58 protein-coding genes, 1 tRNA gene and 1 other RNA gene (1 of these 60 only partly in view) are annotated in these 56,127 nt (G+C 58.0%); 30 read left to right on the top strand and 30 right to left on the bottom strand.

The features are described from left to right. The 3 genes from MUU53_RS07175 to mepA all read right to left on the bottom strand — a co-directional run. Window positions 1–669 carry the 5' portion of a glucokinase gene (locus tag MUU53_RS07175; protein WP_247260289.1) on the bottom strand. Its footprint begins 354 nt before the window's first position, so 669 of the gene's 1,023 nt are visible here — the first part of the coding sequence; the start codon lies at window positions 667–669; its stop codon lies off the left edge, out of view. 13 nt (window positions 670–682) lie between these two features. Then, on the bottom strand, window positions 683–1,063 hold the full coding sequence (locus tag MUU53_RS07170; protein WP_062555457.1) for a methylglyoxal synthase: 381 nt from the start codon (window positions 1,061–1,063) through the stop codon (window positions 683–685). A gap of 103 nt (window positions 1,064–1,166) precedes the next feature. After that, window positions 1,167–2,195: a penicillin-insensitive murein endopeptidase gene (gene mepA, locus MUU53_RS07165; RefSeq protein ID WP_377307190.1), complete on the bottom strand. Its 1,029-nt coding sequence runs from the start codon at window positions 2,193–2,195 to the stop codon at window positions 1,167–1,169. A 269-nt stretch (window positions 2,196–2,464) separates the two neighbouring features. On the opposite strand from mepA, the gene MUU53_RS07160 reads away from it, so the two are divergent. From MUU53_RS07160 to MUU53_RS07140, 5 genes are all read left to right on the top strand, one after another. Continuing rightward, on the top strand, window positions 2,465–4,246 hold the full coding sequence (locus MUU53_RS07160; RefSeq protein ID WP_377307195.1) for an extracellular solute-binding protein: 1,782 nt from the start codon (window positions 2,465–2,467) through the stop codon (window positions 4,244–4,246). A gap of 222 nt (window positions 4,247–4,468) precedes the next feature. Continuing rightward, complete coding sequence (locus MUU53_RS07155; RefSeq protein WP_247260287.1) at window positions 4,469–5,551, top strand: microcin C ABC transporter permease YejB; 1,083 nt, start codon at window positions 4,469–4,471, stop codon at window positions 5,549–5,551. Between the two features lie 2 nt (window positions 5,552–5,553). Next, the gene (locus MUU53_RS07150) at window positions 5,554–6,696 is read left to right on the top strand and encodes an ABC transporter permease (protein WP_247260286.1); all 1,143 of its coding nucleotides are present in this window, start codon (window positions 5,554–5,556) and stop codon (window positions 6,694–6,696) included. Next, window positions 6,693–8,330, top strand: coding sequence for an ABC transporter ATP-binding protein (locus tag MUU53_RS07145; protein WP_247260285.1), 1,638 nt, complete (start codon window positions 6,693–6,695; stop codon window positions 8,328–8,330). Before MUU53_RS07150 ends, MUU53_RS07145 begins: the two co-directional genes overlap by 4 nt. A 97-nt stretch (window positions 8,331–8,427) precedes the next feature. Next, window positions 8,428–8,724, top strand: coding sequence for a hypothetical protein (locus tag MUU53_RS07140; RefSeq protein ID WP_247260284.1), 297 nt, complete (start codon window positions 8,428–8,430; stop codon window positions 8,722–8,724). Between the two features lie 7 nt (window positions 8,725–8,731). Here MUU53_RS07140 and MUU53_RS07135 read toward each other — a convergent pair whose 3' ends face one another. The 3 genes from MUU53_RS07135 to MUU53_RS07125 are packed head-to-tail and all read right to left on the bottom strand — an operon-like array spanning window position 8,732 to window position 9,831. Continuing rightward, the gene (locus tag MUU53_RS07135; RefSeq protein ID WP_247260283.1) at window positions 8,732–9,274 is read right to left on the bottom strand and encodes a DUF924 family protein; all 543 of its coding nucleotides are present in this window, start codon (window positions 9,272–9,274) and stop codon (window positions 8,732–8,734) included. An 11-nt stretch (window positions 9,275–9,285) separates the two neighbouring features. Next, window positions 9,286–9,498, bottom strand: coding sequence for a SlyX family protein (locus tag MUU53_RS07130; protein WP_377307194.1), 213 nt, complete (start codon window positions 9,496–9,498; stop codon window positions 9,286–9,288). A 42-nt stretch (window positions 9,499–9,540) separates the two neighbouring features. Continuing rightward, window positions 9,541–9,831, bottom strand: a complete 291-nt coding sequence (locus MUU53_RS07125; protein ID WP_062555453.1) for a hypothetical protein — start codon at window positions 9,829–9,831, stop codon at window positions 9,541–9,543. A gap of 159 nt (window positions 9,832–9,990) precedes the next feature. Between MUU53_RS07125 and MUU53_RS07120 the strand changes: the two genes are divergently transcribed. From MUU53_RS07120 to MUU53_RS07105, 4 genes are read left to right on the top strand one after another with little or no spacing between them, the layout of a single operon-like run. Continuing rightward, entirely contained in the window at window positions 9,991–10,572 is a 582-nt protein-coding gene (locus tag MUU53_RS07120) for a LysE family translocator (RefSeq protein ID WP_247260281.1), read from the top strand. A gap of 50 nt (window positions 10,573–10,622) precedes the next feature. Further along, a complete protein-coding gene (gene recF / locus MUU53_RS07115) occupies window positions 10,623–11,744 on the top strand; it encodes a DNA replication/repair protein RecF (protein WP_247260280.1) in 1,122 nt (373 codons plus the stop codon). A gap of 28 nt (window positions 11,745–11,772) precedes the next feature. After that, complete coding sequence (locus MUU53_RS07110; RefSeq protein ID WP_062555004.1) at window positions 11,773–12,534, top strand: molybdopterin-synthase adenylyltransferase MoeB; 762 nt, start codon at window positions 11,773–11,775, stop codon at window positions 12,532–12,534. A gap of 2 nt (window positions 12,535–12,536) precedes the next feature. Next, complete coding sequence (locus MUU53_RS07105; RefSeq protein WP_247260279.1) at window positions 12,537–13,028, top strand: GNAT family N-acetyltransferase; 492 nt, start codon at window positions 12,537–12,539, stop codon at window positions 13,026–13,028. Between the two features lie 15 nt (window positions 13,029–13,043). Here the strand turns inward: MUU53_RS07105 and MUU53_RS07100 are convergent, their stop codons facing one another. From MUU53_RS07100 to MUU53_RS07085, 4 genes are all read right to left on the bottom strand, one after another. Continuing rightward, a complete protein-coding gene (locus MUU53_RS07100; protein ID WP_247260278.1) occupies window positions 13,044–13,331 on the bottom strand; it encodes an addiction module antidote protein in 288 nt (95 codons plus the stop codon). Then, entirely contained in the window at window positions 13,324–13,629 is a 306-nt protein-coding gene (locus tag MUU53_RS07095; RefSeq protein ID WP_247260277.1) for a type II toxin-antitoxin system RelE/ParE family toxin, read from the bottom strand. The genes MUU53_RS07100 and MUU53_RS07095 overlap by 8 nt, the downstream gene beginning before the upstream one ends. A 41-nt stretch (window positions 13,630–13,670) precedes the next feature. After that, the gene (locus MUU53_RS07090; protein ID WP_062555002.1) at window positions 13,671–14,171 is read right to left on the bottom strand and encodes a DUF3833 family protein; all 501 of its coding nucleotides are present in this window, start codon (window positions 14,169–14,171) and stop codon (window positions 13,671–13,673) included. A gap of 682 nt (window positions 14,172–14,853) precedes the next feature. Then, window positions 14,854–15,858 (bottom strand): 2-hydroxyacid dehydrogenase, encoded by a 1,005-nt coding sequence (locus MUU53_RS07085; protein WP_247260276.1) that lies wholly within the window; start codon window positions 15,856–15,858, stop codon window positions 14,854–14,856. 228 nt (window positions 15,859–16,086) lie between these two features. Between MUU53_RS07085 and MUU53_RS07080 the strand changes: the two genes are divergently transcribed. Further along, complete coding sequence (locus MUU53_RS07080; RefSeq protein ID WP_247260382.1) at window positions 16,087–16,593, top strand: SH3 domain-containing protein; 507 nt, start codon at window positions 16,087–16,089, stop codon at window positions 16,591–16,593. 9 nt (window positions 16,594–16,602) lie between these two features. Here MUU53_RS07080 and MUU53_RS07075 read toward each other — a convergent pair whose 3' ends face one another. Next, window positions 16,603–17,595 carry an adenosine kinase gene (locus MUU53_RS07075; RefSeq protein WP_247260275.1) on the bottom strand — a complete coding sequence of 331 codons (993 nt, stop codon included), beginning with the start codon at window positions 17,593–17,595 and terminating at the stop codon, window positions 16,603–16,605. A gap of 329 nt (window positions 17,596–17,924) precedes the next feature. Between MUU53_RS07075 and MUU53_RS07070 the strand changes: the two genes are divergently transcribed. Continuing rightward, the gene (locus MUU53_RS07070; RefSeq protein WP_247260274.1) at window positions 17,925–18,872 is read left to right on the top strand and encodes an AEC family transporter; all 948 of its coding nucleotides are present in this window, start codon (window positions 17,925–17,927) and stop codon (window positions 18,870–18,872) included. Window positions 18,873–18,949: 77 nt separating this feature from the next. Here MUU53_RS07070 and MUU53_RS07065 read toward each other — a convergent pair whose 3' ends face one another. After that, window positions 18,950–19,498, bottom strand: a complete 549-nt coding sequence (locus MUU53_RS07065) for a c-type cytochrome (RefSeq protein ID WP_062554998.1) — start codon at window positions 19,496–19,498, stop codon at window positions 18,950–18,952. Between the two features lie 156 nt (window positions 19,499–19,654). On the opposite strand from MUU53_RS07065, the gene MUU53_RS07060 reads away from it, so the two are divergent. Genes MUU53_RS07060 through MUU53_RS07050 form a run of 3 tightly spaced genes read left to right on the top strand, consistent with a single transcriptional unit; the run spans window position 19,655 to window position 22,238 of the window. Then, window positions 19,655–20,410 carry a 3-deoxy-manno-octulosonate cytidylyltransferase gene (locus MUU53_RS07060; RefSeq protein ID WP_247260273.1) on the top strand — a complete coding sequence of 252 codons (756 nt, stop codon included), beginning with the start codon at window positions 19,655–19,657 and terminating at the stop codon, window positions 20,408–20,410. A 12-nt stretch (window positions 20,411–20,422) separates the two neighbouring features. Then, on the top strand, window positions 20,423–21,286 hold the full coding sequence (locus MUU53_RS07055; RefSeq protein ID WP_247260272.1) for a prephenate dehydratase: 864 nt from the start codon (window positions 20,423–20,425) through the stop codon (window positions 21,284–21,286). 10 nt (window positions 21,287–21,296) lie between these two features. Continuing rightward, window positions 21,297–22,238, top strand: coding sequence for a DMT family transporter (locus MUU53_RS07050; RefSeq protein WP_247260271.1), 942 nt, complete (start codon window positions 21,297–21,299; stop codon window positions 22,236–22,238). A 16-nt stretch (window positions 22,239–22,254) separates the two neighbouring features. Here MUU53_RS07050 and nudC read toward each other — a convergent pair whose 3' ends face one another. Continuing rightward, window positions 22,255–23,217 carry an NAD(+) diphosphatase gene (gene nudC, locus MUU53_RS07045; RefSeq protein WP_247260270.1) on the bottom strand — a complete coding sequence of 321 codons (963 nt, stop codon included), beginning with the start codon at window positions 23,215–23,217 and terminating at the stop codon, window positions 22,255–22,257. Next, on the bottom strand, window positions 23,214–23,624 hold the full coding sequence (locus MUU53_RS07040; protein WP_247260269.1) for an HIT domain-containing protein: 411 nt from the start codon (window positions 23,622–23,624) through the stop codon (window positions 23,214–23,216). Before MUU53_RS07040 ends, nudC begins: the two co-directional genes overlap by 4 nt. 106 nt (window positions 23,625–23,730) lie before the next feature. On the opposite strand from MUU53_RS07040, the gene ffs reads away from it, so the two are divergent. The 3 genes from ffs to MUU53_RS07025 all read left to right on the top strand — a co-directional run bounded on the left by ffs (window position 23,731) and on the right by MUU53_RS07025 (window position 26,181). Continuing rightward, window positions 23,731–23,827: signal recognition particle sRNA small type (ffs, locus tag MUU53_RS07035), an RNA gene on the top strand. A 125-nt stretch (window positions 23,828–23,952) separates the two neighbouring features. Continuing rightward, window positions 23,953–25,833 (top strand): DNA polymerase III subunit gamma/tau, encoded by a 1,881-nt coding sequence (locus MUU53_RS07030; protein ID WP_247260268.1) that lies wholly within the window; start codon window positions 23,953–23,955, stop codon window positions 25,831–25,833. A gap of 24 nt (window positions 25,834–25,857) precedes the next feature. Next, the gene (locus MUU53_RS07025) at window positions 25,858–26,181 is read left to right on the top strand and encodes a YbaB/EbfC family nucleoid-associated protein (RefSeq protein WP_062554991.1); all 324 of its coding nucleotides are present in this window, start codon (window positions 25,858–25,860) and stop codon (window positions 26,179–26,181) included. Window positions 26,182–26,216: 35 nt separating this feature from the next. Here MUU53_RS07025 and MUU53_RS07020 read toward each other — a convergent pair whose 3' ends face one another. After that, on the bottom strand, window positions 26,217–26,837 hold the full coding sequence (locus MUU53_RS07020) for an MOSC domain-containing protein (protein WP_247260267.1): 621 nt from the start codon (window positions 26,835–26,837) through the stop codon (window positions 26,217–26,219). A 430-nt stretch (window positions 26,838–27,267) separates the two neighbouring features. Here MUU53_RS07020 and recR point away from each other — a divergent pair, with 430 nt between their 5' ends. Next, window positions 27,268–27,873, top strand: a complete 606-nt coding sequence (recR, locus tag MUU53_RS07015) for a recombination mediator RecR (RefSeq protein ID WP_165133554.1) — start codon at window positions 27,268–27,270, stop codon at window positions 27,871–27,873. Window positions 27,874–27,883: 10 nt separating this feature from the next. Beyond that, window positions 27,884–29,131 (top strand): lytic murein transglycosylase, encoded by a 1,248-nt coding sequence (locus tag MUU53_RS07010; RefSeq protein WP_377307189.1) that lies wholly within the window; start codon window positions 27,884–27,886, stop codon window positions 29,129–29,131. 1 nt (window position 29,132) lies between these two features. On the opposite strand, the gene MUU53_RS07005 is transcribed toward MUU53_RS07010, so the two are convergent. Both MUU53_RS07005 and MUU53_RS07000 read right to left on the bottom strand, forming a co-directional pair. Next, on the bottom strand, window positions 29,133–29,588 hold the full coding sequence (locus MUU53_RS07005; protein ID WP_247260266.1) for a GNAT family N-acetyltransferase: 456 nt from the start codon (window positions 29,586–29,588) through the stop codon (window positions 29,133–29,135). A 27-nt stretch (window positions 29,589–29,615) separates the two neighbouring features. Then, window positions 29,616–31,265, bottom strand: a complete 1,650-nt coding sequence (locus tag MUU53_RS07000; RefSeq protein WP_281435028.1) for an MFS transporter — start codon at window positions 31,263–31,265, stop codon at window positions 29,616–29,618. Window positions 31,266–31,500: 235 nt separating this feature from the next. On the opposite strand from MUU53_RS07000, the gene rimP reads away from it, so the two are divergent. The 9 genes from rimP (at window position 31,501) to MUU53_RS06955 (ending at window position 43,260) form a co-directional block, all read left to right on the top strand. Beyond that, window positions 31,501–32,088, top strand: a complete 588-nt coding sequence (gene rimP / locus MUU53_RS06995; protein WP_062554986.1) for a ribosome maturation factor RimP — start codon at window positions 31,501–31,503, stop codon at window positions 32,086–32,088. Window positions 32,089–32,162: 74 nt separating this feature from the next. Further along, window positions 32,163–33,785, top strand: a complete 1,623-nt coding sequence (nusA, locus tag MUU53_RS06990; protein WP_062554985.1) for a transcription termination factor NusA — start codon at window positions 32,163–32,165, stop codon at window positions 33,783–33,785. Next, window positions 33,782–34,468, top strand: coding sequence for an RNA-binding protein (locus MUU53_RS06985; RefSeq protein WP_247260264.1), 687 nt, complete (start codon window positions 33,782–33,784; stop codon window positions 34,466–34,468). The genes nusA and MUU53_RS06985 overlap by 4 nt, the downstream gene beginning before the upstream one ends. A 100-nt stretch (window positions 34,469–34,568) precedes the next feature. After that, complete coding sequence (gene infB, locus MUU53_RS06980; RefSeq protein WP_247260263.1) at window positions 34,569–37,364, top strand: translation initiation factor IF-2; 2,796 nt, start codon at window positions 34,569–34,571, stop codon at window positions 37,362–37,364. A 413-nt stretch (window positions 37,365–37,777) separates the two neighbouring features. Then, a complete protein-coding gene (gene exbB, locus MUU53_RS06975; RefSeq protein ID WP_425524254.1) occupies window positions 37,778–38,734 on the top strand; it encodes a tonB-system energizer ExbB in 957 nt (318 codons plus the stop codon). A 1-nt stretch (window position 38,735) separates the two neighbouring features. Continuing rightward, window positions 38,736–39,191, top strand: a complete 456-nt coding sequence (gene exbD / locus MUU53_RS06970) for a TonB system transport protein ExbD (RefSeq protein ID WP_247260261.1) — start codon at window positions 38,736–38,738, stop codon at window positions 39,189–39,191. 10 nt (window positions 39,192–39,201) lie between these two features. Then, window positions 39,202–40,125: a TonB family protein gene (locus MUU53_RS06965; RefSeq protein ID WP_247260260.1), complete on the top strand. Its 924-nt coding sequence runs from the start codon at window positions 39,202–39,204 to the stop codon at window positions 40,123–40,125. A gap of 559 nt (window positions 40,126–40,684) precedes the next feature. Beyond that, on the top strand, window positions 40,685–41,311 hold the full coding sequence (locus tag MUU53_RS06960) for a ribonuclease D (protein ID WP_247260259.1): 627 nt from the start codon (window positions 40,685–40,687) through the stop codon (window positions 41,309–41,311). A gap of 227 nt (window positions 41,312–41,538) precedes the next feature. After that, a complete protein-coding gene (locus MUU53_RS06955) occupies window positions 41,539–43,260 on the top strand; it encodes a hypothetical protein (RefSeq protein ID WP_247260258.1) in 1,722 nt (573 codons plus the stop codon). A gap of 68 nt (window positions 43,261–43,328) precedes the next feature. Here the strand turns inward: MUU53_RS06955 and rpsA are convergent, their stop codons facing one another. Further along, window positions 43,329–45,032, bottom strand: a complete 1,704-nt coding sequence (gene rpsA / locus MUU53_RS06950; RefSeq protein ID WP_062554976.1) for a 30S ribosomal protein S1 — start codon at window positions 45,030–45,032, stop codon at window positions 43,329–43,331. 171 nt (window positions 45,033–45,203) lie between these two features. Beyond that, window positions 45,204–45,839: a (d)CMP kinase gene (gene cmk, locus MUU53_RS06945; protein WP_247260257.1), complete on the bottom strand. Its 636-nt coding sequence runs from the start codon at window positions 45,837–45,839 to the stop codon at window positions 45,204–45,206. Between the two features lie 192 nt (window positions 45,840–46,031). On the opposite strand from cmk, the gene MUU53_RS06940 reads away from it, so the two are divergent. Together MUU53_RS06940 and MUU53_RS06935 are read left to right on the top strand one after the other, a co-directional pair. Next, window positions 46,032–46,418 carry a TIGR02300 family protein gene (locus MUU53_RS06940; protein ID WP_062555449.1) on the top strand — a complete coding sequence of 129 codons (387 nt, stop codon included), beginning with the start codon at window positions 46,032–46,034 and terminating at the stop codon, window positions 46,416–46,418. A gap of 153 nt (window positions 46,419–46,571) precedes the next feature. Further along, window positions 46,572–46,647, top strand: a tRNA-Ala gene (locus MUU53_RS06935). Between the two features lie 143 nt (window positions 46,648–46,790). On the opposite strand, the gene MUU53_RS06930 is transcribed toward MUU53_RS06935, so the two are convergent. The 11 genes from MUU53_RS06930 to MUU53_RS06885 form a co-directional block, all read right to left on the bottom strand. After that, window positions 46,791–47,171, bottom strand: a complete 381-nt coding sequence (locus MUU53_RS06930; protein ID WP_247260256.1) for a hypothetical protein — start codon at window positions 47,169–47,171, stop codon at window positions 46,791–46,793. Between the two features lie 48 nt (window positions 47,172–47,219). Then, window positions 47,220–47,456, bottom strand: a complete 237-nt coding sequence (locus tag MUU53_RS06925; protein ID WP_247260255.1) for a hypothetical protein — start codon at window positions 47,454–47,456, stop codon at window positions 47,220–47,222. 280 nt (window positions 47,457–47,736) lie between these two features. After that, window positions 47,737–48,375, bottom strand: a complete 639-nt coding sequence (locus MUU53_RS06920; protein WP_247260254.1) for a recombinase family protein — start codon at window positions 48,373–48,375, stop codon at window positions 47,737–47,739. A gap of 123 nt (window positions 48,376–48,498) precedes the next feature. Further along, window positions 48,499–49,143 (bottom strand): hypothetical protein, encoded by a 645-nt coding sequence (locus MUU53_RS06915; protein ID WP_247260253.1) that lies wholly within the window; start codon window positions 49,141–49,143, stop codon window positions 48,499–48,501. 560 nt (window positions 49,144–49,703) lie between these two features. Further along, window positions 49,704–50,231 (bottom strand): hypothetical protein, encoded by a 528-nt coding sequence (locus MUU53_RS06910; protein WP_247260252.1) that lies wholly within the window; start codon window positions 50,229–50,231, stop codon window positions 49,704–49,706. Window positions 50,232–50,284: 53 nt separating this feature from the next. Further along, the gene (locus tag MUU53_RS06905) at window positions 50,285–50,722 is read right to left on the bottom strand and encodes a VOC family protein (protein WP_247260251.1); all 438 of its coding nucleotides are present in this window, start codon (window positions 50,720–50,722) and stop codon (window positions 50,285–50,287) included. Between the two features lie 437 nt (window positions 50,723–51,159). Beyond that, window positions 51,160–51,801 carry a hypothetical protein gene (locus MUU53_RS06900; protein ID WP_247260250.1) on the bottom strand — a complete coding sequence of 214 codons (642 nt, stop codon included), beginning with the start codon at window positions 51,799–51,801 and terminating at the stop codon, window positions 51,160–51,162. A gap of 95 nt (window positions 51,802–51,896) precedes the next feature. Then, window positions 51,897–52,631 (bottom strand): Rha family transcriptional regulator, encoded by a 735-nt coding sequence (locus tag MUU53_RS06895; RefSeq protein ID WP_247260249.1) that lies wholly within the window; start codon window positions 52,629–52,631, stop codon window positions 51,897–51,899. A gap of 263 nt (window positions 52,632–52,894) precedes the next feature. Continuing rightward, window positions 52,895–53,011, bottom strand: coding sequence for a hypothetical protein (locus MUU53_RS23345; protein WP_377307193.1), 117 nt, complete (start codon window positions 53,009–53,011; stop codon window positions 52,895–52,897). Window position 53,012: 1 nt separating this feature from the next. Further along, entirely contained in the window at window positions 53,013–53,384 is a 372-nt protein-coding gene (locus MUU53_RS06890; protein WP_343229102.1) for a Rha family transcriptional regulator, read from the bottom strand. A gap of 950 nt (window positions 53,385–54,334) precedes the next feature. Beyond that, window positions 54,335–55,780, bottom strand: a complete 1,446-nt coding sequence (locus tag MUU53_RS06885; protein WP_343229101.1) for a DUF6538 domain-containing protein — start codon at window positions 55,778–55,780, stop codon at window positions 54,335–54,337. Window positions 55,781–56,127 lie beyond the last annotated feature (347 nt).

Raw genomic sequence — 56,127 nt, 5'->3', positions numbered from 1 at the left:
GGTGAACTTCGGCTCTATGCCATCCGCCGTGCACAGCGCCCGGTAAAGATTGACGAGACCACGACCACACAGGATCTGCTCCGCCGCCACCCGACCTTCGATCCGCTCGATATGCGGGAAGATCTGCAGATCGCGCTCGCTGCGAGGGCCGAGATCCACATGACCACCTTCTGCCGGGATGGGAAACCAAATATCGCGGGCGCGCAGCAGTCCTGCAACACCGAGACCCGTTCCGGGACCCATCACGACGCGAGAGGCAATCTGTGCCTCGTGCGCAGGCCCGATCGGCTCGCGATATTCCGGCGTCAGCGTTGCTGCGGCCAGGGCCTGCGCCTCGAAATCGTTGATGACAAGCACATCCTTGAAACCGAGATTGGCGATCATGGTTTTCGGGCGCACCACCCAGTCGCAATTGGTCAGCGCGATTTCATCGCCCTCGATCGGACCGGCAATCGCCAGTATGGCAGAGAGCGGCTTCTGCTTCGTATTCGGCAGGATTTCACGGGCAAGCGCATCATCGATATTGGCGAAGTCTGCCGTGCGCACATTGGGAAATTGCTGCGGCTCGGCTTTCGCGTCCGACAGGATCCAGAATCGGGCATTGGTTCCACCGATGTCGCCGATCAGGATCGGGAAGGCCAGAGTTTCGCTCTCGGATGCGTTTGCCATCAGAAAATCCGTATCAGGTCAGTTGAAAATCGATCAGCTTTTCAGCTGTCGCGCGGTTCAGCGCCATGGGAATGTCGTAGACGGTCGCCAGGCGGGTCAGCGCCTTCACGTCAACATCATGCGGCAGCGGCGTCAATGGATCGGTGAAAAAGATCAGCATGCTAACCTCGCCGGTGGCAATCATCGCGCCAATCTGCTGGTCACCGCCCAACGGTCCACTTTTCAGACGCGTCACGTCCAATGTCGGGCAGGCGTCCAGAACGCGCCCGCCTGTCGTGCCGGTCGCAACAATGCGAAAGCGGGAGAGAGCAAGCTGATGCCGCCGCGCAAACTCGGCCATCTCGGCCTTTTTCTGGTCATGCGCAATCAGCGCGATACAGGGTCTGTCAGACATCGGACCGCCTCCCATTCGTCAGAGCGCACGGCTTCTCCCCACGCCCACCGGCCGTATCTATACCGAACCAGTCGGACATGGGAAGCATTTAAACCGATTATAATCAGGGTTTGGCGCGCGGAGACGGTACGCTATCGGGCAGATCAGGCATGTCGTCGCCTGCCATGGGTGCCAGTGCAGAAGCGGGTGCTGATGCAGGTGCCCCCTGGGGTCGGGTTCCGGCTACGGCATTACGATTTGCAGGCGCTTCCAGCAGAGCGGCACAGGCCTTAGGAAGGTCAGACACCATAACCGGACGCGGCGGCTTTGGCGGCGGCGCATTCGGATCCTTCTTCGGCTTTGCCCAAGGCTCGTCGGTAAACCACCAGGCCAGCGATTTGTCACAGCCATCGCCCGCGGCAACCGCGGCCTGGGGCTTGCAGCTGGCAAGCCCCGGAGGGCAGGTCAAACGAATGTGGAAGTGCTCGTCGTGGCCATACATGGGCCGCACCTTGCCAAGATTGGTGCGGTCGCCCGTCCAGCTTTCGCATAGTTTCTTCTTGATCGCCGGGTTGACGAAAATGCGCTCCACCTGCGGGTAGCTGGCAGCTGTCATCACCAATCGTGCCGCTGTCGAGGTGAATTTGCGGCCATCCACCGTCAGGAACTTCGACTTGTCCAGCATGGAGGTGAAGGGAATTGTTTCTCGTTGCTCCGGCGTCAGGCGCTTTTCCGGCATGGGCGTGAACCATACATCGACATCCAGACCCACCTGATGGGATGCATGACCGAAGGCCATCGGCCCACCACGTGCCTGCGACATGTCACCCACCAGGATGCCATTGCCCCAGCCGAGAGCGACTGCGTCTTCCGAAAGCTTCTTCAACAGAGAAACCGTCTGCGGCATGCCCCAGTGGCGATTGCGGGAAAGGCGCATGGCCTGCCAATGCGGTCCATCATCCGGCAGCGCCACGGCACCGGAAATGCAGCCCTTCGCGTAGGAGCCGATCGGCGTCGGCGTGCCAGCACTCGGCAGCGTCACGGCACCAAAAGCCTGCTTGGCCGGCTGATCCGCCATGGCGGCGGAGAGGGATAGGGAAAGCGAAAGCATGCTCAGCACGCCAGCTTTCAGGACAGTCGGGAATGATCTCATGCGCAGGAATCCGGATTTTTGCCGCTTTGCCAGTAAAGCCATCTCGCTTCGTTTCTAAACTGATTTGCCTGTCTGGTGAATCTCTGCCCTCAATTCTGGGGCCAATTGAGGGCAGGCCACGATCCGCGGTAAACCGATGGTGAGGCGGCCGGACTGTTTTTTGTCGATAATTGCCTTATGCTTCATCGACATACGGAAAATAAGAAGGGGCAGCCCGAATGAATTTGGCGCAGTTTCGAAATGGGGCGCTGGCGCTCGCAGTGCTGGCAATGATGGCGTCTCCGGCCGATCTCCATGCCCAGGACCAGCCTCAGTGGCGTCACGCGATCGGCGTTCTCGAGCCGCCAAAGCTGCCTGCCGATTTCAAGCGTCTGCCCTATGTGAACCCGGATGCGCCCAGACAGGGGGAACTGAGGCTTGCCGATGAAGGCACTTATGACAGCTTCAATCCGCTGGCCGACAAAGGTAATCCGGCAGCGGGTGTCGGGATCGTCTTCGATACGCTTTTGAAGCAGTCGGAAGACGAGATCGGCGTGAGCTACGGCCTGCTGGCGGAAGCCTTGTCATTTCCCGAGGACCGCTCGTCGGTGACATTCCGGCTGCGTGCAGAAGCAAAATGGGCGGACGGAAAACCGGTCACACCGGATGATGTGGTGTTCAGCTTCCAGAGCGCCAAGGCCAACAGCAATGTTCTGGCGAACTACTACCGTCATGTAACAAGCGCGGAAAAAACCGGCGAGCGGGACGTGACCTTCCGCTTCGACGAGAAGAACAACAAGGAATTGCCCGCTATCGTCAGGGATTTTCCGATTCTGCCCAAGCACTGGTATGAAGGCAAGGATGCCAAGGGCGTCGCGCGCGATATCTCCAAGGGAAGCCTGGAGCCGCCCATGGGTTCAGGCCCCTACAAGATCGCCAGCTTCCAGGCCGGCTCCACCATCCGCTACGAATTGCGGGACGACTATTGGGGCAAGGATCTGCCGATCAATATCGGCCAGAACAATTTCCGGGTGATCTCCTACACCTATTTTGCTGATTACGATGTGGCCTTGGAAGCCTTCCGCGCCGGGCAGATCGACTATCGTCAGGAAAACAGTTCCAGCCGCTGGGCGACACGCTATGATTTCGATGCGGTCAAGGATGGGCGTGTGAAGCGTGAGGCGCTGAAGAACGAGTTCCGCGCCAAGGGCGTCATGCAGGCCTATGTGCCGAACCTGCGCCGCGACCAGTTCAAGGATGCGCGTGTCCGCGAGGCACTGAACTATGCTTACGACTTCGAGGACCTGAACAAGAATCTGGCCTTTGGTGGGCTGAACCGTGTGGATAGCTTCTTCTGGGGAACGGATCTGGCCGCCAAGGGACTTCCGCAGGGCAAGGAACTGGAGATCCTCAACGGGCTGAAAGACAAGATTCCGGCCCGTGTCTTCACCGAGCCCTACACCAATCCGGTCAATGGCGATCCGCAAAAGGTGCGGGATAACCTGCGCAAGGCCGTGGAATTGTTCAAGCAGGCTGGCTGGGAGCTGAAGGGCAACCGGATGGTCAATGCCAAGACCGGTCAACAGATGAGCTTCGAGATTCTGCTGAACAGCCCGTCCATGGAGCGGACGGTTCTTCCCTATGTGGCAAGCCTGAAGAAGATCGGCATTGATGCGCGCATTCGCACCGTGGATTCGTCGCAATATGTCAATCGCGTCCGCAGCTTCGACTTCGACATGATATTCGGCGTCTGGGCGCAGACCATGAATCCCGGCAACGAGCAGGCCGGATATTGGGGTTCGGACGCCGCAAACCAGACGGGTTCACGCAATCTTGCCGGCATTGCAGATCCGGCCGTAGACCAGATTATCCGGCTCATCATCACCGCTCCGACGCGGGAAGATCAGGTTGCCGCGGTCCATGCGCTCGATCGCGTTCTGCTGGCGAACCACTTCGTCATCCCGATGTTCTATTCCGGTGAAACGCGCATCGCCTATTGGAGCAAGCTCGTTCGCCCTGATCCCCTGCCTGAATACGGCATCGGCTTCCCGGCGCTCTGGTGGGCGAAGTAAACTTCAGCGGCGCAAGCCCGGTTCAAGCTGCTTGCGCCATTCTCGCCATAGAGTGCATCTAGAGCATTTCCAGAAAAAGTGTTACCGCGGTTTTTCGTCCGGAAATGCGCAAAACAAATCTAGTCGGATGTGCTGATTCGACATGCCACCAGCGGGAGATGCTGCAATTTTGACCAGGAATGACACGCGCTGCGCAGGCGCCAGCCAGACGGGCCAGCGCTGATGGGAGCCTATATCCTTCGCCGCATTCTGCTGATGATTCCGACGATGATCGGCATCATGGGCATTTCATTCCTCGTGGTACAGTTTGCACCGGGTGGTCCGGTCGAACAGGTCATTGCGCAATTGCAGGGCTCCGATAGCGGCGACCGGCTTTCCGGCGGAGGTTCGGAAAGCCTGCAGGCCGGTGGCGGAGACGAGGTGCGCTATCGCGGCGGTCAGGGTCTCGATCCGGAGCTGATTGCCAAGCTCGAGAAGCAGTTCGGCTTCGACAAGCCGCCTCTCACGCGCTTTCTGGAAATGATGTGGAACTATATCCGCTTCGATTTCGGCGAGAGTTTCTTCCGCAATTCCTCGGTGCTGGATCTCATTATCGACAAGCTGCCGGTTTCCATGTCGCTGGGCGTCTGGATCCTGATCGTGTCCTACATGGTCTCCATTCCGCTTGGCATTCGCAAGGCGGTGAAGGATGGTTCAGCCTTTGATGTATGGACTTCCGGCGTCATCATCATCGGCTATGCGGTGCCGAGCTTCCTGTTCGGCATTCTCTTGATCGTGCTGTTTGCGGGCGGTTCCTTCTTCGACTGGTTCCCCTTGCGCGGCCTCGTGTCCGACAACTGGGCCGAATTGAACTGGTGGCAGAAGATCGTCGATTATTTCTGGCACCTGACGCTGCCGCTCATTGCGCTGTCGCTGTCGGCCTTTGCGACGACAACGCTTCTGACGAAGAATTCCTTCATCGATGAGATCAAGAAACAATATGTGGTGACAGCGCGCGCCAAGGGCCTGTCCGAGCATCGCGTGCTCTATGGCCATGTGTTCCGCAATGCCATGCTGATCGTGATTGCCGGTTTCCCGGCCTCCTTCATCTCGGCCTTCTTTACCGGTTCGCTTTTGATCGAGAACATCTTCTCGCTGGATGGCCTTGGCCGTCTCGGCTATCTGGCTATCGTCAACCGCGACTACCCGATCGTCTTCGGCACGCTCTACATCTTCTCGCTGCTTGGCCTCGTGGTCGGCCTGATCTCGGACCTGATCTACACCTGGATCGATCCGCGCATCGACTTTGAAAAGCGGGAGGTGTGACCATGGCCTCCGTTGCTGAACGCACCGCTCCCGCTGCACCGCCCCGGCGCGGTCTTCTTTCGCCGACGAACCTTCGTCGCTGGCAGAATTTCAAGGCCAACAGGCGTGGTTACTGGTCGTTCTGGATCTTCATGGTCCTGTTCGTGCTGTCGCTCTGCGCCGAACTGATCGCCAATGACCGACCGCTGATGGTTTCCTACAAGGGCGAGATGCTGTTTCCCGTCGTCGTGAACTATCCCGAGGAAAAGTTCGGCGGCTTTCTGGCGACCACCGATTACCGGTCCGACTACATCCAGCAGGAAATTCAGGGCAATGGCTGGATGATCTGGCCGCCGGTCCGCTATTCCTACCAGACGGTGAATTCCGAAATTCCCCATTCTGCCCCCACGCAACCCTTCTGGCTGATGGACAAGGCAGAGCGTTGCGCAGCCTATCCGTTGAAGGATGCCGATCCGAACTGCACGCTCGGCAACATGAACTGGCTCGGCACCGACGATCAGGCGCGTGATGTTCTGTCCCGGCTCATTTACGGCTTTCGCATCTCCGTGCTGTTTGGGCTGGCGCTCACCATTCTCTCCGCCCTCATCGGCGTGACCGCTGGCGCGATCCAGGGCTTTTTCGGCGGCTGGACGGATCTTCTGATGCAGCGTTTCATCGAGATCTGGTCCTCCATGCCGGTTCTCTACATCTTGCTGATCATCGCCGCGATCCTGCCTCCCGGCTTCTTCGTCCTGCTCGGCATCATGCTTCTGTTCCAATGGGTTGGCTTTGTCGGCGTGGTTCGAGCCGAATTCCTGCGGGCGCGAAATTTCGAATATGTGCGGGCAGCCCGTGCGCTGGGTGTTGGTGACTGGACCATCATGTTCCGCCACCTGTTGCCGAACGCGATGGTTGCGACGCTCACCTTCCTGCCGTTCATTCTCTCCGGCTCGATTGCAACACTGACTTCGCTTGATTTCCTTGGCTTCGGCATGCCACCCGGCTCGCCCTCGCTCGGTGAAATGATCGCGCAGGGCAAGAACAACCTCCAGGCTCCATGGCTGGGGCTGACGGCCTTCTTCGCCATGTCCGTCATGCTTTCGCTGCTCATTTTCATCGGGGAAGCCGTGCGTGACGCCTTCGATCCCCGCAAGACATTCCGGTGAGCGTGATGACAGAGCCCCTCCTCTCCGTTCGAGACCTGTCGGTCGCGTTTCATCAGGGCGGCCATGAGTCGCTCGCTGTAGATCGTGTCTCCTTCGATATCCAGCCTGGCGAAGTCGTGGCGCTGGTCGGCGAATCCGGTTCCGGCAAATCGGTTACCGCCAATTCGGTGCTGAAGCTCCTGCCCTATCCATCGGCCAGCCATCCATCTGGCTCCATCCTGTTCGAAGGCCGGGACATGCTGACGGCCTCTGATGCCGAGTTGCGCCATGTGCGCGGCAACGACATCACCATGATCTTTCAGGAGCCGATGACCTCGCTCAACCCGCTGCACACAATCGAGCAGCAGGTTGCGGAAATCCTTGAACTACACCAAGCCATGACGGGCGATGCAGCGCGTGCCCGCGTGATCGAGCTTCTCAATCAGGTGGGCATCCGCGAACCGGAAAAGCGGTTAAAAGCCTATCCGCATGAGCTTTCTGGCGGTCAACGGCAGCGCGTGATGATTGCGATGGCGCTGGCCAACCGCCCCAAGCTGTTGATTGCCGATGAGCCGACGACGGCGCTCGATGTCACCGTTCAGGCACAAATTCTGGAGCTTCTGAAAAAGCTTCAGCACGACTATGGCATGTCCATCCTGTTCATCACCCATGATCTCGGCATTGTCCGGCGCTTCGCGGATCGCGTTGGCGTCATGACCAAGGGCAGGATTGTCGAGCAGGGCGCGGTCGCGGATGTGTTCGAGCGTCCGGCCCATGATTACACGCGCCATCTGCTGGATTCGGAACCGCGCGGTGAACCGCCTGCTGCCGATCCGTCACGTTCCGTTGTCATGGAAGGCAAGGATATTCGCGTCTGGTTCCCCATCAAGGCGGGCTTCCTGCGCAAGGTGGTGGATCATGTGAAGGCGGTCGATGGTATCGACGTGACGCTGAGGGCAGGCGAAACGGTCGGCATCGTCGGTGAATCCGGGTCCGGCAAGACGACGCTAGGCCTTGCATTGGCGCGCCTCATCTCCAGCCAGGGCCGCATCAGCTTCATCGGCAAGGACATCAACGAATACAGCTTCAAGCAAATGCGCCCGCTACGGGACCGGTTGCAGGTGGTGTTTCAGGATCCCTTCGGTTCGCTCAGCCCCCGCATGTCGGTCAGCGATATCATCGCTGAAGGTCTTCGCGTGCACCAGCCGCAGCTTTCCTTCGAGGAGCGAGATCGGCAGGTTTCATGGTCGCTGGAGGAAGTGGGGCTTGATCCTGCTACCCGCTGGCGTTTCCCGCATGAATTTTCCGGTGGCCAGCGCCAGCGCATTGCCATTGCTCGCGCCATGGTTCTCAAACCGCGTTTCGTGATGCTGGACGAGCCGACCTCGGCGCTGGATATGACCGTTCAGGCCCAGGTGGTGGACCTGCTGCGCGACCTGCAACAGAAGCACGACCTCGCCTATCTCTTCATCAGCCACGACCTGAAAGTGGTGAAGGCACTGGCCAATCATGTCATCGTCATGCGTTCCGGCAAGGTCATGGAAGAAGGCCCGTCAGCGGAGATCTTCGCAGAGCCGAAGAATGATTATACCAAGGCGCTGATGGCCGCCGCTTTCAATCTCAAAGCGGTGCGGACGCAAGCCGTCTCGCAATAAGCATCGTCTGGCGAGTTCTTATTCCCGGAACAATTCCCGAGCTCATGTCGTTGCTCACTTCAATCGCGCAATCACCGCGCCATGGAGGAACATCGGCATGAACACACGTATCGACGACCGTGGCACGCCCACGCATTTGCAGGATCCGAACTTTACCCGCAGCACGACACCACCGGTCGAAAGACCCCTGACGCCGACAGACGCCCGTCAGGGTGAAAGGGGAAAACCCGTTTTCATGGTGCTCGTTGCCGGTCTTCTTCTGGCAATGATCGCCTGGGGTGCCGCCGAATGGTACGGTCAAGCGACCGAACCGCCAGCAGAGCAGACGGCGAGCCCGCCTGCCGGTCCGACAACGCCCGCAAATCCGAATGCGGCACCATCATCGAACCCTTGATATCGAATCACCCGGAAAAGCCACCCGCGTTCAGGAAGGCCTGCTCTTCCGCTGTCGTCTCTCTTAAAAGAATAGAGTTGCGATGCGGAAAGCGGCCAAAGCGGGCGACGATGTCCCGGTGAATGATGGCGTATTGAAGGGATGTGCCGCCCAGTGGCTCACACAGCGTGCAGCACAATTCCTGATCGGCCAGAGTCTCAGCGTGCATGAACGGCAGATAGAAGAAGATCCGCAACTGCTCTTCGACTTGCTTGTCCAGCCCTGCCGCAAGAGCCTGTCTTGCATAATGGAGTGCCAGGTAGTCTGTCGCAAACATATGCGCGGTGCCACGAAAACAGTTACGCGGGAACTGGTCGAGCAATAGCAGCAGCGCCAGAGTTTCCTGCGCATTTCTCAGCCAGCCGGAACACTCCTGTCGTGCTGCGGCAAAATGCAGGTCGCGAAACTGTTCATGGAAGCTTGCATCAAATTCGGCGTTCTTGTCGAACCAGCGCTCCGGCCCGGCCTCTATCCAAAAGCCAAGAACCTTGGCAGCCCCTTCATGAATCATGGTGACAATCCTCAATAATGGGGCGGTCGGGTAATGGCGGGTGCTTCAAGCGACGATTCTTCCAGACTGAGGAAACGCTCCGTCAGCCGATCCAGCTTGGCGCGCGTCTGCTCCACAACCTTCCACTGTTCGGCGATCTGCTCGGACAGTTCGTCGATTGTCCTTGCCTGATGGGCAATGGTCTCTTCCAGAAGCGTTATGCGCTCTGCATCAGTTTCATTCATGTCGCTCATGCCCGCCTTTGTAGCGAAGCAAGCGCCTTGAGGCTACCCTTTCAGCTGTTTCTTGCGTTTGTACGGCATCAGCATCACCGCCGATCCCAGCACGGCACTGGCAAAGGTAAAGGCCAGCGGCACCGACAGCATGAAGAACACCAGAGGCGGATTGGCCGAACGCGCCATGCGCGTACCAAGATCGCCCACATTCATCCAGACGATGGCCACTGCGATCAGAAGCCCGATTGCAAATCCGAACCCCGCGTTGAAGCCCAGAAACCGCAGCATCTGCCAGTGGTCGTCGCGGGCTTCGTCCGGTGTCATCTCCTCATTGTCCACCATGCGCGTATCCTCCTGCGACAAGATAGCACAGGACAAAGAGCACACCATCCGGTTTCTGGCCGGATCGCGTCCGGGCGCCATTTTTTGCGTCCGCATTTGACCATGATCAAGCCGCTTGCGGTCGGACACGCTACAAGCAGGCGAAACCGGACCTTTTTCATGACGATTGCCGAATTCACCCTCGCCATCCTGCTTCTGCTTTGTACGCCGGGGCCTACGAATACCCTGATGGCGCTTGCCGGATATGAACGCGGCATCACCAAAGCCCTGCCGCTGATCGGCGCGGAAATCGCAGGCTATCTGACTGTCATCCTCCCCGTCGCGACCCTTGCCGCCCCGATTTTCGACCAATGGCCGATGCTTTCGCTCTGGATGAAACTCGTGGCAGGGGCATGGGTCTTTGTCATGGCTCTGCGGCTGTGGTCGATAAAGGCATCATCAGAGAAAGATCATCATGTGTCCGGCCGGGCGGTCTACATCACCACTTGCCTCAATCCGAAAGCCCTGATTATCGGACTGGTGATCATGCCGCATGGATCGCTCGGGCTGCTTGCGCCTCACCTCGCACTTTTTGCGGCGTTGGTCCTTACGGCTGCGTGCGGCTGGATCACACTCGGCGCAACGCTCGGCGGCAGGCAAGAGGTTTTTTTTGGTCCGATCCTCATCAGCCGCATGGCTTCCGTCGGCCTGTTAGCCTTCGCCCTGATCCTGACGGGCACCAGCCTCGGTGCTCTCATCTGAAAGACCACGACCCGCTTGCCTTCGCCGGTCACTGGCGATAGCAGAGCAGCATGGCGCAGAAGACCTATCTCACCCGGCTGAAGCTCACGGATTTTCGCAATTATGCATCAGCCACTCTTGCGCTGGACGAGCGTCATGTGGTGCTGACGGGGGACAATGGTTCGGGTAAGACCAATCTTCTGGAAGCCGTGTCTTTTCTTTCGCCCGGTCGCGGCCTGCGCCGCGCCGTCCTGTCGGATGTGACGCGGGTTGGGGCGTCCGGCGGTTTCTCGGTTTTTGCAGATCTCGAGGGACGCGAGGGCGAGGTTGCCATCGGCACCGGTATTGAAACCAGCGAGGAAAGCATAAGCCGTAAGCTGCGCCTGAACGGCACGCCCGCCAGATCGGTCGAGGAACTGACCGACCACCTGAACGTGCTGTGGCTGACACCGGCCATGGATGGCTTATTCACCGGCGGCGCACCCGATCGCCGCCGCTTTCTGGACCGGCTCGTGCTGTCGCTCGATCCGGCCCATGGGCGTCGCGCTGCCGATTACGAGCGCGCCATGCGCAGCCGCAATCGTCTTCTCTCAGAAGGCCGGTTTGACCCTGCATGGCTGAGCGGCATCGAGGTGCAGATGGCCGAGCTTGGCATTGCCATGGCTGCCGCCCGCCGCGAAATGCTGACCCTGCTGGCTGCGCTCATTGCGCGGAGCGGCGAAACGCCCTTTCCTTCTCCAACCCTTAGTCTGGTTGGTTTTCTGGATGAAGATGACACTCGCCCTTATGCCGAACTGGAAGAGGCCTATGCGGAAAACCTCCGCGATGGCCGCCATCGCGATGCTGCCGCCGGACGCACGCTTCAGGGCCCTCACCGCGCGGATCTTCTGGTGCGCCACCGGGAAAAGGATATGGAAGCGGAACGTTGCTCGACCGGAGAGCAGAAGGCGCTTCTGGTCGGGCTGATCCTTGCCCATGCACGGTTGACCGGCGATATGACGGGCTCTGCTCCCGTTCTGCTGCTCGATGAAATTGCCGCCCATCTCGATGAGGGTCGCCGTGCATCGCTCTTCGATCTCGTTCATGATCTTGGCGGTCAGGCCTTCATGACCGGCACGGATCGTGCCATGTTCTCCGCGCTGAACGATCGCGCGCAGTTCTTCACCGTCAGCCAGGGCGAAGTCCTTAGCTGATCTTGTACTCCAGAATGCCAGAATCCTCATGACAGACATACTCAGCCAGGACGAAATCGAGCGCTACAAGCGGCATATCCTGCTGCCGGAAGTGGGTGGCGAAGGGCAGCAACGCCTCAAGAATGCCCGTGTGCTGGTCATCGGTGCCGGCGGGCTGGGCGCCCCTGTGCTGCAATATCTGGCGGCTGCGGGCGTTGGAACGCTCGGCATTGCCGATGACGACCATGTATCGCTCTCCAACCTCCAGCGTCAGGTCATCCACGATAGCGGCACGCTGAACGAGTTGAAAACGGCAAGTGCCGCGCAGGCCATTGCTCGGCTGAACCCCAATGTGCGGGTCATGCGCTTCGAGGAACGGTTCGACGAAAGCTTCGCGGCAACCCACCTCAAGCGCTTCGATCTTCTGGTGGATGGTTCCGATAACTTCGATACGCGCTATGCGGCGGCCGATGCGGCAGAGGCGGCGGAAATTCCGCTGGTGACCGGTGCCGTCGGGCGGTTCGACGGGACGGTAACGGTTCTGGCACCCTACGAGACGAATGAAGAAGGCCAGCAGAACCCGACCTATCGCGATCTATTCCCCATCAAGCCGCCGCAGGGCCTCTTGCCCAATTGCGCAGAAACCGGCGTCATTGGCGCGCTGACCGGCGTCATCGGCACCTTGATGGCGATGGAAGTCATCAAGATCGTCACCGGCATCGGCGAGCCTTTGATCGGTCGCCTGTTGAGCTACGATAGCCTCGGTGCCAATTTCAACACCATCCGTTACCGGCGGCGATCGAAGGCCTGACCATGCTGAGCATCAACCGCTTGCCCGATGACTTTACCGACTGGTCCGAACTGCTTTCGCTGATCATGTCGGCCTTTGCCTATATGGATGAGCGCATCGATCCGCCATCCTCGGCCCACAAGCTGACCGAAGCGTCGCTTGCCCAAAAGGCACAAGATGAACTCTGCTACATTGCAGAAGATCAGGGCATCATTGTAGGCTGCATCTTCTGCCGGCCTGAGCCGCCGCTTTGCCTCTACATCGGCAAACTTGCGATCTCCAAGGCGATGCAAGGAAGGGGCATCGGTCGCGCCCTTCTCGAGCGTGCGGAGTTGGAGGCTGTCGAACGCGGGCTTCCAAACCTGCGTCTGGAAACCCGCATCGAACTTCGCGAGAATCACCAGGCGTTCCAGCGCTGGGGTTTTGTCAAAACCGCCGATCGCTCCCATCCGGGCTATGACCGCATCACCTTCATCGAGATGATGAAGCCGCTGGCGCAAGCGATCACCGCTTGAAGATCACGATGCCGATTACGCGGAGGCCTTCGCAGTCAGCTCAACACCAAGCGCACGCATCACGGCGAGTGTCGTCTTAAGCGTCGGATTACCCTGTTCGCTGAAAGAACGGTAAAGCTGCTCACGAGATAAGCCAGTCTTACGGGCTATCTCTGTCATGCCTTTGGCCCGCGCCACAACGCCCAGCGCCTTTGCTATAAATGCAGCATCGCCCGTTTCGAACGCATCAGCCATGAACACAGCAATTTCATCGTCGTCGACCAGAGCAACTGCCGGATCATAGTCAGTCAGTTTTTCAGTCACTTGCTTCATTCCATTCTTTGGCCAGCACCTTAGCAGTAGCGATATCGCGTTCTTGCGAACCTTTGTCTCCACCGCATAACAACACGATCATAATATTTCTGCGTTGTGTGAAGTACACACGGTAGCCGGGACCATAGTGGATACGCAGTTCACTAACACCTTCACCAACCGGCTCGACATCACCAGCCAACCCCGCCGAAAGACGCATCAAGCGGGACGCAATGATTGTTCGTGCACGTTTGTCTCGCAGACGCGATTCCCACCTGGCAAATATCGTCGTCTGCTTAAGTTCAATCATGAATATGGTATGTAGTCAATAAACTACAATTTGGCAAGCGATCACCGCTTGAAGATCACCGTCGTCTTGGCAACCGGCAGCAGGTACTTCGTCACCCATGCCGTGTTGACCAGAGTGCCGTCCGGTTTCAGTTCCATTGTGTCGTAGAAATGCACCTTGTTGGGCTTGGCAGACGTTCCAAGATTGACAAGGTAGTTGAACTTGGCGACCTTGCCCTCGATTTCGACGGTCGTTTCTCCGATCACGTCTTCACGGGTTCCGGTGTATTTACCGGGTCCGATCTTGGTGAAGCGCCAGGTCTTGGTGTCGCGTTCGCCATCGGAATATTTGAAATCCTCGCGCAAGGTCAGTGTCTTGCCATTCCACGTGCCGGTCAGGTCGACATCGAACTGCCTCTTCACGCCATTGATGGCGCTGAAGGATCCGGTCGCCTTCGTCTTGCCGGTGAAATAGGATTCGAGTGTAAAATCCGCTGAATACGCTTCTTGCGTCACAGTCAGCATCGCAAGCCCCATCGCCATAGAGAGCACTGCCCTGTTCATAGGCTGTCTCCTTTCCTGTTCGTGATGTGCTACGCGACCGCCGAACGACTGGATTTCCGATCACGAAATCTCGAATACGATTTACGGATCGCAATCACGCTTGCTTATTTTTTTCACCCCTCACTCCGCCACCCTATTCCACTCATGTTTCACTGCTCCCGTTCCGCAACGGTTACACCAGCAGGCGTGCTGGCGATGCGGAGCCGGCGCGGGCGTGAAGGGGTAGACGCAAAACCTTCACCTCCGGGTTCGCGGAAAATGGTCTCCCTCTGGCGACACGGGGGAAATGGCAGGCGACGGATTCCAGCCTGTTGTTTCATCTCCGAACTGGCGCGTCAGGCGTGCCTGTGTGGCACACATGGGGAATGGTGTCGGGAAGGTCTGTCGGGTCAATCCGCCGGATCACCGGGAGCCGATAGGTTTCAACAAACCTTTCCGGCAGCCATTTCAGGCAGAGAGACCGAAGTCGCGGGCATAAACCGCTGAACGGGGCGCTGAGAGGTGTCACTTACTACTACCATATCGAGGCAGCTTTCAGCGCCCCGACCGCATACCCCGTATCACTCACACGGATACGGGCCCGAACTGACCCTCACACCACGGGCACTCTGTGCCGCGTGAACGCAGTAACGCGTCCTTGCATGGATGCGGGCTCTTTGAAACGAACAGTTGAGGACCTTTGTCACAAGCGACTGGGCAGCACCCTGTTTGGCGGGCGATGACCGTCGAAATAGGTCCGGATGTTGATGATCACCTTGTCGCCCATGTCGATCCGCCCTTCCATGGTGGCAGACCCCATATGCGGCAAGAGCACGGCCTTGCCCTCATGGGCAAGCTTGAGCAGCTTCGGATTGACCAGAGGTTCATTGGTGAACACGTCAAGCCCCGCGCCCGTGATCTTGCCATCCCGCAAAAGCTGGATCAGCGCATCTTCGTCGATGATATCGCCACGGGCGGTGTTCACGATAATGCTGGACGGCTGCATGAGCGCCAATCGCCGCGCCGACAGAAGATGGAAGGTCGCCGGGGTCGATGGACAGTTGACGGATACGATGTCGACCCGCGCCAGCATCTGGTCGAGGCTATCCCAATAGGTCGCCTCCAGCTCTTCTTCGGTGGCCGGGTTCACGCGCTTGCGGTTGTGATAGTGAATGGAAAGACCGAACGCCTTGGCACGGCGGGCAACGGCGGTGCCGATTCGCCCCATGCCGACGATCCCGATGCGTCTTCCGCCAATGCGTCTCCCCAGCATCCAGGTTGGTGACCATCCAGCCCAGCTCGATGGATCATCGGTCAGTACTTTCGAACCTTCGATCAGGCGTCGCAGTACGGCGAAGATCAGCACCATCGTCATGTCGGCGGTGTCTTCCGTCAGGACGTTGGGCGTGTTGGTGACGGTAATTCCACGCTTTGCTGCGGCATCCACGTCAATGTGATCGACACCGTTGGAAAAACTGGCAATCAATTTCAGCTGTGGTCCGGCGGCCTCGATCAGGCCCGCGTCGATCCGGTCGGTCACCGTGGGAACGAGAACTTCCGCGGTTTTCAGGGCCTGCGCCAACTGCTCACGCGTGCGGGGCGAATCATCGATGTTCAATTCGGCATCGAACAATTCGCGCATGCGCGTTTCCACCGCATCCGGCAGTTTGCGGGTCAGATAGACCTTGGGCTTCTTCCTGGCAGTCATGAGTATCCTTCAGAAACGCGTTCAGAGGTCGTTAACCAAGATCGGCGACATTCGGCGGATCAGCCGTTTTCTACCAGACCCGACGGGGAAGACAAATAAAACCTCGCGGACTTGCGCAACGACAGGTCCGGCCAAGGTTTTTCGGTTTGACTGAACCTCACGGGCCAGAGAGAAGTTTACATGCGTCGTTTCACACGAACCATATGCCTTACCAGCGTTCTTGCAATCATGGCAGCCACGCTTGGCGCCGTGATGCAAGACAGCACTGCCTATGCGCAAGGCACGACCAAGGGTGCCAGTGGCCTGCCCCTCCCCCGCTTCGTCAGCCTGAAGTCACGCCGCGTCAATATCCGCATCGGGCCGAGCGTCGATTATGCGGTCTCCTGGATGTACACCAAGGAAGGGCTTCCGATGGAGATCATTCAGGAATACGAAAACTGGCGACGTGTGCGTGATGCCGAGGGCACGGAAGGCTGGGTCAACCAGGCACTTCTATCCGGTGACCGCACGGCGATTGCCGCTCCCTGGATGCGCGGCAAGGGCAAGGATGTCTTCGTCAATATGCGACGAGAAGCCCAGACCTCGGCTCAGGTGGTTGCCAAGCTTGAGCCCGGCGTCATCATCCATATCAAGGAATGCACTGGCGATTGGTGCCGCGCGCAGGCCGGAAGTGCCGAGGGTTGGGTTTCGCAAAGCGAAATCTGGGGCGCCTATCCGGGCGAAGCCTTCAAATAAGGGCTGCCTTTACAGCAGCCCGGCCTTGATCGCTTCGTCTTTCAGGGACACCATGGGTCGCGGCCCGAAGTGCTGGATCACGATCCCTGCCGCAAGGCACCCAAGCTTGCCGCAATCTTCCAGCGAGCGGCCCTGCGTGTAGCCCGTCAGGAAGCCGGCTGCAAAAAGATCGCCCGCGCCAGTCGTGTCGAGCAGGCGATCGATCTTGATCGCCTCGACCTTCACCCGCTCGTCCTTGCGCACGATCACTGCGCCGTTTTCGCCAAGTGTGACCGCCGCCAGCTTGCAGTCCTTTGCTATGCTGGACAGAGCGAGTTCGAAGTCATCGGTCTCGTAGAGCGAGAGGGCTTCTTCGTGATTGGCGAAAACGATGTCTACGGTTCCGGAACGCATGAGTTCGAGAAACTCCGCGCGGTAACGTCCGACACAGAAGCTGTCGGAAAGCGTCATGGAGACTTCGCGCCCGTTTTCATGGGCTATGCGGGCGCAATCACGGATGGCGTCCTTGGCACGCGGCGGATCCCAGAGATAGCCCTCGAAATAGGTGACCTTGGATTGGGCAACGACATCCGGCTCCACATCTTCGGGACCAAGTTCGACGCAGGCACCGAGATAGGTGTTCATCGAGCGTTCGCCGTCGGGTGTGACGAAAATCATGCTGCGGGCCGTTGGTGGAAACGTACCTTCAGGCTTCGTTTCGAAATGAACGCCCTGCGCGCGGATGTCGTGCTGAAAAATCTTGCCCAGTTCGTCTTCGGCCACCTTGCCAAAATAGGCAGCCCGCGCGCCGAAACTGGCAACACCTGCCGCCGTATTGCCGGCACTTCCGCCGGATGCCTCATGGGCCGGGCCCATCAGGCTGTAGAGACGCTCGGCGCGATCGGCATCGATCAGGTTCATCGCTCCCTTTATGATCTCGTTCTCGTCCAGGAACGTGTCCTCGCAGCGGGACAGAATATCGACAATGGCATTGCCGATGGTGAGGACGTCGAACTTGCTCATAAACTGATCTATCTCCGTAGGATTTGCGCGCTCTGTATGGATAATTTCACGCCCGAAGAAAAGCAAAAAACCGGCCGTCGCGCGCTCGATACCGCTGTCATACCATCGTCATCCTTATCGTTTAGTGACTGCAGCATCGGAACGCCTTGCAGTCCACGGATGAACTGGCGCGAGGCGGTTCCGGTACCCCTCACAGCTTCGAAGCTTGCAGCGTGGGTTCATAGCGGCGGACGGGGGTGTTTTTTTCTGCATCGCCCGCGTGCAGCATCATTTGTCACTGATATGCGAATGCGATAGACCGGAACTCCCCGACCCGGAAAGCTCCCGCCTTGTCTGCCGTATTCACCAATGTCGCTCCCGTCTTCATCCTGATCCTGATTGGCTGGCTTGTCGCCCGCACCGGTCTCATGCGCTCTGAAGCGGGCGATTCGATCGCTGAATTCGTCTTCAAGATCGCCTTGCCGACACTCATTTTCAGGACGCTGGCGGAAGCGCATTTTGGAGGCGCTTCACCTTTCAGGCTCTGGATTGCATATTTCGGCGGCGTTGCCGTCACCTGGACCATTGGTCATCTGATCGCGAAGTATCTTTTCAAGCGGGATGAAAAGGTGGGCGTCATTGCCGGCATGTCCGCCGCCTTCGCCAACAATGTGTTCATTGGGCTGCCGCTGGTTGGACGATCGGTGGGCGATGACGGAATTCTTGCAATCTCCATTTTGCTGGCGATCCATTTGCCGCTGATGATGATCATCGGCACGATCCTGATGGAGCATGCCAGCACCAAGGTCGATGGCGGCGGGCGGCGCAGCATCGGAGCGGTTCTGAAGCAGGTCGGCAGCAATCTCAGCCGCAATCCGCTGGTCATCGCGCTGGCCTTGGGCGTCGCGTTCAATCTTTCGGGCTTGGGAGCGTTGCCAACCGTGCTGAAAAGCGTCGTCGACCAGATCGCCAGCATCACGGCCGGGGCTGCACTGATTTCCCTTGGAATGACACTGACCAAGTACCCGATGCGCGGGCAACTTGGGCTTGCTTCGGTCATGGCAGTTCTGAAGCTGATCCTCTTTCCGGCAGCAGTCTATGCCGTTGCCCTGCTTGTCGACCTGCCGAAGACCTGGACGGCCGCCATGGTCTTGACCGCCTCCGTTCCCACCGGCATCAACGCCTGGATCATCGCGACGCGCTTTCGCTCCGGCAGCGGATTGGCCGCTTCCGTCATCAGCATCACGACACTCTTCGGCGTGCTGACCGTCAGCTTCTGGGCCTGGCTTCTCAGCTGAGCTGACCTCGGCAGGCGATAACGCAAAAAAGGCCCGCCATGGCGAGCCTTTCGATTAGAGTCGGAACCAACGCCTGATCAGGGCGTCGGCAGCGGTGCCGGGCTATCGGCCAGCGAACGGAGATAAGCGATCAGGTTTGCGCGCTCATCATCCTTCTTCACACCGGCAAAGCCCATGGCCGTTCCGGCAACATAAGCTTTTGGTGCAGCGAGGAAGTGATTGAGATGTTCAAAGTCCCAGACCACGGAACCGCCCTTGGAAAAATCCTTCAGAGCTGCCGAATAGCTAAAGCCTTCGTGGCCCGCAATCGGGCGATTGACGATACCCCAGAGATCCGGGCCGACCTTGTTCGGTCCGCCCTTCTCTCCGGAATGACAGGCCTGACACTTCTTGAAGACGGCGGCACCCGCCGTTGCATCGGCCTTGGCCAGAAGCTGTGCGATCGGAACAGCAGCCGGAGCGGCGGCTTCGCCACCTGCGCTCGGCGCTTCTTCCGCTACAATCGCAAAGCCAGGCTTTTCAGGCGCTTTCGAATGAAAAAGCCCTTCAGAGGCGATCGACACAGACATCAAGACAAATACAGTGCTGAGCAAGGCCCCCATAGCCATGTTCGAATAGGCATTCATCCGCGAAAAGCTCCTTCCCACCCGTCGGAATCACAGGCGTCCCACCTTGAATTCCACCGAAAGCTATGTCTTTTGCGGGACTGGCGCAACCTGAATCACGAACCCGCCCCTGAGACCTTTTGCCTCCATCAGCGCGGCATATACGAAGAGAAAACCATGCGCAATCCGCGATTCGACAAGACACTCGTTCTCATTCCGGCACGGATGGCGTCGATGCGGCTTCCCGGCAAGCCATTGGCGGACATCAACGGGCTGCCGATGATCGTGCAGGTGGCGCATCGTGCACGGGAAGCCGATGTCGGCCGGGTGATGGTTGCGGTGGACGATAAGCGTGTTTTCGAGGCTGTGCAGGCCGCCGGCTTCGACGTCGTCATGACACGCGACGACCATCAATCCGGCTCCGACCGCATCTATGAGGCGCTTCTTGCGGCGGATCCCGAAGGCAAGGTTGAGTTCGTCGTCAACGTACAGGGCGATCTGCCGACAATTGAGGCGGATGCGGTCCACGCGTCGCTTCGTCCGATGGAAGACATTAGCGTCGATATCGCGACGCTGACAGTCGAGATCCTCGACGAAGAAGACAAGCTCAACCCGAACATCGTGAAGGTCATCGGTTCGCCGATTGCGGACAATCGCCTTCGGGCCCTTTATTTTACACGGGCAACTGCACCAACGGGCCCCGGTCCGCTTTATCACCACATCGGTCTCTACACCTATCGCCGCTCGGCACTCGAACGATTCGTGAAGCTTCCACCCTCGACGCTGGAACTTCGCGAGCGCCTCGAGCAATTGCGCGCCCTGGAGGCGGGCATGCGCATCGATGTCGAGATCGTTGACTCGGTTCCTCTCGGCGTCGATACTCCCGCCGACCTCGAAAAGGCCCGTGCAATCCTCGCTGGCCGCAAGCAATAATCGGAAAAGCAGATGGTTCAGACCACAAATCGCATCGCCTTTCAGGGCGATTTCGGCGCCAACTCGGACATGGCCTGCCGGGACATGTTCCCGACAATGGAGCCCTTGCCGTGCCCGACCTTCGAAGATGCCTTCGTGGCTCTGGAAAGCGGCGATGCGGATCTCGCCATGATCCCGATCGAGAATACGCTGGCAGGCCGCGTTGCCGATATCCATCATCTCCTGCCGGAATCGCGCCTGCATATCGTCGGCGAATACTTCATGCCGATCCGCTTCCAGCTGATGGTTCTGCCCGGCGTGAAGCATGACGATATTCGCACCGTTCACAGCCATATCCACGCGCTTGGTCAGTGCCGCAAGATCATTCGCTCAAACGGCTGGAAGGCCGTTGTGGCCGGAGATACGGCGGGTGCTGCCAAGCTGGTTTCCGAACGGGGGGACCGCAGCATGGCGGCGCTGGCGCCACGGCTTGCAGCCAGCCTCTACGGTCTCGATATCCTGCAGGAAAACGTCGAGGATTCCGAGCACAATGTCACGCGTTTCGTCGTCCTGTCCCGCGACGAACACTGGACGACACGCCGCGACGAGAAAGACGTTCTTGTCACAACCTTCGTCTTCAATGTCCGCAACATTCCGGCGGCACTCTACAAGGCGCTCGGTGGGTTTGCCACCAATGGCATCAACATGACCAAGCTGGAAAGCTACCAGATTGGCGGCAAGTTCATCGCGACCCAGTTCTATGCGGATATCCAGGGGCATCCGGATGATGCACCGGTGCGCCGCGCGCTGGAGGAACTCCGGTTCTTTTCCGAGAAGGTTCGCGTTCTTGGCGTCTATCGCGGGCATCCGATGCGCGGCACCCTGAACGCGGCGTGACGGTCGCGTCATGCTGCTTGGTCTGCTCACCGGCCTCTTTACCTGTGCCGTCTGGGGCCTGACCTTCGTTGCCGCGCGGCTGGTGCACCCCTTCACGCTGTGGGAGATCACGATTGCCCGCTATGCGATTTTTGGGCTGACCTGCCTGATATCGCTGGCGCATCCCCATTTTCGACCGCGTAACATCGAGTGGCGGCACGCGCTCGCCGGCTCGGTGCTAGGCCTCATTGGCTATGTTGCCTATTTTGCGCTTGCATCGCAGGCTGTGCTCTGGGCCGGATCCGTGGTGCCGCCGCTGATCATCGGCATCACCCCGATTATGCTGCCAGTGCTCGCCAATCTCATCGACAAATCAATTTCGTGGCGCAGGATCGGCCTGCCGCTCGTGATGATCGGCAGCGGGATCCTGATCGTCAACGCCGAGCATCTGCAAGGGCTGGACGTCGAGGGTCGGCAGATGATGGCCGCCGGTATCGGCTGCGCCGTGGCGGCCCTTCTGGTCTGGGTCGTCTATGGCATTTTCAATGCAAAGGTCATGCGCTCGGCAAATCCGCCGCGCGCTATCGACTGGACGACACTGCATGGTATCGGCTGCCTGATCGGTGCAGGGATGCTGATCCCCCTAGCCTCCAATGCTTATGTCACTGCACCAGCCGAAGCGGTAACGCGTTTCTTCCTCTGGGCCATCGTGCTTGGCATTGCCGCTTCATGGCTTGCCACGTGGTGCTGGAGCATTGCATCCAGCCGCCTGCCGCTCGCTTTGACGGCGCAACTCATCATTGCCGAGACAGTTTTCGGCCTCATCTTCGGGCTGATGATGGATGGGCGATGGCCCACGATAACCGAGAGCCTGGGTGCCCTTCTGCAGATCCTTGGCGTTTCGCTGGCGGTACACCAGTTTACACGTCGCAAGCCTGAAGCGGTGGAGGACGAGGTGATGGCGGTTCACTGACTGTCATTGGCCTCTCTTACCTCTGCCACTCCACCCAGTCGCGCATCAGCCGGTGGGCGATCGCCCCGCGTGGCGGACTGAACGGGCCCTCTCCGGCAGGATCGGCGTCCAGCATGGTGGCGATCTCGTCCCGGGTGAACCAGCGACAGTCTGCCAGCTCCTGCTCATCGCGATTGATGTCCCGGTCGAGCGCCTCGGCGTAACAGCCGATCATCAGCGAATGCGGCATGGGCCATGGCTGGGAGGCATGATAGCGAACGCGGCCGGTGCGAATGCCCGCTTCCTCGAAGGTTTCGCGGCGAACCGCATCTTCGATCGTCTCGCCGGGCTCAACGAAACCGGCAAGTGTCGAATACATTCCGGGGGCAAAGTGATGCCCGCGACCCAGCAGTACCAGATCGCGCTCGATGTCGACCGTCAGCATGATGACAACGGGATCCGTGCGCGGAAACATCATATGTCCGCAGTTCGGACAGCTGCGCTTGTAGCCGCCCTGCTGGCTGACCGTCTTCGTTCCGCATTTGCCACAGAACAGGTTGGCCCCGTTCCAGTGAACCAGACTGATGCCCTGGGCGATGATGCCAAGCGTTTCCTCATCCAGCAGACCGTCCCGGAAGGCGCTTCGGCCATCGGTCAATCGGAAGCGTGCTTCAAGCTCTTCCATGGGAGCGCGAATCGGCATGGCGATGCGTGGCGCTCCATCCACCGTGTAGCCCAGGAGAACGGCATTGTCCTCGTCCGGCCCCAGGTCCGCGATCTCGTCACGCCAAAAGAACGCGCCTGGAACCGGCTCCTCCCGCTTGAGGACGACCTTGCCGCCAGCAATGACCAGAAGCGTTTGCCCTGGAATGCCCAGCGCCTGTTCCAGGCAATCGTCGGTACGATGCTCGGCGTCCCGGTTCAGCCGGTTTCCGGAAAATGCGGTCAGCTTGCTTGGCTCATCGTGTGGCGCACGGGTTTCAAAAATGGAAAGTGTCATGATGCGAGGGCTTCATTCAGATTGGTCAGAAAGTTTTGTTTGGCATCGTCTGCCCAAGGCGTGGCAGAGCCATGACCCCAGATCGGACCGGGCCAGTTGGGATCACCTTCCTGCCTTGCGACAATATGGACGTGAAGCTGCGAAACGATGTTGCCGAGGGCGCCCACATTGATCTTGCGAGCCTTCGTCACGGTCTTCAAGGCTTCTGCAACCAGATTGGTCTCGAAGGTCAGCATCGTCTGGTCGAGCGGCGTAAGTTCGAAGATCTCGGTCTTATCCGCCCGCTGTGGAACCAGCATCAACCAAGGCCAGCGGCTGTCTTTCAGCAAACGCAACTGGCAGAGGCCAAGCGTGGTGACGAGTTCAGAATCCTTTTCCAGTCGGGCGTCCAGCACAAATCGATTCACGTGGCTCTCCTGCATCGATAGTCTTGCTAGCAGTTTTTTCAGGGCTTGGCTCGCATTTGGTTTGGGGGGTTGCATTTGGTTCGGGAAACGACGATATGTGGCCTCGGGAGGTTGGTGGTGGACGAGCCACTCGCCAACCGGGTCAGGTCCGGAAGGAAGCAGCCCTAACGAGCCCGGCACGGGTCGCCGTGCCAGCCTCCCACCTAATCTATCTTACGGTCAGTGTTCGGCCAGCTTCCCGCTAATGCCCGATAAATGAACTGACCGGAGATGAATTGGCCCCACCAAGGCTTCCATCAGACTGGCGGTACAGGATGAGTGACACCTGATGAGTGATGCGGGCCTGACGAATTCCACCCAAGCCGCCTACCGCGTTCTGGCGCGAAAATATCGCCCGAAGGATTTCTCCGACCTGATGGTCGGCCAGGAGCCGATGGTACGGACGCTGACCAACGCCTTTGAGACCGGCCGGATTGCGCAGGCCTATATGCTGACGGGTGTTCGTGGCGTGGGCAAGACCACGACGGCGCGCATTCTGGCGCGAGCCCTGAATTACAAGACCACTGACATCGATAAGCCGACGATCGACCTGCGTGTTCCGGGCGAGCATTGTCAGGCTATCATGGAAGGCCGCCATGTCGATGTGATCGAGATGGATGCTGCCTCCCATACCGGCATCGACGATATTCGCGAGATCATCGAGCAGGTGCGCTATCGTCCGGTATCGGCGCGCTACAAGGTCTATATCATCGACGAAGTGCATATGCTTTCGACACAAGCCTTCAACGGCTTGCTGAAGACGCTGGAAGAACCGCCGGAGCATGTGAAGTTCATTTTTGCGACGACGGAAATCCGCAAGGTCCCGATTACGGTTCTCTCGCGCTGCCAGCGCTTCGACCTGCGCCGCATCAGTGCCGCTGATCTCGTCGGCCTGTTCTCGACCATTCTCGGCAAGGAAGCGATCGCGTTCGAGCCGGAAGCGCTTGCCATGATTGCCCGCGCTGCGGAAGGTTCCGCCCGTGACGGCCTTTCTCTGCTCGATCAGGCGATTGCCCATGGTGGCGGTTCCGTTCAGGTGGAAACCGTGCGTGGCATGCTGGGGCTCGCCGACCGGGCGCGTATCGTCGACCTCTTCGAGCACATTGTTTGTGGTGACGTGACGGCAGCGTTGGAGGAGTTTACTGCCCAGTATGAAGCGGGCGCGAACCCGGTCGTCGTGCTGACCGATCTTGCCGATTTCACCCATCTGGTGACCCGGATCAAATATATTCCGGCAGCCGCCGAGGATGCTTCGCTGAGCGAAGTGGAGCGCGTTCGCGGTGCGGAGTTTTCCGCAGCCGTTGCCGTCACCACATTGTCTCGCATGTGGCAGATGCTGCTCAAAGGCATACCCGAAACGGAAAACTCGTCTCGTCCGGCAGGTGCTGCCGAAATGGTGCTGATCCGGCTTGCCCATGCAGCGAACCTTCCTTCGCCAGAGGATGCGGCGAGACGCGTCACCGAGCTTCTGGCTTCGGGCAATGCCGGCGCGCCTATGCTGCCTAACGGTTCCGGTGGCGGCGCCCGGGCCAGCCTTGGCAGTTCTGCCTCCATGTCTGCGGCACCGGCCGCCCGCGCAATCGAAACGCCGCAGGCCCGCGCAACGGGTGGACAACCGGTGGCACGGCTTCAGGCCGTTCCCTCCAGCAGCGCTGAGCCCTCCCCGGTCGGACGCGTGGAAACTAGGCCGCAGGAAAATGCGCAGCCTCAGCCGAAGGTGGATGTCCGATCGATCGCCGATATCTCCGACCTCTGCACAGCGAACCGGGAGCCGATTTTGCGGGCACGCGTTCGCCAATCCGTTCATCTGGTCAAACTGGAACCGGGTCGGCTTGAGATTCGCCTGGAGCCGGATGCGCCGAAATCCATTGCCAGCGATCTGGCGTCCAAGCTGAAAGAATGGACCGGCAATACCTGGTGGGTAACGCTATCCAATGAGCGCGGCGAGCCGACGCTGGCCGAGGCGGAAGCGCAGATCAAGGAACAGCACAAGACGGATGCACGAGCCGATCCGGATGTCGCGGCCATTCTCGCTCAGTTTCCGGGCGCCAGGATAATTGACGTTCGCATCAAGGTGCCGGTTGAGGACGAGTTGGAAGAGGCTCAACCTCCGGCGATCATCGAAACAGACGAAGGCGACATTCTGCCGGGTGACGACCTCGACATCTGACAACGACAAGAGAAGGACAAGACGATGCGCGACATCATGGGCATGATGGGCAAGGTCAAGGAAATGCAGGCCAAGATGGAAAAGATGCAGGCGGAAATCGCCGCTCTTGAGGTCGAGGGCAAGGCGGGTGGCGGCCTTGTGACTGTTGTTCTGAACGGCAAGGGCGAGTTGCGCAGCCTCAAGATCGATCCGTCGCTGTTCAAGGAAGACGAGGTCGAGATTCTTGAAGACCTTATCGTTGCCGCACACAAGGATGCAAAGGACAAGAGCGAGGCGCAGGCGCAGGAAAAGATGGCCGCCGTGACGGCTGGTCTGCCGCTGCCTCCCGGCATGAAGCTGCCGTTCTGATCTCCGAAGAAGGGTCGCAGATGCGGCCCTTTTTTTTATGCGAGAGCCCTGATTTTCACTTGGAGATCTTCATGCAGCGGAACGCTCAGGTAGCGGCTTCGCTGCTCGATGCTGAGCCGCTTTGGCTGAAAGATCATGAGTTCGGCAATCCTGACACGCTCGCCCCGATAGGGGTAAAATTCGACGTCTTCACCGGCTGCAAGAACCCCTGTCTGGATCACGCGGCAATAAATGCCGGGTCGCGCCGCCGCGGTGTAGCGCTTGGCAATTTTTGGATCGTTCATATGGGCTGTGAAGGTGTTGCAGGGAACGCGGGGTGATGTGGCTTCCAGAATGACGCCACCTGCCAGATGAAAGCGGTCGCCCACACAGACATCGCGATTCTCAAGTCCATCGATTACGATGTTTTCGCCAAAAATCCCGGGTGGCAGATCCCTTTGCAGTTCCTGCGCCCACCAGCGGAGCGTCTCGCTGCCTTCCAGATAGACCGCCTGTTCGTGGCCGCCGTGATATTTGTCGTTGCAGATCGAATCACCCACCAGCCCGTTCTCGTCCACATGGACTGGATAGCCCACCGGCTGCTTGTTGATGCCGCTCTTGTAGCTCTTGCCCGGTAGTTTTTCCGGCTGGCCGAGACAGACGGCGCTGACTTTCATGAGAGATGTTCCTTTAATCTTGACATAATTATTCGCTCAACCTCAGCCGCACATATAAACAGGGTTGTATGATCCCCTACATTGCACCATCTTGGATGGCATCATCGCAGCTTTGGGAGGACATTTTGGGAATCCTGTTTGCACTTCTTTTTCTAGCGCTGGTACTTTGGTGGTTTATCCCAACCCGAAAGAACGCACTCTCCTGGTTGGGATTAGCGATCTTCCTGTTGGGTTTGTTACCCATCGCTATGCTCACAAGTTTCCATCCCTATATGTTGCTTGCGATCGGACAATCTCTAGTTACCATGCCAATCATCCCTTTCGGTCTGGCTATCCTTGTGGCCGGTCAACGCGCAGCTGCTCGATAAAATGTTTAGGGTCGAAACCCAATCAGGTTTCAGGTGGGGCACTTATCGTCTAAAAGCGCCTCATGGCAAAACGTGTTACCGGTCCCGAAATCGAAAAACTCATTCAACTGCTCGCGAAGGTGCCGGGTCTTGGCCCCCGCTCCGCACGTAGGGCGGCGCTGCATCTCATCAAGAAGCGCGAGCAATTGATGGGCCCGCTTTCCCATGCGCTGGGCGAGGCCTATGACAAGGTAAAGGTCTGTTCCCGCTGCGGCAATGTGGATACGAGCGACCCTTGCACTGTCTGTACCGACGAGCGGCGCGATCAATCCGTCATCATCGTCGTGGAGGATGTATCGGACCTTTGGGCGCTTGAGCGGGCAGCCGCCATGAACGCGGCCTATCATGTGCTGGGCGGAACGCTTTCGCCGCTCGATGGCGTGGGGCCTGACGATCTCAACATCAAGAGCCTTGTTGACCGTGTGAGCGAAGGCGGCATTCGCGAGATCATTCTGGCCGTCAATGCGACCGTGGAAGGCCAGGCGACCGCGCATTTCATCACGGACCGCCTGTCAGACCTTCCCGTGAAAATCACCCGTCTTGCGCACGGCGTTCCCGTGGGTGGGGAACTGGATTACCTGGACGAGGGTACGCTGACGGCAGCGTTACGTGCAAGAACGGCGATTTGAGGAGGCGTGGATGATCCGGAAACTTGGTACACTCTGCCTCTCATTGATGGCACTCGCCCTTCCCATGCCTGCGCTGGCGGCTCCCTCCAAGGCCGAGGTTGAGCAGCAATTTCGCCAATGGCTTAGCCGGGATATCACGTCGGAAGCAAAGAAGGCCGGCGTTTCCGCCTCTACCATCGATGCGGCGCTGAAAGGCGTTTCATTGAAATGGGACCTGCCGGACCTTGTTCCACCGGGCACCACGCCGCCGAAGGCACAGGATCAAACCCAGGCCGAATTTGCCTCACCCGGCGCCTATTATTCCGAGCAACGCATGCAAGGCCTGGCCATGACTGGGCGTTCGCTGGCGCAGACGCATGCTGCGACCTTGCGCCAGGTAGAACAGACCTATGGTGTGCCGGGGTCGATCATTCTTGCGATCTGGGGCCGCGAGTCGGGATATGGGCGTGCGAAATTGCCCTTTGCGGCGCTGGATGTGCTGGCAACAAAGGCTTTCATGTCAACCCGCAAGGACATGTTCCGCACCGAGTTGATCGACGCTTTGCGCATTATCCAGCACGGCGACATCACGCCGGAGCGTATGCGGGGTTCCTGGGCCGGCGCATTGGGCCAGCCGCAGTTCATGCCTTCGAGTTACGCAAAGTATGCGATCGATTTCGACGGCGACGGCAAGGCCGATATCTGGGATTCCGTGCCGGATACACTCGCATCCATCGCACACTATCTGGTGCTGAAGGGCTGGCAGCGCGACCGCGACTGGGGCTTCGAGGTGATGATCCCGGCTCAGGTTTCATGTGCGCAGGAGGGGCCGGATCTCGCCAAGCCGATCTCGCAATGGGCTTCGCTCGGAATTTCCCGCGTCAACGGCAAAGGCTTTCCAGCACATGAGGCAAAGGTAGATGGTATGATGCTGGTGCCTGCCGGTCGCAATGGCCCGGAATTCATCGTGATGCCGAACTTCTACGTGCTGAAGGAATATAACAACTCCGATCTTTACGCGCTCTTCATCGGCAATCTCTCGGACCGCATCGCAAATGGAGCAGGTCCATTTCAGGCTGGCTGGAAGCCCACGGGGAAGATGTTGCGTTCAGATGTGCTGGCCATGCAGAAAAGCTTGCAGGCGAAAGGTTATGACGTGGGCAAGGCCGATGGGCTGGCAGGTTTCAAGACCCGCCGCTCGATTGGTGACTGGCAGGCGAAGAACGGGATGGCGCCCACCTGCTTTCCCGATCAGAACCTCAAGGCGAAGCTGAGATAAGTCAGAGCGCTAATTTGAAGCCCACGTGGCTTTTCTCGAAGCCAAGGCTTTCATAGAAGCGATGCGCATCCTCCCGGCGATTGTCGGAGGTCAATTGAACGGCGCCGCAGCCGCACTTGCGGCACTCTTCGATGGCCCAGCGAATCATCTCGTGCCCGACGCCCTTGCCGCGCTGGCTTGCCGCCACCCGCACGCTTTCGATCTGGCCGCGCCAGAGGCCAAGGCGGGAAAGCCCAGGCAGAAAGCTGATCTGCAGGCATCCTACGACATCGCCTGAGCCATCGACGGCGACTGCTAGCATTTGGTTTGGATCCGCCTGAATGGCATGCAATGCATCGACATACCGTCGGTCGACCGGATCGGATATCACTTCACGGGTACGGCCCAGAGCGTCATCGGCAAGCATGGCGACGATGGCGGTAAGGTCTGTCTCTTCGGCTCTGCGATATTCGGTCATGCGGGTTTTCCGGATGTTGCGACAAGGTCAATGGAGATCGAGCGCCGATTTGTGGAAGACATCCTCACGGGCGTGATCGGGAGGTATGGCCTGCCGCTCCAGCATGCGATGGACACGTGGACCGTCCGGCCCCGCGTGGAGCGCCCGGATCTGGGTCCAGATCTCCGCATCCGCCTTGGTGCGGCGCTGATTATGACGCACATAATCCGCCCAGGTGGCCGTGTGATAGGTTTCCGTCCAGATATCCGGGTTCTCAAGGTCCCGCATCAGGGCCCACTGACGCGCACCGTCACGAATACGGATGCGGCGTCGCTCGGACATCAGCGCCAGGAAGGCGGGCACGTTTTCTTCGCGCACCGTATAGTCAACGAGCAGAACGATCGGGCCGCTTCTTGGCTGGAGATCGAGCCGAAGCGAGGGTTCGCGGAAGGTATTGGCCGGATCGAGGTTCAGAGCTTCCATGGATGGAAGCGCAAAACGCCAGCCGAACAGTGCGCCGAAGACCATGGCAAGGCTGGCAATCATCAGTGAGGTTGAGACGCCATAGGTTTCCGCCAGCATGCCCCAGAGCCAGCTGCCCAGGGCGATACCGCCGAAGGTCGCTGTCTGGTAAAAGGAAAGTGCGCGCCCGACCACCCAGCGCGGTGTGGACAGTTGCACCGTTGTATTGAACAGCGAAAGCGCCAGAACCCAGCACGCCCCAGGGATCGTAAGGATTGCACAGGTCAGGAGCGTCGAGGATGAGAGCGCAGCGGTTACAGCGCTCACCCCGAAGCCGGTGAAAGCGATGCGCACGATGATCTCCGTCGAAAATGTTTCGCGAATGCGCGCATTCAAAAGGGCGCCGATCACGGCACCTACGCCAAAGGCACCGAGCATCAGACCGTAAGTCAGCGGACCACCCACGACAAGATCTCGCGCGACCAGCGGCAGCAGCGCCAGAATGGCGCTGGCGGAGACGCCGAAGAGGAGGCTGCGAAACAGGACATTGATGAGCTTCGGAGACATGGCCACGTAGCCAAAGCCCGCCGAAAGCGCTCTTCCGAGCGTCTCGCGCGGAAGCCGGTTGTCCGGTGTTTCGGGCTTCCAGCGCGACAGGGCAAAGATCAGGGAGATGTAGCTCATGGCATTGACGGCGAAGGCCGCGGCCGCTCCGAAAGAGGCCACGATAATGCCGCCGATGGCAGGGCCGACACTGCGGGTGATATTGAAGCCGACGCTGTTCAAGGAGACCGCGGCGGGAAGGACCGGACGAGGGACGAGATCCCCGACCGAAGCCTGCCAGGATGGATTGTTGAGCGCCGTTCCACAGCCGATGAGGAAGGTGAAGGCCAGCAACAGCCAAGGCGTCAAAAGATCCGCCCAGGCAAACACAGCCAGAAAAACCGAGACAATGAGCATGAACCCTTGTGCGGAGATCATGATCGCCCGACGGTCGAAATTGTCCGCCAGCGCCCCGGCAATCAGAGAAAACAGCATGATCGGCAGAGCCTGCGAGGCTTGAACAAGCGCCACCATGTTTTCCGAACTGGAGATCGCCGTCATCATCCAGGCGGCACCGACCGCTTGCACCAGACCGCCGAAATTGGAAACGACGCTTGCGAGCCAGATTTCACGAAAGGTCTGGTGACGGAAGGGCGCAAAGGATGAAATGCGCTCGGGCACGTTGAACCTCATGCTGATTTGTTTAGGCTGACTAACTTAGCGTGCTAGCCACCTCTAACAAGCGCAAATCGAGAGGCTTTGGCGGCTCTGACCGCAACCCTTGCATTCACGGGGCTTAAGCGGTATAGAGAGTTCAAATTCTTGATCGTCAGATGAAGAGTGGGGCCGCACCGGACCCGCTCTTTTTTGTTAGGCGGTCGATGCACGCGACGTTCTCGCCCTTGTGCGAGCAAAGCCGGAAGACCATATGCAGGAAAACCAGAAGGAACCGCGTCTCATAGTCGAGACGGGCCTCGATCTCAGGATCGCCGAAATCATTGAACCCACTCTCGACGCGATGGATTTTCGTCTTGTGCGGGTGCGTTTGCTGAACCTCAACGGTTTGACCCTTCAGGTGATGTGCGAGCGCAACGACGGTACGATGACCGTTGAAGACTGCGAGCAGGTTTCGATGGCGATTTCTCCGGTTCTCGATGTGGAAGATCCCGTCGATAAGGCGTATCATCTGGAGGTATCGTCGCCCGGAATCGACCGGCCCATGGTTCGCAAGTCTGATTTTGCCCGTTGGTCCGGTCATATCGTGAAATGCGAGACCTCCATCCTGCTGGATAACCGCAAGCGTTTTCGCGGCAAGATTACCGAGGCAGACGACGAAGGCTTCACGCTGGAGCGCGACCAGATCGGCTACGGGGAAGAGCCCCGCCTGCGTGTTCCGTTCACGGCTCTGGCGGAAGCCAAGCTGATCCTGACGGATGATCTGATCCGCGACGCCCTGCGCGCCGACAAACTGGCCAAGGCGGAAGCCGCGAACCAGAACGACGCTGACGAAGAGTAAGACAACACGTTTCAAGACCTTCACCCTCTTCGGGTTGGGGCACAGACAAAATCGATCGACGGAGACTGACGACAATGGCAGTGAGTGCGAACCGGCTTGAACTTCTGCAAATCGCAGATGCAGTGGCGCGCGAAAAGGTCATCGACCGCGAAATCGTGCTGGCCGCTATGGCCGATGCTATCCAGAAGGCCGCTCGTTCGCGTTACGGCACGGAAAGCAATATCCGCGCGGACATCAATTCCAAGACGGGCGAGATCCGCCTTCAGCGCCTGCTGGAAGTCGTGGAACATGCGGAAGATTACACGACCCAGATTCCGCTCGCTCTGGCCCGCGACCGTAACGTCGATGCCAAGATCGGCGACTTCATTGCCGATCCGCTGCCGCCGATGGATTTTGGCCGTATCGCTGCACAGTCTGCCAAGCAGGTTATCGTGCAGAAGGTCCGTGAAGCCGAGCGCGATCGTCAGTATGACGAATTCAAGGATCGTGTCGGCGAAATCGTCAACGGAACGGTCAAGCGCGTCGAATACGGCAATGTCATCGTCGACCTTGGCCGTGGCGAAGGCATTATTCGCCGCGACGAGATGATCCCGCGCGAAAACATGCGCTATGGTGACCGCGTTCGTGCCTACGTTTACGACGTCCGCCGCGAACAGCGTGGCCCGCAGATTTTCCTATCGCGTACCCATCCGCAGTTCATGGTGAAGCTGTTCACCATGGAAGTGCCGGAGATCTACGACGGCATCATCCAGATCAAGTCGGTTGCTCGCGACCCGGGTTCTCGCGCCAAGATTGCTGTCATTTCGAACGACAGCTCGATCGATCCGGTCGGCGCCTGCGTTGGTATGCGCGGTAGCCGTGTTCAGGCGGTCGTCGGCGAACTTCAGGGCGAAAAGATCGATATTATTCCGTGGTCGGGCGATCCGGCTTCGTTCATCGTCAACGCACTGCAGCCTGCGGAAGTGGCCAAGGTGGTTCTCGATGAAGATGCAGAACGCATCGAAGTCGTGGTGCCGGACGAGCAGCTTTCGCTCGCCATCGGTCGTCGCGGCCAGAACGTTCGTCTTGCCTCGCAGCTGACGGGCTGGGATATCGACATCATGACGGAGCAGGAAGAATCCGAGCGCCGCCAGAAGGAATTCAACGAGCGCACGAACCTGTTCATGGATGCTCTCGACGTCGACGAAATGGTGGGTCAGGTTCTGGCGTCCGAAGGCTTTGCGCAGGTCGAGGAACTGGCTTACGTTGAACTTGGCGAAATCGCCTCCATCGACGGTTTCGACGAAGATACGGCAAACGAGATCCAGACGCGTGCTCGCGAATATCTCGACCGGATCGAAGCCGAAATGGATGCAAAGCGCCGTGAACTCGGCGTATCCGACGAATTGCGCCAGATCGATGGCTTGACGGCCAAGATGCTCGTTGCGCTCGGTGAAGACGGTATCAAGACTGTCGAGGATTTCGCCGGTTGCGCCGCAGACGATCTGGTCGGCTGGTCCGAGCGCAAGGACGGCGAGACCAAGAAATTCGAAGGCCTGTTTTCCAAGTTCGACGTTTCCCGCGTGGAAGCGGAAAACATGGTCCTGCAGGCGCGCCTGGCTGCTGGCTGGATCACGCAGGAAGATCTGGCTCGCGAACAGGCTGCTCTTGAAGAAGAGGCCGTTGACGAGGAGGCGGACGCCGCTGCCGAACAATGATTGCGGCGGCTGACGTCCGTGATCACGCAGCGGATGAAGAGGAACTCGTGGTGAACGATCGTACCTGTATCGTGAGCCGCAAGACCTTCGACCCTCATGAACTGATCCGGTTCGTTGCCGGCCCGCAGGGGCAGGTTGTGCCGGATCTGAAGCGGCAATTACCCGGTCGTGGATGCTGGGTGAAGGCGGAACGGGATCTGGTGGAGCTCGCGATCAAACGCAAGCTCTTCGCCAGGGTTCTCAAGCGGGACGTGAAGGCCGAGCCCGATCTGGGCCTGATGGTCGAACGCCTGCTGGTGACTGATCTGGTCGGGATGATGAGCATGGCTCGCAAGGCGGGACAGTTCATCTCCGGAGCGATGAAGGTAGATAATGCCGTGCGGACCGGCGAAGCGGTCGGCGTGTTTCACGCTGCCGACGCCGCCGCAGATGGCGTGCGAAAGATTGACCAGGCCCGCAAGGCCTGGAGGCTCGGAACGGATGCCGAGGAGGAGATTCCCTCCTTCCGGCTCTTCTCTGCGGCTGAAATGGACGAACTGATGGGTCAGAATGCTTTTATCCATGCCGCGGCGCTTGCCGGACAGGCGGGTGAGGGTGTAGTGAAACGCGCAACCATGCTCGAAACGTACCGCAACAGCGGTCACTCCGGAGCAGATGGTGGCGCTGGCCGGTCAGACACATGACGCGGTCACCGGCATATGCCGACTGCCGCATTGGAAGACGTGTATTGAACGACAGGACCTGATGGTTGCCATCCGCTCCTGCCGGAAGGAACAGGAACGGATGACCGACAGTAAAGACGACAAGACACTCAGCGTATCGGGCAAGAAAACCCTCACCCTGAAGCCGTCAGGGATGAGCCAGGGTACCGTGCGCCAGGATATGGGTCGCGGTCGCACCAAAGCGGTTGTGGTTGAAACCCGTAAGCGCCGCCCTCTCCGCCCCGAAGATGAAAAGCCGATCACCCCTATTGCAGCTCCCATTGCCTCAGCACCGGCGGCTCAGCCGCGTCCTGCCGAGCAGGCTCCGGTTCAGCAGGCACGCCCGGCGGCGCCCGCGCCGCAGCCCGCGCGCCCGGCGTCACAGTCACCCCAGCGCGTTCATCAGCCAAACTCGCAGAACCAGCGGCCGCAGCAGGGCAATTCTCGCCCACAACAGAACAATTCGCGTCCGAACGATCGTCCGCGCGGTGCAGTTCTGCACGACCTTTCCGCCTCGGAAATGGATGCACGTCGCCGTGCCTTGGCGGAAGCTCAGGCCCGCGATATCATCGAAGCCAAGCAGCGTGCCGAAGACGAGGCCCGTCGCAAGGTTGAGGAAGAGCGTCGCGCCGCAGAACAGCGTGCTGAAGACGAGCGTCGTGCCGCCGAGGCAAAGGCTCAGGCGCTCGCCGAGCCAGCTGAGCCTCCAGTTGCGCAGTCGGTGCCGTCTCCAGAAGCTCCAGCGGAACGTTCCCAGTCTGCGGCTCCGGTTACGGCTCGCCCGCGCGAAAACAACAACCGTCCCCAGCCGCCCCGTCCAGCTCCGGCCGCACCTGCCCCGCAGCCTGGTCTGCCGGTTCGCGGTCGCAAGCCGTCGGACGACGAAGACGATGACCGCGGTCCATCGAGGAGCGGTCCGGTGCGCGGTAAAGTTGCCGCTCCGGCACCGGCCAAAGCTCCAGCCCGTCCGAAGGAAGACGATCGCCGCCGCGGCAAGCTTACTGTGACCACCGCCGATGTGGATGATGACGGTTCATCGCGTGGCCGCTCGATGGCTGCCATGCGCCGCCGTCAGGAAAAGTTCCGCCGCAGCCAGATGCAGGAAACGCGTGAGAAGGTCATGCGCGAAGTCATCCTGCCGGAAACCATCACCATTCAGGAACTTTCGCAGCGTATGTCCGAACGCGCTGTCGACGTGATCAAGTACCTGATGAAGGAAGGTCAGATGATGAAGCCGGGCGACGTCATCGACGCCGACCTTGCAGAACTGATCGCAACCGAATTCGGCCATACCGTGAAGCGCGTTTCCGAGTCGGACGTTGAAGAAGGTATCTTCAACGTGAAGGACGATGAAGGCGAACTGGTTTCGCGTCCGCCGGTCGTGACTATCATGGGCCATGTCGACCACGGCAAGACCTCGCTTCTCGATGCCATCCGCCACGCCAACGTCGTTGCTGGCGAAGCCGGTGGTATTACGCAGCATATCGGTGCCTATCAGGTCGAACAGAACGGCCAGAAGATCACCTTCATCGATACGCCCGGCCACGCCGCCTTCACGGCCATGCGTGCCCGTGGTGCCCAGGCGACGGACATTGCAATCCTCGTGGTTGCGGCCGATGACAGCGTGATGCCGCAAACAATCGAATCGATCAACCACGCGAAGGCGGCCGGCGTGCCGATCATCGTGGCGATCAACAAGGTGGACAAGCCGACGGCTGATCCGCAGAAGGTGCGTACGCAGCTTCTGCAGCATGAAGTCTTTGTCGAATCCATGGGTGGTGAAGTTCTTGACGTCGAAGTTTCGGCAAAGAACAAGACCAACCTCGACAAGCTTCTTGAAGCTATCTTGCTGCAGGCCGAAATTCTTGACCTGAAGGCCAATCCGAACCGGACGGCTGAAGGTACGGTTATCGAAGCTGAGCTCGACCGTGGTCGTGGTGCGGTTGCGACTGTTCTGATCCAGAAGGGTACTCTGCGCCCGGGCCAGATCATCGTGGCAGGCGATCAGTGGGGCCGCGTTCGCGCGCTGGTCAACGACAAGGGTGAGCACGTCAAGGAAGCCGGTCCGGCCATGCCTGTCGAGGTTCTTGGCCTGTCGGGCACACCTGCTGCCGGTGACAAGTTCGCCGTCGTCGAGAACGAAGCACGTGCTCGTGAGATCTCCGAGTACCGCCAGCGTCTGGCCCGTGACAAGGCGGCAGCACGCCAGTCCGGTTCGCGCGGCTCGCTCGAGCAGATGATGAATCAGCTCCAGAGCTCCGGCATGAAGGAGTTCCCGCTGGTCATCAAGGGTGACGTGCAGGGCTCGATCGAAGCCATTGCCGGCGCTCTCGACAAGCTCGGCACCGACGAGGTTCGTGCCCGCATCGTTCACTCCGCAGTGGGTGGCGTGACGGAATCGGATATCTCACTCGCTGAAGCGTCGAACGCAGCCATCATCGGCTTCAACGTTCGTGCCAACGCACAGGCTCGCTCGCTGGTTGAACGCGAAGGGATCGAAATTCGCTACTACAACATCATCTACGATCTGGTGGATGACGTGAAGGCAGCGATGTCGGGTCTTCTGTCGCCGGAACGTCGCGAGACCTTCCTCGGCAATGCCGAAATCCTCGAAGTCTTCAACATCACGAAGGTCGGCAAGGTTGCCGGTTGCCGTGTCGTGGAAGGCAAGGTCGAGCGCGGCGCAGGCGTGCGTCTGGTTCGCGACAACGTGGTCATCCACGAAGGCAAGCTCAAGACACTCAAGCGCTTCAAGGACGAAGTCTCCGAAGTGCCGGTGGGTCAGGAATGCGGTATGGCCTTCGAAAACTACGAAGACATTCGCGCTGGCGACACCATCGAGTGCTTCCGCGTGGAACACGTTACACGCACACTCTGATCCTCACGCGATAGATTACATCCGGCGCCGGGCCTCGTGCCCGGCGTTTTTCGTTTCAGAACGCCTGTTGAGATAAAGCGTGTCGCGATCTTTCAGACTCGCTCCTGGCGCTTTATCTCTCTTCCCTTATCGCATGTCGTTATCGCAAAACCGCTGCACACTTTTGCGCGCCATGCTTTAAAACATGAGTCTGACTTGAAAGATTTTTCGCAGCGGCGGCCTTTAATAGTTTACATTTTTCGTCATGTTTATTATGCGGTAGCTCAACGGAGCGTGGCAGGACTGGCCTGTCCGCGATGGGGCGGGATCACCCGTCATCCCTGATGCCGGTCAGAAATCGGGAGCTGTCCATGTCTTACACACTCGCCAACCTCTCTATTCAACCGTCGACAGTCCGGAAATCCTGGAGCCGGATGCTTCTGGTGGCAACCTGCCTTGCATTTATTGCCCTGCCAGTCCTTGCGCAAACCAAGCAGCCTTCAACACCCCAGACCCAGCAAACCGCTCCGGCAGTGACGGCACCCTTGGACCAGAGCGCTCCTGCTGCCCCTGGGCAGAGCGCGCCGTCAACCGGTGCTACTTCGATCGTCGATGCCACAAGTCAGGCGCTCTCACAGTTGCTCCCAAGCGGCGAGCGCTCGGACATTCCCCATAATCTTTCGCCTCTCGGCATGTTCATGGCCGCCGATTGGGTGGTCAAGAGCGTCATGATCGGCCTTGCACTGGCTTCTCTGCTGACCTGGACGGTCTGGCTGGCCAAATCTCTGGAACTTATGGGCGCGCGGCGGCGCGCGACGGCAATCGTGGAGGCGGTTCGTCAATCGCGCACACTGGCGGACGCCATTGTGCTTGCGGAGCGGCGTAAAGGTCCGGCTGCCACCATGCTTCATGAGGCAGCACGCGAACTCAAGCTTTCCGAGACCACGCTCGATCATGCCGACAATTCCGGCGTCAAGGAGCGCGTCGCTTCGGTACTTTCACGGATCGAGGTCGGCGCGGGTCGCCGGATGATGCGCGGGACCGGTGCGCTTGCTACGATTGGCTCCGTCGGACCCTTCGTTGGACTGTTCGGGACCGTCTGGGGGATCATGAACTCCTTCATCGGCATTTCCGAATCCCAGACGACCAACCTTGCTGTTGTTGCACCCGGCATTGCTGAAGCGCTGCTGGCGACTGCAATCGGTCTCGTGGCTGCCATTCCTGCCGTGGTGATCTACAACATCTTTGCCCGATCCATTACCGGTTACCGGGAGTTGCTGGCCGATGCGGCCGCAGGTGTCGAGCGGCTGGCGAGCCGCGATCTGGATTTCCGCAAAGTGCCGCCTGGCCAGCGTACAAAGCCCAACGTGTCGCTGATGGCGGGAGAGTGATATGGCGGGTGGAATTCGCGAAAACCACGGCGATGATCTGAGCGAAAATCACGAGATCAATGTCACCCCTTTCATCGATGTCATGCTCGTTCTGCTGATCATCTTCATGGTGGCGGCGCCGCTCGCGACAGTGGATGTCAATGTCGATCTCCCCGCCTCTACCGCCAAACCAGCCCAGAGACCTGACCAACCGCTGTATCTGACCGTGAAGGAAGATCTCAGTTTGAATCTTGGCAATGCCCCCGTAGCGCGCGAGCAGCTTTCACAGGCTCTGGAAGCGCAGACACAGGGCAACAAGGATACGCGGATCTTCCTGCGTGCCGACAAGATGGTGGACTACGGCCACTTCATGGAAGTCATGAACCTTTTGCGCGATGCCGGTTACTTGAAGATCGCTCTTGTGGGTCTGGAAACGGTTGGCGCTCCATCAACGACGACACCGGCACCGAAGCCTTGAGGAGTTAGTCATGATGACATCCACAGCCGGCAGATGGAAACGAAGACTGGGTGAAGCAGCCCTGTGGACCGGAGCAGGTTCGCTTGTTCTAACCGCGCATCTGGCTGCGGCCGCTGTTCTGCTGCGTCATGAGCCGGAAGAAAGCGGTGATCTTGCGCCGCCTGCCGCGATCATGATCGAGCTTGCAGCGGTTCCTGAAGCCGCAGCGACCGAGGAAACGGTTGTATCCGAAGACACGCAGGACTCGCTCGAGGTCAAGACAGAGCAGAGCGAACCGGTGGAGCAGGCCGAGTTGACGCCTGACGCACAGCCCGTTCCCAAACCGGAGCCGCCACAGATCGAGGAGAAGGCGGAACCGGTGCAGGAGACGACCCAGACGATTCCACAGGAGATTCTGGAGCCCGTTGAACAACCGGTGGAACAACAACTGACCATTTTTGAGCATGCCGAGGTTCCTCTGCCCACAGCCCGCCCTTCCCCGGTGACGCCAAGGCCGGTGGTGGCACAGAAGCCCGAGCCGAAGCCTGAAAAGAAGGTAGAACAGCGCCAGCCAAAGCCGCAGCCGCCGGCAGCGAAAGCTGCCGTACAGGCAAAAGCCGACGTTCAGGAATCGACGCGGACAGCCGCAGCGGCCACATCCAGTACAACTGGGACGTCCTCTGTTTCACCGGCGAAGTGGCAGGCCAAGCTTGCAGCGCATCTGGCCCGTCAGCGCGGAAAGTGCCCGGCCAATGGACGTGGCAGCACCGCCTATGTGAGCTTTCGGATTGATGGTGGCGGAAATCTGAGCGCCGTTTCGCTGGCGCGTTCTTCGGGCTTTGGCGATTTCGATGACTACATCGTGGATCTAGTTCGCCGGGCCTCTCCCGTGCCGCCACCGCCTTCGGGCATCGGCAACAAAGTTACGGTTCCGATTGGCTATAGAAACTGCTAAAGCATGCCGCGCAAACCTGTGTTGCGGTTTTGCGATATCGATATGCGCCAATCTTTTGAAGCCCTGTCTGGTCGCGCTCTCGGAATTTGCTCGCCGCGACCAGACAGGGAATTGAGCATATATATCCCGCTTTCTGACCTCAAACGACAGATCAATTCCGTGTTTGAAGAGACGTGCGCCTCTACGACCGTTGAGCATGTCTCAAAAATTAAAAAGCCTGCCGCGGGAGGAGGTGCGGCAGGCTTTCAAACCCGATCGGCAATTTGGGAGGAGGAGATTGCCGATCTCATCGTGCGACGCTGGGAGGAGGAGTGCATCGCTTCGATGGTTTACATATATGACTTAAGATCGGGGAGAACAAGATCTTTACCGCAATGCAGCAATGCGTTTTTTGCATGCCTTATTTGATCTCCGCTAAATATTTGAGCGGTTGCTGAGCTGAGACTTTGAAATGGTAGGACGAAGACCCTCGATCTTCAGGGTGAATTTGCCTTTTGATCAAGCTAAGATTGAAGTAGGCATTCAGTGGAAGATCCGAGCATTGATTTTGAGGGCAGGCATGAGCACCACGATCCGCTATCACCAGGGCGATATTTCCGGGTTGGACATGAAACAGTATACGGATGCCGTTGCAATCGACACCGAAACGCTCGGCCTTGTTCCACGCCGAGACCGACTTTGTGTCGTCCAGCTCTCCCCCGGAGACGGCACAGCGGACGTCATTCGCATTGCCCGCGGTCAATCCCACGCGCCGAATCTTTGCAGCCTTCTGACCGATGCTTCGCGGCAAAAAATCTTTCATTACGGCCGGTTCGATATAGCTGTTCTATTCCATACCTTCGGCGTGACGACGGAAAACGTGTTCTGCACCAAGATCGCCTCACGCCTCACGCGCACCTATACGGATCGCCATGGCCTCAAAGACAATCTCAAGGAATTGCTTGAGATCGACATCTCCAAAGCGCAACAGCAGACAGACTGGGCAGCTGAGGTTCTTTCTCAGGCACAGCTCGAATACGCGGCCTCGGATGTTTTGCATCTTCATGCGTTGCGAGACAAACTGATCGCACGCCTGATGCGTGAGGATCGTATGGAACTGGCCGCAGCTTGTTTTGCCTTTTTGCCGACACGCTCGAAGCTTGATCTTCTTGGCTGGGAAGAGACGGATATCTTTGCCCATAGTTGACAAGGAAAGATCTTCAGGTGCCCCGAATTGTGACGAAGCGATACAGTCGCAACACCAAATTCCATGGCGGATGCGAGTTCGGTTAACAAAAATTTACCTTGTTCTGGGCACACTATGGGCTTGTCGGCAGTTTCACGTCATGAGACGTGGCGCAGGAAAAGGAAAACTTGGGAGGCTCCTGAAGTTCGCCGAGATGCCCGTTGTCCAAGGCAAGCGGAGGTATCCCTATGCTGCCGACCATTTCCAGCGTTGCCTCTCTCCGTCCGGCGCAGTCACTCCAGGACGCACCAGTTGAAACCCAGCCCATCAGACCGCCAGCAGGCATTGACCTTGAACCATTAAGCCCGGTCAATACGGCACAACCTGTTCAGGAACGGCTTGTCGCACTCGCACTGGCCGGACAGCTTTCCAGCGGGCGCAGCATTGCCAATGTGACGGACATGGTCGGCTCCTTGTTGAAAATCGAGCGGCAACCAGACGAAAGCGCGGCAAACTTTACGGAGCGGTTGCTGGATGCTCTGAAGGCACTGCCTTCATCCGCTCAAGCCGCTCTGCAGAAAGCGCTCAATCAGTGGGTCCGTGGTTTGGCGATTGGCATGCTTGTGCAGGCACTGCGTAATCCAGCAGGGCCAGAGGCTACGAAGCTTGCGGCGCAACTGGAAACGGTCGGTCGCGATCGCGAGGCGGTTCAGCGTCAGATCACAGCCGGCTATACCGATCTTGACGATATCGACGAATTTTCGGAGACGTTTCGGCCTGTCATTCCCCCAAAAGCCGCCAATGGTACGGGGCTGACATACCAGTCTCCGACCAGCCGCCCTATGCTGCAGCTGCCAGAGCAGGTTTCAGGCGACCTGCGGGCGCTTGCTCGATCCGCCCTTTCAAGCGGCCAGCCAATGGCCGATCGAGGTCCGCAAGAAGCCATACGTGATCCCGACGAGCCTGTCAGTATTGAGATCGCCAACAAGGGAAGTGATTCGGATATTGACCGGGATGCTTCGCTACGCGCAGTTTCGGGGGGCCGAAGTGCGATGCCTTCCACCATATCGCCTGCCTTGACCATGGCAATGCCCTCGCCGCTGCTACAATCCGACAGCGAGGCGGCAGCAGATTCGCTGCCTAACGACACGAAGGTTTCTGCCAGCACATCAACGAAAGCCGAAGCGCTGCAGACGGGAAGTCCTTCTTTCACTCTGGATGAGAGTGATTTTGACGAAAGGGGCTATCGACAGATCCTGCCCAACGCCAATGGTGCAGCAGATGAGGAGGCAGAGACACGCCCGGCGGATGTGAAAACCACTGCCAACTCATCAGGCCGCGCAGTGCAAGCAAATGATGCTATGCTTGCCAAGCGATTGATCCTTGAAGCCTCGGAAGTGCAGACGATGGAAGGCGCAGAAGGGGAAAGCAGCTCCCACCTGTTTCTTCAGCGCATAGGCATAACAACTCCGACTGCTGAGGAAGATGTGTTTGATGGCATCAACAAGGAGACGCTGACCGCATGGCAGAGAGCAGCTTCCAAAGATCACGCCCCAGTTTTGAAATCGTTCCCACCAGACGCCATCTCCGCACCCAGTGCGGCGGAGATCATTCCACAACCTGCCATTCCGCTCAGTCTGACCGCGGCCTTGCTTCAGGATGAATCCGCCATCGCGGGTCTGGCGCAGGCCCTTGTCCAGATGCGGACGATCCTGAAGGAAAGTGCTGTACCGGCGCATGTGCTCTACCCCTCAGACGGCGGACCGGGTGACGATGAGGATGCCCTGATTCCGGCGGTGGAGGCGGAGGATGAGGACCGGCACCACAGGCGGCAGCGAGACAATCAGCAAGGCCAATCCGGTGACCGTGACGAGCCTTCGCATCGCAGCGACGCTCCTGCGACATTGGAAGAGGACACATCTACCTCAGCAGAATCATCTGACTTCTACGGGCGACTGGGCGGCTGGTAACCGGCAATAAAAAACCCGCCGGGGCCAATCAAGACACCGGCGGGTTGTTCTATTCAGTCCAGTGACGATTAGTCGTTGCTGCGGTTCTTCAGAGCCGCGCCCAGGATATCGCCGAGCGACGCGCCAGAATCGGACGAACCGAACTGTGCAACGGCTTCCTTCTCTTCTGCGATCTCGAGTGCCTTGATCGACAGCATGACCTTGCGGTCCTTCTTGGAGAAGTTCACGACGCGAGCATCAAAGACCTGACCAACGGAGAAGCGCTCAGGACGCTGATCATCGCGGTCGCGGGCGAGATCGCCGCGGCGGATGAACGACGTGATGTCTTCATGGTTGACGAGCTTCACTTCAACGCCGCCATCGTTAACACCGATGACTTCGCACGAAACGACAGCGTTCTTGCGAAGTTCGCCGGAGGAAGCGGCTTCACCGACCGTATCACGGCCGAGCTGCTTGATGCCGAGCGAAATGCGTTCCTTCTCGACGTCCACATCCAGAACGACAGCCTTGACGACATCGCCCTTGTTGAACTCTTCGATGACCTGCTCGCCCGGACGGTTCCAGTCGAGGTCCGACAGGTGAACCATACCATCGACGTCGCCTTCGAGGCCGATGAACAGGCCGAATTCGGTCTTGTTCTTGACTTCGCCTTCAACTTCCGTGCCAGCCGGATGGCTGTAGGCAAATGCCTGCCACGGATTTTCGAGGGTCTGCTTCAGGCCGAGCGAGATACGACGCTTGGACGGATCGACTTCGAGAACGACTACGTCAACTTCCTGGCTCGTGGACAGGATCTTGCCGGGGTGAACGTTCTTCTTCGTCCAGGACATTTCGGAGATGTGGATGAGGCCTTCGATGCCCGGCTCCAGCTCAACGAATGCACCGTAATCGGTGATGTTGGTGACGGTACCGGAGATCTTCTTGCCGACCGGGTACTTGGCGGAGATGCCATCCCACGGATCCGACTCGAGCTGCTTCATGCCGAGCGAGATGCGGTGAGTTTCCTGGTTGATACGGATGATCTGAACCTTGACCTGCTGGCCGATGTTCAGGATTTCCGACGGATGGTTCACACGGCGCCATGCCATGTCGGTGACGTGCAGCAGGCCATCGATGCCGCCGAGGTCAACGAACGCACCGTAATCGGTGATGTTCTTGACGACGCCGTCAACAACCTGGCCTTCTTCGAGGTTCTGAACGATTTCAGAACGCTGCTCGGCACGGGACTCTTCCAGAACCGTACGACGCGAAACAACGATGTTGCCGCGACGCTTGTCCATCTTGAGGATTTCGAAGGGCTGCGGGTTGTGCATCAGAGGCGTTACGTCACGGATCGGACGGATATCGACCTGAGAGCGCGGAAGGAAGGCAACAGCGCCGTCGAGGTCAACCGTGAAGCCGCCCTTGACCTGGTTGAAGATAACGCCTTCAACGCGCTCGCCAGCTTCGAACTTGGCTTCGAGCTTGATCCAGCTTTCTTCGCGGCGAGCCTTTTCGCGCGACAGAACAGCTTCGCCGAGAGCATTTTCAATGCGCTCTACGTACACTTCAACTTCGTCGCCGACCTTGAGCGAGCCGTCCTTGCCCTTGGCGCCGAATTCCTTCAGCGGAACGCGGCCTTCAACCTTGAGGCCTACGTCGATAACCGCGACGTCCTTCTCGATTGCCGTGACTGTACCCTTGGCAACATAGCCTTCGGCCAGATCGTTAGAGGCAAAGGATTCTTCGAGAAGGGCTGCGAAATCTTCCCGCGTGGGGGTTGCTACTGACATGAAATCTCCTGATCGTGCCGTTTGTCTGGCACGCAATGCGCCGGGGGTTGGTGTTGTTCATACCCAAAGAACAAGTCCGCCCTACACACTTCGAGGGCAATCCGGCGCAGGACCCATATCTTCAAGCTTAGTCTGTTCAGTCTCCGGTTCACCGGCTTGGCCGACGGACCGTCAATTGGGGTTCAGGACTGCGTCGATCAAGATCTTGGCTGCCTGAAATGCGGCCTCTATACTCATTTCCGATGTATCAAGCAAGTGCGCATCATCTGCCGGTTTCAAAGGGCTATCGGCGCGACCCATATCGCGTTCATCGCGCTTTTTGACATCTTCGAAAATGGCCTCGTAATCGGCACTCCCACCATTGGCGATGATTTCGTCATGACGACGCCTCGCTCGCACGTCCGGCGAGGCCGTCACATACAGCTTGACCTGAGCCTGCGGGCAGACAACCGTGCCGATATCGCGCCCGTCCAGCACCGTTCCCGGCTCTCGGTCCGCAAAGGCGCGCTGGGCTTCAACAAGCGCGCGTCGAACCAATGGCATGACTGCGATTTTGGAGGCCGCCTCTCCAATATGGTGCTGCGCCAGGACGGAGCGATCAAGACCTGCCAGATCGACCTCGCGAGCCATTGTTGCGGCCACATCCGCATCGTCCAGCGGCAGGCCGGCATCCAGAAGCGCCTTTGCGGTGGCCCGGTAGGTCAGGCCCGTATCGAGATGATGGAAGCCGTAGGTCTTGGCAATCTTACGGGAAAGCGTTCCTTTGCCGGCAGCGGCTGGCCCATCAATCGCGATAATAAAAGTCATAAGACATTCCTCTTGCACATCCCGAGGCCAATAGCGCAACCATCGAGAAAAGGCCAAGCGCTTATGCCTTTCCGGCGACAAGTTTGCCTTTGACATAAGGATTTACAAGCATTATGGGGACCGGCTAACAATTTTGAGCGTCGCGATTGCGGCAACGCCGAACTGATCGGCCATTCTCACGAGGCATCCACAGTGGCAAAAGCGGAACTTGGAACCAAGCGTACCGACCCGGATACGGGCAAGAAATTCTATGACCTGAACCGCGATCCGGTCGTCTCTCCTTACACGGGCAAGTCTTGGCCGCTCTCTTTCTTCGAAGAGAATACGGCTCAGATGAAGATGGAACAGGCCGAGGAAGAAGAAGTCGCCGAAGTCGATACGGAAAATCCTGATGTCGAACTCGTTTCGCTCGAAGAGGGTGATGATGCGGCAGCCGGTGATGACATCCCAGATATGGGTGATGACGACGTCGAGATCGATGGCGACGATGACGACACCTTCCTGGAAGCCGATGAAGACGACGACGATGACGATGTTTCCGGCATTATCGGCGTTGGTGGCGACGAAGACGAAGTCTAAGATCTTGAATTTCGAGGCCCGGTGAAAAAAATCACCGGGCTTTTCATTTTCGGCTTGCACTCGGAAATTTCCGGAAGTAATAAGCCGCCACCCCGACAGAAGCGGTGCTTCGAACGGGTTTCCCGGAACCGGTAAAATGCCCGGTACCCTGATGGGGCTATAGCTCAGCTGGGAGAGCGCTTGCATGGCATGCAAGAGGTCAGCGGTTCGATCCCGCTTAGCTCCACCACTCTATTTGTCTTCCTGAATATAGCAATAAAATCAGATGTTTAGGTCGAAGGCAAAAAATCCTTCAGACCAATTCAGACCAACGTCTCAGACCAATTTTAAGCATCCTCTAAAACTCGTCCTGACGTAAGCCGAAGTCCCGCCCTACTCGGTTCGTGCCGCCTTCTTCATCTTGGCGACCTCACGTACCTCTTGAATGTAGGTGAATGCCGCAAACGCCAGCCTCACTGGAAAGTCCGCAGGCCATGCATCAGGAAGCTCAGGGGCGGCTTCATAGCGCAAAACCTCCTCCTGTTCGACGAAGCACTCCACGCCGTCATGCATGGCTTGTAGAGTGTTCCTCGTCTCTTCGAGAATGTTGCTTGCTCTTGGCAGTCCGAAGGCCCCCATGTGGTGGATTGCGGTTAGCGTGTGGATCAACCAGTGTTCCCACTTTTTGAAACGCTTGTGCTCGGCAGCTTTCATTCGATTTCGAGGGACAATCTTCAGCTCGACAATTTCCGCGTTGTGGTCAGTCATTCTCATGTTAGGCATTCCTTGAAATTGGTTTCGTTGTGGAACGAGGAGGTGCGCCTAGCGGGTAGCAAGCGTGTCCGGTACAGGCTTCGAGGGCCTGAGGAACATGGCGTGCATCGTTCGCAGTAGGTGCAGTTCGATGATGAGATGCTTGTGGCCCCGCCACAGCATGATGCCCCCGGCAATCCACATGGTGTCAAAGAAGCGCCCCGGTCTGGAGGACGTTACGTCATCAGATGAGAAGAAAAAGTCACAGATGTAGGGGATGTTGAAGCTGACGATGAATGGACCCATGATTGCCTCCGCTGGTGCAGCGCTGCGCTGCTGGCAACGTTATGAGTCACGACAGAAATTCCGTAAAGCTAAATAAAAACATGCACTTACGGGATAATCTCACACATGGGTTGAAGGGACACAGCCCTCTGAAATCAAAGAGAAAAGGGGAATGCACCCCTGTGGACAAGTTGGCTTCTCAGAGGGCCACGTAATGAGCCCTGATGTGTCAACTCCAGTGGCCCCTCCGGGTGATTTACCAAAAAGCAATCGATACGCCCGGAGAGAAGCGCGGACGCGATTAAGCAAGCCCCCAACTGGCAATCAGGGCTTCAGCCTTCGCGGGGTCTTGCTTGATGCGGAGAACGGTCTGGCGTGTGAGGCCCGTCACCCTCGCAATCTCGCTGACGCTCGTCGTTCCGGTCCCGAGCATATCAATGACGGCATTGAACGACTTCCGGTCATAGCTCGGCTTTCTCCCGAGGTAGGTTTTGCCTTCCTCCTTTGCAGCCTCGATACCGGCCCGCTGGCTGGCTTTCGTTGCCTCGTGCTGTGCTTGTGCGGTTGCCGCCATGAACGCAATGAGCGCGTCTCTCACAGCCATCTGAACGGGGTCCGTGGTCGAGCCGTCAAAGGTCATGTTATTGATGACCGTGCGGATGATGACGCCACGCCCCATGAACTCTCTGATGGTGTCCGTAACGTCTTGGTAGTTTCGCCCGAGGCGGTCCACCCAGCGTACCACGAGGGTGTCACCCTTGCGCAGCATGTCGAAGAGCCGCTTGCCTTCAGGACGCTCTCTGAGGGCTGTGGATGCGCCTGAGACGCCATGGTCACTCACTACAGCGTCGATGACGAAACCTGCCTGCTCGGCTTGTGTCTTCTGGTGATGAAGGGTCTGGTCCGCTGTCGAGACGCGGGCATAGAGGATAGTGGACATGAAGCTTCCTGACTGACCGTATGGATTGTGTCCGCAGACATGCATGTCCGTAGATTGAAGTCAACCCTTACGGACATCCTTTGCGGTCAGTATGAAGATGTACGCTGAGGTATACCTCAACGGTCATTCATCCTCGCTTGAAACAAAGGTTTGCGAGTCGACCAAGGAATATAGCTCCGAAAGCCATGGACTGGCTCTATACGCTAGACCGCCATAGGCACTCACGGGGATCACCAAGCCGGAACGACTGACTGCTGCGGCGATTGCTGCGGTCTCGCGCTCTGAATATCCGGCCTCCTGCATCCTCTCCAAGAGCAAGCCCCAAAACCTCTCAACCTCGCCTACCGCACCGCTTTCTATTTCACCTTGAAGCCGAATAGCCTGCCCGACCAACATCAACTCATCACGTGTCATATGCTCAACGATACCCGCCCACCGCCTGAACGCATCTTCACGCAGGGCTTTGTTTCGTTTCAAGCCGACCACAATCTGCATCAGCAGTCGAAGGTTGCGCCTTGCCGCACCTTCTGAAGCCGCCTTGGAGTAGCGCAGGAGCACGGCGACAAACGGCTGGGCATCTTCCTCATCGAACTCCACATTGCCACGAGAAAGTTCCTGCAATGCGATTTCAACCGCCTCCTGCGTCTTCTGTGCTAGGTGCTGATCAACCAGTTTCGAGAATAGACCGCCACCCGGAACCAGAGTGGAAACGATGTCGCCCACAAGGGCCCCTCCGAACGATAATATCCGGCTGTTATCTTCCTTCATGATCACCCTCCTGTCCCTTGCTTGCTGCATCTCATTCCAGTTGAGCTTTTGCAAACTATCCGAGAACCGGAGGTAGACCTAGACCGGGGGTACGGGGGAAACAATTGATAAGTCCAATCGAGGCTGACGCTCAGATTTTCGCCACCAACTAAACGGCCCCTTTCGGTACTACGTGACGCCCAACTTAGCTTTCCTCAGAATGGGCAGGAATAGCTAGGGAGACCATCTGCCAACGAAGGACATGAGGAGGAGGGGTGTTCGATGAACATTGCTAAATTGCTTAGGAGAATAGGTGTCGGAGGATGTTGATGGTGGTCAATCCCTCACTCCCCCTTTAGGTTACCCTTTACGGTCTCCTTTATCTCACCTCTATCTGTTCACTCTCACTATCCACTCCCATCATCTCCAATAGGATCAGGGAGAGCGAAGGGTATTCTCACATCCCCTCTCCTCCACCTATTATCAACCTCTCCTAGGGTGGGCCCTAATTGACGATGTTAGGTGGGCCCTAATCACCTGTGGTCTCGCGCAGCAATGCGCCAAAACCGGTTACCAAGCGTTTATTCCTCGAACCTGTTAGCGACCACCAGAGAACGTTCTTGGTTTGTCACGAGGTTCACTAAGCCGCCATGTTTGAAGCTGGTCGGGTGGACGAAGTGTCTCGTGACAGCCTTAAAATCCAGACCTACAGGTGCGTCCATTCCATACTCCCTGCCGTTGCCGCTGATTTTTTCCGTCTTGAACTCCCATCCGCGCAAGAGCAGTTCGAAATCCGTCGGGTCTATTTTGAAAGCGCAACTGATAATGATATCGGTGATTGCCCTTGCCGAGCACTCCGTATCTCGGACAGAGGAAGGCAGTTCCGGAAGGTTTAGAATAAAGGCGATCCTAGCAGGGTTCTTCAAATGATCTCGGTCATTCATGTGTAGAACAAAACCATAGGCTAACGCTACGGCACCCGCGACTGACGCAATGACTATACCCGCCGACTTCAAACGCGTTTTAAGACTTCGCATCATCTTCCACCAGGCTCCCAATTGCCATCGACGATTATGACAGAAACCTCCAGTGATCAACGCCTGAACCAAGGCGCTTATCTGCTACGGGCCGACAGGCGTCTTCCGCATAGCGCCATTTGCGGTCATTTGATTGCTTGTTCAAGCTCAAGAATATTACCTTCTGGATCACGCGCATATGCAATTAAATATGGGTTCGCTGGCGTGCCGAAATCTGTGGTTTGACCGATTTGCGCCCCTCCAGCATCGATGATTTTGCGCAAGGCGTCACCGACGTTTTCCATCTGGAATGCAAGGTGCCCGAAACCGGGTTCATTGACCTTTGGTTCGTCTCGATGATGCATAACTTTATGCTCATGAATTTCCAGAAGGGGGCGTTCTAAATGCGGAAATTTCAACCAGATTGTGCGGATCTCGGATTTTGAAACCCCGTTTCCTCTTGAGACGTGTTCGCCGGACAAAGTCCTGAGTTCGCGAAATACAATGCATCCCATGACGTTCACATAGAATGCCGCAAGCGTCTCCACGTTTCTGGCTACCAAATTGATATGGGCAAGCATCATGAAGTCTGGTCCCTCGTTTCTGAGGCCACGATATCAGGTTTCCGCGACGCGACGAAAGAAGTCCGGTTAGGGCCGCAAGCTGTCAATCGAACAACCTGCGGCACAATCTCAAACCTCTACCCAAGTGTCCACCTTCGGGCCACCAGTGAACTGCTAACAGAACTTCCTCAGCTCGGCATCTCGCATGGCCTCGTAGTGGTCCTGAGCGGCCTTCTGGGTGTCTTTGCTCATGTGCTCGCCGCTGCCCTTTGGCAACCTTCGCAGTGCCCGCTAGATTGCCAACTGATGGCATTCGGCCATCACCCGGCCCCACTTCGCTAGAGGGACTACGAGAACGAGGGTCACGGTGAGGCGCATCGTGGCCCTCATCATTTTCTGACGTGTTGTGGGCTTAAGTAATACATCTACGTACCCCGCTAAGTGGCCTAAACGGTCCATCAAGAGAACCGGAGTGAACCGGGTTTCCTCTTCAACCGCGCTTCCCTGCAAGCTCTCCATTTCTCCTTCTCCCTTTGACGCTCCCCGAGATACCGGCTCACGAGCTGCTGGCTGACATCAAGGATGGTGGCAATCTCGGAATGGCTGAGCTTCGGGAAGAAGTGGTTCAGCCACGAGACCATCTCGGAAATCTCCATATCTGGAGGGTTGTTATCGCGGTACGGAAAACGTTCCCGGATAGAGCGTCTGTAGCCGTTCCGGTCATCTCGGAAGCTTTCCAACGCGGCTTTGGCTTTCTTCACCGGACCATTCTCTTGCAGTTCAAGCGAGCTTTCTGCTTGAGACCACCGTTCCGCTATCCAATCTCTGGCAAGAGGGCTGATGACATCAAAAGGAATGGTCCCCTTGGCTTGGATGCGTTTGCCCCAGCCTTTGGCCGTGACCCATGGGCAGAGCCGATGACGTTGCTGTCTTCCACCGCCTTCGATCTGGAGGAAGTCCATATGCCGAAGGATGGTCCTGATGCGGCGAGGGCCGACTGAGTGAAGTTCCCCCAGTTCGGTGATGGTGATCCAATCGCCGTCTTCGACAAGGACAAATTCCCCGGTCTTTCTGTCGAGGAGTTGGGAGGTGTAGAGCATGTTCGATCCTGCGGTTGTCCCATACAGAATACCCCCGCTCTGGTGAGAACGGGGGGCGCTGATGGTGGGTAATGAGAAGATGAATGAGAGCTGGCTTAGATGGATTTGGTTGTTGGTCCCATCTCATCGCAGCCCTTACGCATGGTCACCTTGCCAGCCTCGTAGAGGTGCACCAGCAGTGCTTTGCCATCAGCCGTAGGGAAAATATCAATGCTACCGAACTCAGGTAGCGCCTTCTCGGTGAAGACGTTGCGGTGCTTGGCATAGACGCGATAGGTGCCGCCCTGCTTGTAGAGGTAACCCAAGCTCATCAGGTCTTTCTTGATAGCGTTCTGGTTGATGCCATCCAGCGTGCGGATGAACCGGCTGAGGTTGTGGTTGTGGGAGACCACGCGCTCTGCAATGGCGAGCTGAGGCTTGGCCTCTTCGAGCTTCTGTTCCGCAATCTGCTTTGCCTCGAACTCAGCGGCCCATGCACGGGCAGCTTCAGCGGGGTTCGCGAAGTTGGGAATTGAGAGGATGGTGACCGGCTGCTGCGCGTCCTTAGCTTCCAGTTCCATCCACCTGTCGATGATGCGGGTGCGGAGAGTGACCGAATAACCGGAGACGAGGATGAGCGTTTCCCGCTTGGGGAGATTGAAACTGGGAAGTGTCCGGCCAGTCGTGTCTTGGTAGCTCGACGCAAAAGTGCGTTCAGCTATTTCGAGCTGGCCGAACATGGCCCTGATATCCCGCATCACATCAGCGTGCCGCTTATCGGTCACAAGTGCGATTTCGCGGCTCGACATCGTGAGAGTCGAAGCGGTGTTCAGGTTTACCATCTGGTTCATTTGCATTTTCCTTGAAGTCAGGTGCGTAACGACGCTGGGGTTCAGTGGTGATTGCGGTTTGCCCACCCCTTCGAAACGAAGAAGTCGAACGCCCTTTGGGCTCGGTCGTTGATGTTGGATTGTGTCATGGATGATCCTCAAATGAAAAACCCCGCAGCAGGGCAGCTACGGGGCCGGAAGGAAAGGGGTAGTACCTCAAGGGTGGGCCCCAAATAGCGAGCAAGGGGAGCTGCAGGGCCGCTTTTATGTGATTTTACAACGTGTTAAGCGGCACAGAGGGCGTTGCGTTCAACGGGCTCAAAATTGAGCCGGTTAAATTCGCCACTGCATTCGAGATTTTCGATGCCGCGCAAGACATTCTTGTGCTGGCGTCCGCCCATCTCAGCCACATCGCGGCTGTTGGTCACGGACCACGTTCTGGCCGAAGGCTTTGCTGCGCGCCGCGTGGTGAAGGGCAAGCTCCATCTCATTGAAGCGGTTGATGTAGGCCAGCTTGAAGTGCAGCGCCTTGGTTCCAGTGAAGCCCATGGCGAGGAGCGTGAAGCCGTCTCGGGAGATGTTGAAGGCGCGGCTTCTGCGGGTGCCTCCACGGGGCATCTGCTGGTCAATCCATGTCAGCTCAAAATTGAGCCCACATGCGGGAGCCTCCGTTATCAGGGCATCAATGGCCCTCAAAACGTGGTTGTGCTGTTTCCCGAACAGTTCAGCCACGTTTCTACTGCTGGCAACCGACTGGCCGTCCTTGAGGATCACGATTGGGGGCGATTGAATTGGTCATGGGCGGGCTCCTCCGAGAAAGAAAAAGCCCACAGCGGGAAGTTAAGGGGCCGGAAGGGAAGGTGCAGTTTCCTGAGGGTGCGGCCTTATCGGGAATGGGGGAACTGCTGGGCCACTTCTGTGTTGCTTTCTGGCCCGTTTAATTGGTCTCAAAGCGCTCTCAGAAGCCGCCTGTTCCTCCGGGGGGATCAAAGAGTTAACAGGATTTATTGGCTTCTTGACGAAGAGGCTGATGATGGATTCCAACATGACGCCTCCCACCTCACGCCAGTGAATCCTTGCTGGCTGCCATTGTTGACATGGAAGTCGAAGGATTGGAGGACGGAGCAAAACAGTCTGGAGTTGGGAATTCTTTTCCTAGCACTACTGAATCCACAGGGTTACGTGGATTTGGGTTCTAATCCTTGAGTCGGAGCGGGAAAAATCCCACTCGGACTCTTGTTAAGTTTGACTTGACGGGGGAATTGTTGAAAGCTGTGCTTACAGAGGAAACAAGGGGAACCGGTGGCTAGACCGATTCCCCGAGGACGTTAGCGTTCTGTCTTACTTCTCTGCGTTACCAGAGCCGTCTCGGTGGTAAGCTGAGACGGCTTCTTTCATAAGTGCATAACTGTGGCTAAGATAGTAAGCAGCCACTGTTGCGAACGCTATCGCCAGCCAGGTTTTGTAGAACATCGCGTTCTCCTTTTCCTTACTGACACTTACAGTGTAGGCAGGACCGGCGATTTCGCGCAAGAACTGAAATACCAATTGACAGCTATCCACAGGTCGAAAATTATTAATCAATAAAATCAAAAACTTAAAAGACAACCATCCACAGCCCTCGACGCATAATTCTTGGCAACGAGGCATTAAATGACCTCACATGTGCCGGACATTCCAAGTATGTTGGTTCGTAGCTGACAGATTCGCTTGACGGTAGCGAATCAATTATTGGGCAGCACGGATAAAGCACTCGCGGAGGGTCTCCGACTTATCTCTACTTCTTTTGGCAACTGTACAGCCTCCACACAGGCACGCTTTTGCTGATCCGAAGCACCACCTGAATACTTCTTCAGTGTGAAGTCACGGCCCTGCTCATGACCCACCACAAGGGAGATGATGCTCTCTTGCTGGCCTGCCTGTTCCGCCTGAGTGACGAACCATCGACGGAACGAGTGGAAGTTGACAAGGCTTCGGCGCTGCCCTGCATGAGCATCGTCAACCTTCAGCTTCTTACGGTACTGCGCAAACCGCTTGCCGAAGATGTCGCCGGGGTTTCTCTCATTAGCCAGCTCATGGAAGAGCCATTCGTGGGCTAACTTGCCCTTCAGTCGCCCGTGAACGATTTCCGCCAAGTCGGGATGGACCGGAACCTTGCGTGCAGCGGCCTTGGTCTTGCCCTGCCTGATATTGAACCAGAGTTGACCAGCCGCATCCGTCACACATTCCTCAGCCAGAAGGGTTACAATCTCTGATAGCCTCATTCCTGAAAGTGCAGAGATGCGGATGGCATCGTGGATTTGATCCTTGAAAGCTTCCTTCATTCCGTCTGGGAACCGCGCATACAGCAGCGTCCGCATCTCCTCCTCTGTGAAGGGTCTTTCCTCTGCCTGCTGCTCGCGCTCCGCTCTACGGCCCCGCTGCGGCATCTTCTGGCCTTCCCACGGGTTCTTATCGGAACCGTACAGGCCACGAGCAATGAGGTAGTCCCAATACAGCTTGACGCTGCCGTGGTGCTTCTTAGCCGTGGAGGGATGCATTCCGCTAATGTGCTCTGAGAAATATTCCCCGGCAACTGATCGGGTGATGTCAGGAAGCGCTAAGTTCCTCCCCTTCGCCCACTCAGCGAAACGCTTGATGAGATTGCGCCTCTCTTCAGTGGTCTTTGGTGCAAGTCGGGCTTCGGTGAGGTAGGCTTCGACGTATTTGTCCGCCTCAACATCGCCGTGAACAATCTTCACGAACTTGTCCCTAGCGGGTCCGCCATACTCCCGCTTGATCTGCTCAGCGGCGTCTTCGAACAGAGAGTGTGCGTCAACGGGATTTTCCACGCCCTCGGAGAAGGCTCCACCACCAAGGACCTTTGCTGCCCATGCCGAAGAGTCCCGCTTAGCTTCAGCAAGCTCTGCCCTCCATGCCTGCGCAAGAGTTTCGATGCTGTCGTTTACAGGGGCCGTAGCGCGTCCCTCACGCGCATCTTTAAAGGCACGCTCAACAACCCTCTCCAGCTCATCACGGCGCTCCATGGCCTCCCTGAGGTCGCTGGTGCCGAGGCTCTGAAGGTAGGCGGTTTTACCCCCGAAGAAGGGCCTGATCTTGGCAGGGATGTCCCGTTTAAACCACCATGTCAGACCCCTCACATCGAGGTAGCGGCGGGCATTTTTTGACATTTCAGACCAATCATTCAGACCAATTTCTGAGGCTGATTAGCACGTGAAATCAATGGTTTCAACCGCTTAACGACCATCCGTGTAGAGCCCGCTTAGCTCCACCAATCACTTTTTCTCTAAAATTAATTAAATAAATCAGGCACTTAGACTGAAGGCAAAAATTCATTCAGACCAATTCCATGTGTCGGGATTTTTGTGATCTCAGCATTTCTTCGACGCCTACCCGCAGTGGCGATTTGTTCGACCGGCGCCAACCGCCCTTTCAGTTGTCGCTCTAGGTCGTGGTGATGATTTAAGGATTGGGATTCCCAAAAGAGCGCAAATCGGATTCAAAGCTGATTTTGGAG

The sequence above is a fragment of the Affinirhizobium lemnae genome, from assembly GCF_022968395.1.
GTDB classification, from domain to species: Bacteria; Pseudomonadota; Alphaproteobacteria; order Rhizobiales; family Rhizobiaceae; genus Neorhizobium; species Neorhizobium lemnae.
Note: the sequence above shows the minus strand (reverse complement) of the source record. Positions and strands in the feature narration are given on the sequence as shown.

Bases quoted from the DNA above. Each gene is read 5' to 3' on its own strand.
- MUU53_RS07170 (WP_062555457.1), bottom strand. From the start codon at position 1,063: ATGTCTGACAGACCCTGTATCGCGCTGATTGCGCATGACCAGAAAAAG.
- mepA (WP_377307190.1), bottom strand. From the start codon at position 2,195: ATGAGATCATTCCCGACTGTCCTGAAAGCTGGCGTGCTGAGCATGCTT.
- MUU53_RS07160 (WP_377307195.1), top strand. From the start codon at position 2,465: ATGATGGCGTCTCCGGCCGATCTCCATGCCCAGGACCAGCCTCAGTGG.
- MUU53_RS07155 (WP_247260287.1), top strand. From the start codon at position 4,469: ATGGGAGCCTATATCCTTCGCCGCATTCTGCTGATGATTCCGACGATG.
- MUU53_RS07150 (WP_247260286.1), top strand. From the start codon at position 5,554: ATGGCCTCCGTTGCTGAACGCACCGCTCCCGCTGCACCGCCCCGGCGC.
- MUU53_RS07140 (WP_247260284.1), top strand. From the start codon at position 8,428: ATGAACACACGTATCGACGACCGTGGCACGCCCACGCATTTGCAGGAT.
- MUU53_RS07135 (WP_247260283.1), bottom strand. From the start codon at position 9,274: ATGATTCATGAAGGGGCTGCCAAGGTTCTTGGCTTTTGGATAGAGGCC.
- MUU53_RS07130 (WP_377307194.1), bottom strand. From the start codon at position 9,498: ATGAATGAAACTGATGCAGAGCGCATAACGCTTCTGGAAGAGACCATT.
- MUU53_RS07125 (WP_062555453.1), bottom strand. From the start codon at position 9,831: ATGGTGGACAATGAGGAGATGACACCGGACGAAGCCCGCGACGACCAC.
- MUU53_RS07120 (WP_247260281.1), top strand. From the start codon at position 9,991: ATGACGATTGCCGAATTCACCCTCGCCATCCTGCTTCTGCTTTGTACG.
- recF (WP_247260280.1), top strand. From the start codon at position 10,623: ATGGCGCAGAAGACCTATCTCACCCGGCTGAAGCTCACGGATTTTCGC.
- MUU53_RS07110 (WP_062555004.1), top strand. From the start codon at position 11,773: ATGACAGACATACTCAGCCAGGACGAAATCGAGCGCTACAAGCGGCAT.
- MUU53_RS07105 (WP_247260279.1), top strand. From the start codon at position 12,537: ATGCTGAGCATCAACCGCTTGCCCGATGACTTTACCGACTGGTCCGAA.
- MUU53_RS07095 (WP_247260277.1), bottom strand. From the start codon at position 13,629: ATGATTGAACTTAAGCAGACGACGATATTTGCCAGGTGGGAATCGCGT.
- MUU53_RS07090 (WP_062555002.1), bottom strand. From the start codon at position 14,171: ATGAACAGGGCAGTGCTCTCTATGGCGATGGGGCTTGCGATGCTGACT.
- MUU53_RS07085 (WP_247260276.1), bottom strand. From the start codon at position 15,858: ATGACTGCCAGGAAGAAGCCCAAGGTCTATCTGACCCGCAAACTGCCG.
- MUU53_RS07080 (WP_247260382.1), top strand. From the start codon at position 16,087: ATGGCAGCCACGCTTGGCGCCGTGATGCAAGACAGCACTGCCTATGCG.
- MUU53_RS07075 (WP_247260275.1), bottom strand. From the start codon at position 17,595: ATGAGCAAGTTCGACGTCCTCACCATCGGCAATGCCATTGTCGATATT.
- MUU53_RS07065 (WP_062554998.1), bottom strand. From the start codon at position 19,498: ATGAATGCCTATTCGAACATGGCTATGGGGGCCTTGCTCAGCACTGTA.
- MUU53_RS07060 (WP_247260273.1), top strand. From the start codon at position 19,655: ATGCGCAATCCGCGATTCGACAAGACACTCGTTCTCATTCCGGCACGG.
- MUU53_RS07055 (WP_247260272.1), top strand. From the start codon at position 20,423: ATGGTTCAGACCACAAATCGCATCGCCTTTCAGGGCGATTTCGGCGCC.
- MUU53_RS07050 (WP_247260271.1), top strand. From the start codon at position 21,297: ATGCTGCTTGGTCTGCTCACCGGCCTCTTTACCTGTGCCGTCTGGGGC.
- nudC (WP_247260270.1), bottom strand. From the start codon at position 23,217: ATGACACTTTCCATTTTTGAAACCCGTGCGCCACACGATGAGCCAAGC.
- MUU53_RS07030 (WP_247260268.1), top strand. From the start codon at position 23,953: ATGAGTGATGCGGGCCTGACGAATTCCACCCAAGCCGCCTACCGCGTT.
- MUU53_RS07025 (WP_062554991.1), top strand. From the start codon at position 25,858: ATGCGCGACATCATGGGCATGATGGGCAAGGTCAAGGAAATGCAGGCC.
- MUU53_RS07020 (WP_247260267.1), bottom strand. From the start codon at position 26,837: ATGAAAGTCAGCGCCGTCTGTCTCGGCCAGCCGGAAAAACTACCGGGC.
- recR (WP_165133554.1), top strand. From the start codon at position 27,268: ATGGCAAAACGTGTTACCGGTCCCGAAATCGAAAAACTCATTCAACTG.
- MUU53_RS07010 (WP_377307189.1), top strand. From the start codon at position 27,884: ATGATCCGGAAACTTGGTACACTCTGCCTCTCATTGATGGCACTCGCC.
- MUU53_RS07005 (WP_247260266.1), bottom strand. From the start codon at position 29,588: ATGACCGAATATCGCAGAGCCGAAGAGACAGACCTTACCGCCATCGTC.
- MUU53_RS07000 (WP_281435028.1), bottom strand. From the start codon at position 31,265: ATGAGGTTCAACGTGCCCGAGCGCATTTCATCCTTTGCGCCCTTCCGT.
- rimP (WP_062554986.1), top strand. From the start codon at position 31,501: ATGCAGGAAAACCAGAAGGAACCGCGTCTCATAGTCGAGACGGGCCTC.
- nusA (WP_062554985.1), top strand. From the start codon at position 32,163: ATGGCAGTGAGTGCGAACCGGCTTGAACTTCTGCAAATCGCAGATGCA.
- MUU53_RS06985 (WP_247260264.1), top strand. From the start codon at position 33,782: ATGATTGCGGCGGCTGACGTCCGTGATCACGCAGCGGATGAAGAGGAA.
- infB (WP_247260263.1), top strand. From the start codon at position 34,569: ATGACCGACAGTAAAGACGACAAGACACTCAGCGTATCGGGCAAGAAA.
- exbB (WP_425524254.1), top strand. From the start codon at position 37,778: ATGCTTCTGGTGGCAACCTGCCTTGCATTTATTGCCCTGCCAGTCCTT.
- exbD (WP_247260261.1), top strand. From the start codon at position 38,736: ATGGCGGGTGGAATTCGCGAAAACCACGGCGATGATCTGAGCGAAAAT.
- MUU53_RS06965 (WP_247260260.1), top strand. From the start codon at position 39,202: ATGATGACATCCACAGCCGGCAGATGGAAACGAAGACTGGGTGAAGCA.
- MUU53_RS06960 (WP_247260259.1), top strand. From the start codon at position 40,685: ATGAGCACCACGATCCGCTATCACCAGGGCGATATTTCCGGGTTGGAC.
- MUU53_RS06955 (WP_247260258.1), top strand. From the start codon at position 41,539: ATGCTGCCGACCATTTCCAGCGTTGCCTCTCTCCGTCCGGCGCAGTCA.
- rpsA (WP_062554976.1), bottom strand. From the start codon at position 45,032: ATGTCAGTAGCAACCCCCACGCGGGAAGATTTCGCAGCCCTTCTCGAA.
- cmk (WP_247260257.1), bottom strand. From the start codon at position 45,839: ATGACTTTTATTATCGCGATTGATGGGCCAGCCGCTGCCGGCAAAGGA.
- MUU53_RS06930 (WP_247260256.1), bottom strand. From the start codon at position 47,171: ATGAGAATGACTGACCACAACGCGGAAATTGTCGAGCTGAAGATTGTC.
- MUU53_RS06925 (WP_247260255.1), bottom strand. From the start codon at position 47,456: ATGGGTCCATTCATCGTCAGCTTCAACATCCCCTACATCTGTGACTTT.
- MUU53_RS06920 (WP_247260254.1), bottom strand. From the start codon at position 48,375: ATGTCCACTATCCTCTATGCCCGCGTCTCGACAGCGGACCAGACCCTT.
- MUU53_RS06915 (WP_247260253.1), bottom strand. From the start codon at position 49,143: ATGAAGGAAGATAACAGCCGGATATTATCGTTCGGAGGGGCCCTTGTG.
- MUU53_RS06905 (WP_247260251.1), bottom strand. From the start codon at position 50,722: ATGATGCTTGCCCATATCAATTTGGTAGCCAGAAACGTGGAGACGCTT.
- MUU53_RS06900 (WP_247260250.1), bottom strand. From the start codon at position 51,801: ATGCTCTACACCTCCCAACTCCTCGACAGAAAGACCGGGGAATTTGTC.
- MUU53_RS06895 (WP_247260249.1), bottom strand. From the start codon at position 52,631: ATGAACCAGATGGTAAACCTGAACACCGCTTCGACTCTCACGATGTCG.
- MUU53_RS23345 (WP_377307193.1), bottom strand. From the start codon at position 53,011: ATGGGCGGACGCCAGCACAAGAATGTCTTGCGCGGCATCGAAAATCTC.
- MUU53_RS06885 (WP_343229101.1), bottom strand. From the start codon at position 55,780: ATGTCAAAAAATGCCCGCCGCTACCTCGATGTGAGGGGTCTGACATGG.